The 57,671-nt window shown below is 46.5% G+C and carries 52 protein-coding genes (1 of these 52 running past the window's edge); 41 read left to right on the forward strand and 11 right to left on the reverse strand.

The features are described 5' to 3' along the window. From VN447_RS00515 to VN447_RS00525, 3 genes are all read right to left on the reverse strand, one after another. Positions 1–424 (reverse strand): hypothetical protein (locus VN447_RS00515; RefSeq protein ID WP_325521722.1); only part of this gene is annotated, 424 nt, incomplete at its 3' end. A 219-nt stretch (positions 425–643) separates the two neighbouring features. Beyond that, complete coding sequence (locus VN447_RS00520; RefSeq protein WP_325521724.1) at positions 644–1,741, reverse strand: exosporium glycoprotein BclB-related protein; 1,098 nt, start codon at positions 1,739–1,741, stop codon at positions 644–646. 296 nt (positions 1,742–2,037) lie between these two features. Next, positions 2,038–3,258: an exosporium glycoprotein BclB-related protein gene (locus tag VN447_RS00525; RefSeq protein ID WP_325521726.1), complete on the reverse strand. Its 1,221-nt coding sequence runs from the start codon at positions 3,256–3,258 to the stop codon at positions 2,038–2,040. Positions 3,259–3,580: 322 nt separating this feature from the next. On the opposite strand from VN447_RS00525, the gene gmd reads away from it, so the two are divergent. Then, the gene (gene gmd / locus VN447_RS00530; protein WP_325521728.1) at positions 3,581–4,669 is read left to right on the forward strand and encodes a GDP-mannose 4,6-dehydratase; all 1,089 of its coding nucleotides are present in this window, start codon (positions 3,581–3,583) and stop codon (positions 4,667–4,669) included. A 47-nt stretch (positions 4,670–4,716) separates the two neighbouring features. After that, positions 4,717–5,655: a GDP-L-fucose synthase gene (fcl, locus tag VN447_RS00535; RefSeq protein ID WP_325521730.1), complete on the forward strand. Its 939-nt coding sequence runs from the start codon at positions 4,717–4,719 to the stop codon at positions 5,653–5,655. A gap of 121 nt (positions 5,656–5,776) precedes the next feature. Here fcl and VN447_RS00540 read toward each other — a convergent pair whose 3' ends face one another. Then, on the reverse strand, positions 5,777–6,739 hold the full coding sequence (locus VN447_RS00540) for a TylF/MycF/NovP-related O-methyltransferase (protein ID WP_325521732.1): 963 nt from the start codon (positions 6,737–6,739) through the stop codon (positions 5,777–5,779). A gap of 350 nt (positions 6,740–7,089) precedes the next feature. On the opposite strand from VN447_RS00540, the gene VN447_RS00545 reads away from it, so the two are divergent. The 12 genes from VN447_RS00545 to rfbD all read left to right on the forward strand — a co-directional run bounded on the left by VN447_RS00545 (position 7,090) and on the right by rfbD (position 19,391). Beyond that, a complete protein-coding gene (locus tag VN447_RS00545; protein WP_325521734.1) occupies positions 7,090–7,914 on the forward strand; it encodes an alginate O-acetyltransferase AlgX-related protein in 825 nt (274 codons plus the stop codon). 12 nt (positions 7,915–7,926) lie between these two features. After that, complete coding sequence (locus VN447_RS00550) at positions 7,927–9,504, forward strand: hypothetical protein (RefSeq protein ID WP_325521736.1); 1,578 nt, start codon at positions 7,927–7,929, stop codon at positions 9,502–9,504. A gap of 122 nt (positions 9,505–9,626) precedes the next feature. After that, positions 9,627–10,643 (forward strand): STELLO glycosyltransferase family protein, encoded by a 1,017-nt coding sequence (locus tag VN447_RS00555; RefSeq protein WP_325521738.1) that lies wholly within the window; start codon positions 9,627–9,629, stop codon positions 10,641–10,643. Between the two features lie 43 nt (positions 10,644–10,686). Next, positions 10,687–12,981, forward strand: coding sequence for a glycosyltransferase (locus VN447_RS00560; RefSeq protein WP_325521740.1), 2,295 nt, complete (start codon positions 10,687–10,689; stop codon positions 12,979–12,981). 34 nt (positions 12,982–13,015) lie between these two features. After that, positions 13,016–13,609, forward strand: a complete 594-nt coding sequence (locus VN447_RS00565) for an acyltransferase (RefSeq protein WP_325521742.1) — start codon at positions 13,016–13,018, stop codon at positions 13,607–13,609. A 246-nt stretch (positions 13,610–13,855) separates the two neighbouring features. Continuing rightward, the gene (locus tag VN447_RS00570) at positions 13,856–14,290 is read left to right on the forward strand and encodes an FdtA/QdtA family cupin domain-containing protein (RefSeq protein WP_325521744.1); all 435 of its coding nucleotides are present in this window, start codon (positions 13,856–13,858) and stop codon (positions 14,288–14,290) included. Beyond that, positions 14,290–15,405, forward strand: coding sequence for a DegT/DnrJ/EryC1/StrS family aminotransferase (locus VN447_RS00575; RefSeq protein WP_325521746.1), 1,116 nt, complete (start codon positions 14,290–14,292; stop codon positions 15,403–15,405). The genes VN447_RS00570 and VN447_RS00575 overlap by 1 nt, the downstream gene beginning before the upstream one ends. A gap of 36 nt (positions 15,406–15,441) precedes the next feature. Continuing rightward, a complete protein-coding gene (gene rfbB / locus VN447_RS00580; protein ID WP_325521748.1) occupies positions 15,442–16,503 on the forward strand; it encodes a dTDP-glucose 4,6-dehydratase in 1,062 nt (353 codons plus the stop codon). 38 nt (positions 16,504–16,541) lie between these two features. After that, entirely contained in the window at positions 16,542–17,009 is a 468-nt protein-coding gene (locus tag VN447_RS00585) for a GNAT family N-acetyltransferase (RefSeq protein WP_325521750.1), read from the forward strand. A 90-nt stretch (positions 17,010–17,099) separates the two neighbouring features. After that, positions 17,100–17,984 (forward strand): glucose-1-phosphate thymidylyltransferase RfbA, encoded by an 885-nt coding sequence (gene rfbA / locus VN447_RS00590; protein WP_325521752.1) that lies wholly within the window; start codon positions 17,100–17,102, stop codon positions 17,982–17,984. Next, positions 17,981–18,541: a dTDP-4-dehydrorhamnose 3,5-epimerase gene (gene rfbC, locus VN447_RS00595; protein ID WP_325521754.1), complete on the forward strand. Its 561-nt coding sequence runs from the start codon at positions 17,981–17,983 to the stop codon at positions 18,539–18,541. Before rfbA ends, rfbC begins: the two co-directional genes overlap by 4 nt. A gap of 7 nt (positions 18,542–18,548) precedes the next feature. Continuing rightward, complete coding sequence (gene rfbD / locus VN447_RS00600; RefSeq protein ID WP_325521755.1) at positions 18,549–19,391, forward strand: dTDP-4-dehydrorhamnose reductase; 843 nt, start codon at positions 18,549–18,551, stop codon at positions 19,389–19,391. Positions 19,392–19,860: 469 nt separating this feature from the next. Here the strand turns inward: rfbD and VN447_RS00605 are convergent, their stop codons facing one another. The 4 genes from VN447_RS00605 to VN447_RS00620 all read right to left on the reverse strand — a co-directional run bounded on the left by VN447_RS00605 (position 19,861) and on the right by VN447_RS00620 (position 23,698). Next, on the reverse strand, positions 19,861–20,538 hold the full coding sequence (locus VN447_RS00605; protein WP_325521756.1) for a CAP domain-containing protein: 678 nt from the start codon (positions 20,536–20,538) through the stop codon (positions 19,861–19,863). A gap of 470 nt (positions 20,539–21,008) precedes the next feature. Further along, a complete protein-coding gene (locus tag VN447_RS00610) occupies positions 21,009–21,767 on the reverse strand; it encodes an ABC transporter ATP-binding protein (protein WP_325521757.1) in 759 nt (252 codons plus the stop codon). A 2-nt stretch (positions 21,768–21,769) separates the two neighbouring features. Continuing rightward, complete coding sequence (cbiQ, locus tag VN447_RS00615; RefSeq protein ID WP_325521759.1) at positions 21,770–22,576, reverse strand: cobalt ECF transporter T component CbiQ; 807 nt, start codon at positions 22,574–22,576, stop codon at positions 21,770–21,772. Between the two features lie 66 nt (positions 22,577–22,642). Further along, the gene (locus VN447_RS00620; RefSeq protein ID WP_325521761.1) at positions 22,643–23,698 is read right to left on the reverse strand and encodes an energy-coupling factor ABC transporter permease; all 1,056 of its coding nucleotides are present in this window, start codon (positions 23,696–23,698) and stop codon (positions 22,643–22,645) included. Between the two features lie 361 nt (positions 23,699–24,059). On the opposite strand from VN447_RS00620, the gene VN447_RS00625 reads away from it, so the two are divergent. The 24 genes from VN447_RS00625 (at position 24,060) to VN447_RS00740 (ending at position 49,283) form a co-directional block, all read left to right on the forward strand. Beyond that, positions 24,060–24,362, forward strand: a complete 303-nt coding sequence (locus VN447_RS00625) for an STAS domain-containing protein (protein WP_325521763.1) — start codon at positions 24,060–24,062, stop codon at positions 24,360–24,362. 193 nt (positions 24,363–24,555) lie between these two features. Further along, positions 24,556–25,569 (forward strand): FAD:protein FMN transferase, encoded by a 1,014-nt coding sequence (locus VN447_RS00630; RefSeq protein ID WP_325521765.1) that lies wholly within the window; start codon positions 24,556–24,558, stop codon positions 25,567–25,569. 8 nt (positions 25,570–25,577) lie between these two features. Then, positions 25,578–26,234: a CoA pyrophosphatase gene (locus VN447_RS00635; RefSeq protein WP_325521767.1), complete on the forward strand. Its 657-nt coding sequence runs from the start codon at positions 25,578–25,580 to the stop codon at positions 26,232–26,234. After that, entirely contained in the window at positions 26,231–27,517 is a 1,287-nt protein-coding gene (locus VN447_RS00640; RefSeq protein WP_325521769.1) for an ATP-binding protein, read from the forward strand. The genes VN447_RS00635 and VN447_RS00640 overlap by 4 nt, the downstream gene beginning before the upstream one ends. Before the next feature lie 19 nt (positions 27,518–27,536). Beyond that, positions 27,537–28,400, forward strand: a complete 864-nt coding sequence (locus VN447_RS00645) for a response regulator (protein ID WP_325521770.1) — start codon at positions 27,537–27,539, stop codon at positions 28,398–28,400. Between the two features lie 146 nt (positions 28,401–28,546). After that, entirely contained in the window at positions 28,547–29,812 is a 1,266-nt protein-coding gene (locus tag VN447_RS00650; RefSeq protein WP_325521772.1) for a dicarboxylate/amino acid:cation symporter, read from the forward strand. 134 nt (positions 29,813–29,946) lie between these two features. Further along, positions 29,947–31,263: a nickel-dependent lactate racemase gene (larA, locus tag VN447_RS00655; RefSeq protein ID WP_325521774.1), complete on the forward strand. Its 1,317-nt coding sequence runs from the start codon at positions 29,947–29,949 to the stop codon at positions 31,261–31,263. A gap of 113 nt (positions 31,264–31,376) precedes the next feature. Next, positions 31,377–32,393: an ABC transporter substrate-binding protein gene (locus tag VN447_RS00660; protein ID WP_325521776.1), complete on the forward strand. Its 1,017-nt coding sequence runs from the start codon at positions 31,377–31,379 to the stop codon at positions 32,391–32,393. Between the two features lie 74 nt (positions 32,394–32,467). Then, complete coding sequence (locus VN447_RS00665) at positions 32,468–33,268, forward strand: ABC transporter permease (protein ID WP_325521778.1); 801 nt, start codon at positions 32,468–32,470, stop codon at positions 33,266–33,268. 1 nt (position 33,269) lies between these two features. Further along, a complete protein-coding gene (locus VN447_RS00670) occupies positions 33,270–34,067 on the forward strand; it encodes an ABC transporter ATP-binding protein (protein ID WP_325521780.1) in 798 nt (265 codons plus the stop codon). Between the two features lie 21 nt (positions 34,068–34,088). After that, entirely contained in the window at positions 34,089–35,261 is a 1,173-nt protein-coding gene (locus VN447_RS00675; RefSeq protein ID WP_325521782.1) for a pyridoxal phosphate-dependent aminotransferase, read from the forward strand. A gap of 91 nt (positions 35,262–35,352) precedes the next feature. Further along, the gene (locus tag VN447_RS00680) at positions 35,353–36,450 is read left to right on the forward strand and encodes a glycosyl hydrolase family 18 protein (RefSeq protein WP_414714861.1); all 1,098 of its coding nucleotides are present in this window, start codon (positions 35,353–35,355) and stop codon (positions 36,448–36,450) included. 211 nt (positions 36,451–36,661) lie between these two features. Then, on the forward strand, positions 36,662–36,961 hold the full coding sequence (locus VN447_RS00685) for an MTH1187 family thiamine-binding protein (RefSeq protein WP_325521786.1): 300 nt from the start codon (positions 36,662–36,664) through the stop codon (positions 36,959–36,961). 134 nt (positions 36,962–37,095) lie between these two features. Then, on the forward strand, positions 37,096–38,490 hold the full coding sequence (locus VN447_RS00690) for an LCP family protein (protein ID WP_325521788.1): 1,395 nt from the start codon (positions 37,096–37,098) through the stop codon (positions 38,488–38,490). Between the two features lie 135 nt (positions 38,491–38,625). Continuing rightward, positions 38,626–40,440 carry a penicillin-binding protein 2 gene (mrdA, locus tag VN447_RS00695; RefSeq protein ID WP_325521790.1) on the forward strand — a complete coding sequence of 605 codons (1,815 nt, stop codon included), beginning with the start codon at positions 38,626–38,628 and terminating at the stop codon, positions 40,438–40,440. Between the two features lie 112 nt (positions 40,441–40,552). Then, positions 40,553–40,768: a hypothetical protein gene (locus tag VN447_RS00700; RefSeq protein ID WP_325521792.1), complete on the forward strand. Its 216-nt coding sequence runs from the start codon at positions 40,553–40,555 to the stop codon at positions 40,766–40,768. After that, positions 40,746–41,072 carry an ABC transporter ATP-binding protein gene (locus VN447_RS00705; RefSeq protein ID WP_325521794.1) on the forward strand — a complete coding sequence of 109 codons (327 nt, stop codon included), beginning with the start codon at positions 40,746–40,748 and terminating at the stop codon, positions 41,070–41,072. The genes VN447_RS00700 and VN447_RS00705 overlap by 23 nt, the downstream gene beginning before the upstream one ends. Positions 41,073–41,234: 162 nt before the next feature. Then, on the forward strand, positions 41,235–41,879 hold the full coding sequence (locus tag VN447_RS00710; RefSeq protein WP_325521796.1) for a bifunctional precorrin-2 dehydrogenase/sirohydrochlorin ferrochelatase: 645 nt from the start codon (positions 41,235–41,237) through the stop codon (positions 41,877–41,879). Then, positions 41,848–43,203 (forward strand): glutamyl-tRNA reductase, encoded by a 1,356-nt coding sequence (hemA, locus tag VN447_RS00715; protein WP_325521798.1) that lies wholly within the window; start codon positions 41,848–41,850, stop codon positions 43,201–43,203. The genes VN447_RS00710 and hemA overlap by 32 nt, the downstream gene beginning before the upstream one ends. Continuing rightward, positions 43,166–44,098, forward strand: coding sequence for a hydroxymethylbilane synthase (hemC, locus tag VN447_RS00720; protein WP_325521800.1), 933 nt, complete (start codon positions 43,166–43,168; stop codon positions 44,096–44,098). Before hemA ends, hemC begins: the two co-directional genes overlap by 38 nt. 143 nt (positions 44,099–44,241) lie before the next feature. After that, positions 44,242–45,759: a uroporphyrinogen-III C-methyltransferase gene (gene cobA, locus VN447_RS00725; protein ID WP_325521802.1), complete on the forward strand. Its 1,518-nt coding sequence runs from the start codon at positions 44,242–44,244 to the stop codon at positions 45,757–45,759. 2 nt (positions 45,760–45,761) lie between these two features. Continuing rightward, positions 45,762–46,727 carry a porphobilinogen synthase gene (hemB, locus tag VN447_RS00730; protein ID WP_325521804.1) on the forward strand — a complete coding sequence of 322 codons (966 nt, stop codon included), beginning with the start codon at positions 45,762–45,764 and terminating at the stop codon, positions 46,725–46,727. A gap of 17 nt (positions 46,728–46,744) precedes the next feature. After that, positions 46,745–48,064, forward strand: a complete 1,320-nt coding sequence (hemL, locus tag VN447_RS00735; protein ID WP_325521806.1) for a glutamate-1-semialdehyde 2,1-aminomutase — start codon at positions 46,745–46,747, stop codon at positions 48,062–48,064. A gap of 193 nt (positions 48,065–48,257) precedes the next feature. Continuing rightward, positions 48,258–49,283 (forward strand): diguanylate cyclase, encoded by a 1,026-nt coding sequence (locus tag VN447_RS00740; RefSeq protein ID WP_325521808.1) that lies wholly within the window; start codon positions 48,258–48,260, stop codon positions 49,281–49,283. 49 nt (positions 49,284–49,332) lie between these two features. Here the strand turns inward: VN447_RS00740 and hcp are convergent, their stop codons facing one another. Next, entirely contained in the window at positions 49,333–50,631 is a 1,299-nt protein-coding gene (gene hcp / locus VN447_RS00745) for a hydroxylamine reductase (protein ID WP_325521810.1), read from the reverse strand. A gap of 153 nt (positions 50,632–50,784) precedes the next feature. After that, positions 50,785–52,929: a cell division protein FtsA gene (locus tag VN447_RS00750; protein ID WP_325521812.1), complete on the reverse strand. Its 2,145-nt coding sequence runs from the start codon at positions 52,927–52,929 to the stop codon at positions 50,785–50,787. 389 nt (positions 52,930–53,318) lie between these two features. Between VN447_RS00750 and VN447_RS00755 the strand changes: the two genes are divergently transcribed. The 3 genes from VN447_RS00755 (at position 53,319) to VN447_RS00765 (ending at position 56,567) form a co-directional block, all read left to right on the forward strand. After that, complete coding sequence (locus VN447_RS00755; RefSeq protein ID WP_325521814.1) at positions 53,319–54,158, forward strand: DegV family protein; 840 nt, start codon at positions 53,319–53,321, stop codon at positions 54,156–54,158. 21 nt (positions 54,159–54,179) lie between these two features. After that, positions 54,180–55,817 (forward strand): DAK2 domain-containing protein, encoded by a 1,638-nt coding sequence (locus VN447_RS00760; RefSeq protein ID WP_325521816.1) that lies wholly within the window; start codon positions 54,180–54,182, stop codon positions 55,815–55,817. 105 nt (positions 55,818–55,922) lie between these two features. Then, on the forward strand, positions 55,923–56,567 hold the full coding sequence (locus VN447_RS00765; protein WP_325521818.1) for a cyclodeaminase/cyclohydrolase family protein: 645 nt from the start codon (positions 55,923–55,925) through the stop codon (positions 56,565–56,567). 71 nt (positions 56,568–56,638) lie between these two features. Here VN447_RS00765 and VN447_RS00770 read toward each other — a convergent pair whose 3' ends face one another. Then, positions 56,639–57,671: the 3' portion of a Tex family protein gene (locus tag VN447_RS00770; protein ID WP_325521820.1), read on the reverse strand. It continues 1,142 nt past the right edge of the window; the window shows 1,033 of its 2,175 coding nt (coding positions 1,143–2,175); its start codon lies beyond the right edge, outside the window; its stop codon occupies positions 56,639–56,641.

Consider the following 57,671-nt stretch of genomic DNA (forward strand, 5'->3'; position numbering starts at 1 on the left):
CACCTGTGGCACCAGTTTCGCCTGTGGCACCAGTAGCACCTGTGGCACCAGTTTCGCCTGTGGCACCAGTAGCACCTGTGGCACCAGTTTCGCCTGTGGCACCAGTAGCACCTGTGGCGCCAGTTTCGCCAGTAGCACCTGTGGCACCAGTTTCGCCTGTGGCACCAGTAGCGCCTGTGGCACCAGTTTCGCCTGTAGCACCAGTGGCACCAGTAGCACCAGTTTCGCCTGTAGCACCTGTGGCACCAGTTTCGCCTGTGGCACCTGTGGCACCAGTTTCGCCGGTTTCACCAGTTGCGCCTATTCTAAAAAGCAGTGGGTCAATGTCAATAAGACCGTGACCAACTGCGCCAATAACGCCAGTTTTTCCGTATCTTTTTGTTTCTTCAGGTACGGTCACATCAAAATTTTCTGATTGATCCATGATGTCCTCCTCCCATGTGACAATTTGAATGGGTTGCACAATAAAATATGAAAATTTAAGGTAAAGGGTAACTATTTTATCAGTTATTGTCGATTATTGATTTTACTTCGCAACAGTGCATAGGGTAAGCCGAAGGACTGACCTTGTGAGCCAGGGTCAGTCCTTTCTAAATGAATTGAGCCAACCATGTTTCCTGGGCTTTGTGCCTGACTATTTGCATTAGCTGATTGTAACACCCGCACTTGCATAACCTACAACAGTGGTAGCAGTAACAGTACCCGCTGTAATTGCTGCAGAAAATACCATTAATAGACGAGTTCGCTGAGTTACCGGTGCCGGTATTAGCAAATCTATAGCATTATCGCTAGGTGTACCAAGAGATACCACACCTGAGAGGACCGGGACTAAGGTTACAATAGCACCTGGAATTGGAGTAAAGATGTTGTCGGGTGGTGGAGGGGAACTATATAATTGTGCTGTGATCGTGACTTCTATGTCTGTAAGAGTCAAATCTAGTGCGGTGCTAAAATATGCAGCTATTGACGTAATTGCTCCATCACGAGGAACGGAAAATGCAAAGTTTAAAATTTCGCCTGCACCTGTACTTGTGATATCTATTGTTCCGCCAGTACCACTGATACCGAAAACAGAACTTCCAAATCCAATAAGAGCTGTAGTAAATCCATCCTCGTCAACACTTAGTTGTACAGGAGAGCCTGATGCAAATGGGATTATTGAGCCATTGCCATCTTCGCCAGTAGCCCCGGTAGCGCCAGTAGCCCCGGTAGCGCCAGTAGCCCCGGTAGCGCCAGTAGCCCCGGTAGCGCCAGTAGCGCCAGTAGCCCCTGTAGCCCCAGCCCCAGTAGCGCCAGTAGCCCCTGTAGTGCCAGTAGCCCCAGTAGTGCCAGTAGCCCCAGTTACACCAATAGTCCCGGTAGCGCCAGTAGCCCCGGTAGCGCCAGTAGCCCCAGTAGCCCCAGTAGCGCCAGTGGCCCCAGTAGCGCCAGTGGCCCCAGTAGCGCCGGTGGCCCCAGTAGCGCCAGTGGCCCCAGTAGCGCCAGGACATACTTTCGGTGCACACGGTCCACAAGCCCCGCATTCTTTAGGCTTATGGTCTTGAGGTATATGATGGTGATGATGGTCTTGAGTTGTATGATGATGGTGAAAATGGCGGGACGGATCATTTTCATCGTCATCTTCTGACTGAGCCAGAAGCTTATTATCTCGTTGATAGTAACTATCGCGGGACGGATGTTTCTTTTTATATCCTTGTGCTTCTTCAAGTGTGTTTTCCTTAGCATTTTTTGGCTGATCCATAAGATTCTCCTTCCTTATGTGAATTTAAAGACGTTGCATAATATCATATGAGAAGTTATGTTTAAGGGTTACTTTTTTGATATACTAATGTTAAAATTTTTGTGACGTATCTCTGTTGTTATTACCGCCTTGAGGATGTATGCAAAAAGGTCCTCGTCGATAAAGGACGAGAACCTTTTTATATTTTTACCTGCACGTTAAGAGCACGATATTAATCAAATGATTTGGGTATCAACTGCAGGTTACCAGGAAAGTCCTTATACATTTAGTCGGTTTTGTCACTGAACTATTTTACATTAAACGATTGTAACACCCGCACTTGCATATCCTTCAATAGTAGCAAGGAAAGTAAGCCCCGTCGTAGTTACAGTAAATACCATTAATAGACGAGTTTCTGGAGTTACCGGTATTGCCAGTCCCGTAGTAATGTCACTGACCGTATCACCAACGGAAATTAAACCGGAGAAGGCTGGTAAGTCTACAAACGCACCTGTTGGCGTGAAGATGTTATCAGGTAGTGGTGAGGGTGAACTCCATAATTCTGCTCTAATCGTTGCAGTACCTAAACCAAGAACCAATCCCGCTGTAGCACTAAAGTACGCAGCTATTGATGTAATTGTTCCGGCATGGGGAGCGGAAAATGCGAAGTTGAGAGGTTCGAGTGGCGAACCTGTGAGATTTATTATTGGTCCAACAAGAATAGGAACACCGGCAACAGAAGATCCAAACCCAACGAGAGTTGCAGTTGGGAGTACATCAATAAAAGCAGCAGTCAGTATAGCAGGAACACCTGAGGCAAATGGGATTATAGCGCCAGCCCCAGTAGCGCCGGTATCACCAGTAGCACCAGTAGCGCCAGCCCCAGTAACGCCGGTAGCACCGGTAGCGCCAGTAACGCCAGTAGCACCGGTAGCGCCAGTAGCGCCGGTAGCACCAGTTTCACCAGTAGCACCAGTAGCACCAGTAGCACCAGTAGCACCAGTAGCACCAGTAGCACCAGTAGCACCAGTAGCGCCGGTAGCACCAGTAGCGCCTGTAGCACCAGTAGCGCCGGTAGCACCAGTAGCGCCTGTAACACCAGTAGCGCCGGTAGCACCAGTAGCACCGGTAGCGCCGGTAGCGCCGGTAGCACCAGTAACACCTGTGGCACCAGTTGTACCCGTGGCGCCGGTAGAGCCGGTTACGCCAGTAGCACCTGTAACACCGGTAGCACCCGTAGCCCCAGTAGCGCCGGTTACGCCAGTAGCACCCGTAACACCACCGGTAGCACCCGTGGCGCCGGTAGCGCCGATTACGCCAGTAGCACCCGTAACGCCCGTGGCCCCAGTAGCGCCGGTAGAGCCAGTGGGTCCGGTAGGCCCACAAGGCTCACAATCTTTAGGCTTATGATGTTTTTTATGCTTGTAGAGGTCTTTAGGCTTATGAAGGTAACTATAGTTACGACGGCGACGATGTTTTTTTTTATGTTTTTTTGTTTTTTCAGGTGTATTTACATCAGAATGTTCTGACCGATCCATGATGTCCTCCTCCCATGTTTCAACTAAAGTATGTTGCAAAATATAATATGAAAGATTATGTATAACGGTACTTTTTTGACACTAATTTTACTCTAGGTGTGCCAAGAGCGAAGTTGGATCTGACTAAACAATAACAAAGCCGAAGGACTGACCTGGTGACTAGGGTCAGTCCTTCTTATGTGAATATGGCATATAAGTATTAAGGCAAATAAAAGGAGCCATGGAGTGTAAATGATGATGATCTTAGTTGCATCTTGAAGACTTTAAGCATATGAGTAGAAAGATAACGAGAGTGTCTAGGGGATAGAGGGAGTGAAAATATATGGAGAAAATAGCATTAATTACTGGGATTACAGGCCAAGATGGTGCATATCTAGCCGAGCTTCTACTAAAAAAGGGCTATATTGTTCATGGGGTAAAACGGCGAAGCTCTATGATAAATACTGAACGAATTAATCATTTATATAGAGATGTTCATGAGAGTGAAGTTAACTTTTTCTTGCATTACGGTGATCTCACAGACTCAACTAACTTAATCAGGATAATTCAACAAGTTCAACCAGATGAAATATATAATCTAGCGGCACAAAGTCATGTACAAGTTTCATTTGAAACACCGGAGTACACAGCTAATTCAGATGCTTTAGGCACGCTAAGAATACTTGAGGCAATTCGCATTCTCGGGCTTACAAAAAAAACACGATTTTATCAGGCATCGACTAGTGAATTATATGGAAAGGTGCAGGAGACACCACAGAAGGAAACAACTCCTTTTTACCCACGTAGTCCGTACGCAGCAGCTAAGATATATGGATACTGGATCACTGTGAATTATCGTGAGGCTTATGGCATATATGCTTGTAATGGAATTTTATTTAATCATGAATCCCCAATTCGCGGTGAGACTTTTGTTACCCGTAAAATCACCCGGGCTGCTGCGCGGATTAAGCTCGGGTTACAAAATAACTTATATTTAGGAAATTTAGCTGCAAAGCGTGACTGGGGATTTGCCGGAGATTATGTTCAAGCGATGTGGCTAATGCTGCAACAGGAGGAACCTGAGGACTTTGTTATAGCCACTGGTGAAACGCATTCGGTACGTGAATTCGTTACTTTGGCATTTAAAATCGTTGGTATTGATATTGTGTGGCAAGGAAGTGGCATCGAAGAGCGTGGGGTAGATAGTTCAACTGGCAAGGTATTAATACAAGTTGATCCAAGATATTTTAGACCCACCGAAGTTGACTTATTGTTGGGTGATCCGTCCAAAGCACGAGAAAAATTAGGTTGGAAACCGACGACCAGCCTGGCCCAATTAGTTGACATAATGGTTAAACAAGACCTAACAGTGGCAAAGTGTGAAATGTTATGTAAGGAAAACGGATACCGGATCAATTCGTGCCATGAATGAAACCAATATAAACCATTAATTGAGGATATGGTCGGAGGGGATCACGGATGGAAAAACAATCAAAAATCTATGTAGCTGGTAGTAGGGGATTGGTCGGATCAGCGATTGTGAGAAAGTTGCGTGCAGATAGCTATGAAAATATATTGGAACGGACCAGCGAGGAAATTGACTTGCGAAATTATTCGGAAGTTGAGGCATTTTTTGCAGTAGAGAACCCGGAATATGTTATTTTAGCTGCGGCTAAAGTGGGTGGGATTTATGCCAACGATACACGTCCGGCAGAATTTATATATGATAACTTATTAATAGAGGCCAATGTGATCCATGCGGCGTATAAATTTAATGTTCAGAAGTTATTGTTTTTGGGAAGCTCATGTATTTATCCTAAATTTGCACCTCAGCCGATGAAAGAACAGTACCTGTTAACCGGAGAACTCGAACCAACGAATGAAGCCTATGCAATTGCTAAGATTGCGGGTATCAAAATGTGCCACGCCTATCGAAAACAGTATGGCAGCAATTTTATAGCAGTAATGCCAACTAATTTATATGGTATAAATGATAATTTTGATCTAACCACATCACATGTGTTACCTGCCCTGATTCGCAAATTTCATGATGCAGTTCAAAACAATCAAGAATCAGTAACCGTATGGGGCAGTGGTAAACCAAGGCGAGAGTTTTTATATGTTGATGATTTAGCAGATGCCTGCATATTTTTAATGAATAAGTATAATGAAAGCAATATTGTCAATATCGGAACAGGAACAGATATTTCTATTACAGAGTTAGCTAAAATGATTGCTGATATAACAGGTTTTTCCGGTAAAATTGTCTATGATCAAACCAAGCCGGATGGTACACCTTTAAAACTATTGGATGTTAGTAAGCTGGCAAATATGGGATGGGTAGCTAAGACTTCTTTACAAGAGGGGATTACTAAAACGTATGAGTGGTTTAGAAAAGAATTTGTGCTAGTATTGTGATTCCAAGTAATTAATAGAAAAAAGTGAAGTAGCCGCAGGTAGCTGAAATGCCGGCGGCTACTTCACTTTTAAAATCCTTAAGCATTATAACGCGCTTCGTTTTAGCACTCCTATGTCTAAGTCAGATACTAATTAATAACGTCTGTCCTGACTCCATATATATGGGCATAAAATTGCAATTATTACGCAAGAACCGTACAAGGGCTACCCGAGCACCAATCAAACCAGGTGTATGCCCAGGGTCTTCAACAATTATAATTCCGGACTTTGCCATTAGAGGTGCTAATTTATTCAAAGAAGCCAATACTGCCTCATACATGTCCACGTCAATATTGGCAACAGCTATTTTCTCGACGTTTTTTGGCAACTCATCTGTAATTATATTTAACTTCTCAACTGTAACTGACAATCCCCGTTCCGGTGCATGAAATCTACTGAGTCGATATCTCACAGCGTCGATGCCATGGGTCTGATGAGTACCCGACCATATCCGATCTGCGCTTGTGTGCGCACTTTCATATACAAAGCCGTCAAAAACATCGAAAAAATAGCAGTTCCTATTAATATTTGCATCATAGAGATACTTCATGGCAACACATGAACTACTGCCATTAAAGCAACCAATCTCAACAAAAGTTCCCTTCACCGTCCGTGTAACCTCTAAAACTTGTGTTATATTGGCAAAATCACCATAACCAAAGTCCCATTTAGCAAACCTATTTGCAGTTTGATAGATAAATTCATTTTCTAATACCTCCCGGGCGACATGATTCGTATTCACATAATTAGATGGTTCAGCACAGAATACCGGCTCAAAGACTCCTCCATGATCGATAATGAACTCAATAAATGGAAGCCCGATATCGTCTTGTTCACATGCATAAATAAAAATCGTGTGTGAAAAGTCATATTGCTTTAATAGCTCTGTACTTTCTTTTGAGCAATCTATAAAAGGACAGATCATCTGCATTTCAGTATACTTATCACTTAGAACGACATGGTTTAACCCGGGGTATTTTTGAGTAATAGAGTTTATATTTCTAGCGATAATATCGGTGTTCATTTTCTTTTTTATTATAGTCATCGCTGCTTATGCTCCTTAATATTATAATAACGTTCATACTACACGTGGTTATACTATGTAAGATCGGTACAAATGGTTCTTAAAAAGCACGGCTTATGTCGACTTTAGCGATTGCGGAAGACGATGGTTGAACTAGTATAAAAAAAGATTGATTTCAAATAGAACTGTTTTCCAAGTGATAGGCGAGAGGGTGCATTGCACGGCCTTAGAGGATAGAACATAGACTAATACCGTAGCGATAGACGGCGAGAGCCATCTGAGTTTCATTATTAACTCTGACCTTGACTGACAAGGGTTTAAGTTTTGCCGCTAGGTCCTCACATGAGGATGTAAAAGAAGGAGTGTTTTAGATGGGTGATATAAAAGTCTTGATTGGAAAAGATGGTTGGCTTTTTCTGCAAAATGATACGAATCGTGTTGTGGAACAAAATAATGGCACTCTAAAGTTAACTGAAATTGAACTTAAAAAATGGCTGCGTACTTTAGAATCTAGATTTGCCATTCTAAAGAATAGGGGTATTAAATATTATTTTTTAATTGCTCCTAATAAAGAGAGTATATATCCGGAATATTTACCTGATGATTATATAATAAGTGACGATCGATTGGTCTATCAGTTATTAAATGCTTGTAAACCTTATAATTTACCGGTATATTATCCTGTTGATACCTTAAAATTATATAAATCAGAACATCAATTATATCCCTCTGGGAACACTCATTGGAATGGGATAGGCGGATTTATAGCATATCAGTATGTAATGAACATTATAAAAAAAGACTTTGATACAAATATTTTGGATTGGGAAGAAATAAATTTCGTAGATGAAGAAACCTCCCAAGATTTAGGAAACAAGCTGACTCCTCCAAGAACTTCAATATTCTCATGGGGAAAGGTTAAACTACCTCGAGCCCAAATAATTTATGATAATAAGGCAATCAACTCAGGTAAAATACAGATAACATTAAATAAAAACACTAGTTTACCTACAGCGGCTATTTTTCATGATTCATTTATTGAATTTCTATTGCCGTTTATTATGGAAAGTTTCAGCAAAATATATTTGTTCCATACTCCCTGTCTTGATTATGATTTGATTGAAAAAATTAATCCTGATGTTGTTATTTCAGAAATGGTAGAGCGCTTTTTGATACAACCCCCAGTTGATTTTTAAGGGAGGGAAGTGATGAGTTTGAATGAGTGTATTATGCTATTTGAGGCTTTCAAGAATTCCATGGATAGCCTGCCAGAGTGCAATTCTATTGACCTAGCAAAAGAACTTCTTTCAGAAGAGAGTATCGATGTACATCAAATCATCAACGAGTATTTTAAAAAATATCCCCTTACGATAAAAAGCTCTGATGAAATTCAAAATGATGAAAATTTAATGCAAAGTTTAGGCTTGAATATGGACTATCTAAAATCCAATTTTATTGATGAGTGGGCACACGAACAAGCAATGAGCAATAGTTCATTTTCAATAGAACGATATCAATATATGTTTCCACAAAAACAAGGGAGTCCACCTCTATATAACACATATATTTATGCTGCGCTTGAACAAGGTGTTGTTAGAGCCGTATGTCCTTATTCTGGTGAAGTACTTGAGACATCTACATCTTTTCCAATATTTCTTGAAGAAAAATGGGCACATATTGTTTTCTACCAGATTAAAGGGAGGGAACCTTTTTATATAGGCACTGCGGGTTATCCGAGTTTGAAAAGTTTTGTTTATTTACCTAAGCACAATTTAGTGATTGGCTCGCCAGCATTTTTTCATCTTGGTTATACAAAAGAACACTTATTCTTTGCGATTGCTGAATTATATAGAAAGTTTTTGATATTTACAGAAAAAACAGTAAACTACTTGCAAAACTCTATACGTAATTTGGCTCTAATATATGGTTTGCAGACTAATTTAGGGCATTTTTTAACAAACGAGTATAGCGGTTATTATCGTATCACTACGACTGGATTATATCGAAAAGTAAAAAATATAATAACATATAAAAACAAAAAAGTTCCGTTAGAGCAGCTTTTTACTGAATTTAAAAAAGACACTTTTTATAATTGCGACAATGAAGATCAGCTATTTGAAATATGCATGACAAATGGATTATTTGTACTTTACCCTTGTGCCGCTCATTTATCCGCAGAAGCCGCCTTTCATATACAGCAAATTGCCAATACTTATGGCAGTGATAGCCAAAAGCGCCTAATCGCTCACTGTGTGGCTGATCCTCTAATCTTTATTAATCTGCGTAAGCATAATAAAGCATGGCAAGAACAGGTCGATGGCATAATTAATCTTGCAAGAGCCTTAAAACAAACCTATCCCAATGTTGGAATTTTTTTAGATGGTTTAAGTGATTGTCAAGAAGATGCTGAACTGATTAGTCATTCGTTGGATGGTGACATCGTTGTTTATATTGGTGTGGATATTTCTTTGATGGATACGATTTGTTGGGCGAGCAGAACAGATGCTTATCTTTGCGTTATCGGATCGGGACTCGTATTGTTAACGTGTATTGCCAATAAACCAGGAATTGTACATTCTGAATATGTACATATGGGGCAAGTGCGTCCTGGTGGATATTGGAGTGGACTTAGAAATGACATATTTGCTCCTATTTTAGTATCATGGGACGAGATTATTGTATTACCAGAAAAAAGTCGACACTTACCTGCAATTTATGCAAACTACTCTATGGACTGGCATTCGTTATATAACCGGTTAATTAAGATATTGTATCCGCCATCATGAATAGATAATATTTTAGCAAGCTAAGGGTAAAATCCCCTTAGCTTGCTTGAAATGTGGTTGCGGGATCGCCCCAATGTTCATACCATAGATTAATCTGGTTATGAATTTCAAGGGGGAATACAATGCAGAATAAAGTGGCAATCGTGGTGACGTCGATCAGCAATCCCAATAAAGTATTAAAGTCCATTGCCAGTGGTGCTGTGGAACATGGTTACGAATTTATTGTAGTGGGGGACACCAAAAGTCCTTCGGATTTTTATATTGAGGGATGTAAGTATGTTGGTATTGAGGATCAAGTAAAATCCGGGCTTGAGTTTGCTGCCGTTTGTCCTACGCGGCACTATGCACGTAAGAATATTGGCTACCTATTGGCTATACGCGATGGTGCAAAAGTCATCATTGAAACAGATGATGATAATATGCCAAGAAATAGTTTTTTTTCAAAACGGGAAAGACTGAGATCTGTTCATACCTTAGCTAATGCTAACTGGGTTAACGTTTATCGGTATTTTAGCGATAAGCTCATTTGGCCTAGAGGATTACCCCTGGATGCCGTTCACAACTCACTTCCAGCACTAGATGCTTTGCCCTCAAATACAGTCGATTGTCCTATTCAACAAGGTTTAGCTGATGAAAATCCGGATGTGGATGCGATTTATCGTTTAATCCTGCCATTGCCTCAACTTTTTCTCCGAGAAAGAGAAATTGCGTTAGGCAAAAATAGTTGGTGCCCATTTAATAGTCAAAATACAACATGGTGGTCAGATGCTTTCCCCTTGTTGTATTTGCCAGCCTATTGTTCATTCCGCATGACTGATATTTGGCGTAGCTTTGTGGCGCAACGTATCGCATGGGAGAATGGCTGGCATATTCTTTTTCATGATGCCACTGTTTGGCAAGAACGAAATGAGCATGATTTGATGAACGATTTTGTAGATGAAATACCAGGCTATACGCATAATCGCCGTATCGCCGAAACACTAGGTTCATTGTCACTACAAGCGGGTCATAAACATATTTTGGATAATATGAGAAAATGCTATGAAGCGCTTGTTGGAATAGGTGTTGTAGGTCACGACGAGTTAAGATTATTAAATGCGTGGCTGTCGGATCTCGTACAAATTGGCTGGCTGGAGTGAAAGAAGGGTGTATGTTGATCCGATAATTAGAGGGGGCATTAGTGTGAGCTGCTTAGGAGACAGTAAACAAATTGAAGATAGTAAAGGAACAGCTGAATATAAAACTATTAAGCAAGCATTAACCAGTATTATTATCTTAACGTACAATAAGCTGGACTATAATAAGCTGTGTATTGAAAGTATCAGAAAATATACAGAAGTCGATTCGTATGAAATAATTGTTGTAGATAATAACTCGAGCGATGGGACAGCTGAATGGTTACAATCCCAACCAGATATAAGATTAATTAAGAATGATGAAAATGTTGGATTTCCTGCAGGCTGTAATCAAGGTATTAAGGTGGCTCATGGTGATAGTATTCTTTTATTAAATAATGACACTATTGTGACGCCCCACTGGCTAGCTAACCTCAAAAGGTGTTTGTTTAGTTCAAATGATATTGGTGCAGTCGGTGCAGTTACCAATTCGTGCTCGAATTTCCAATGTATTCCTTGCGAGTATTCCAGTATTGATGAAATGATAGGTGTTGCCAGACAAGTGAACAATTCTAATCCAGAACTTTGGGAGAATAGAGCACGACTTGTTGGTTACTGCATGCTAATTAAGGCTGAAATAATCAATGAAATCGGTTTATTAGAAGAAAATTTTTCACCAGGAAATTATGAAGATGACGATTATTGTTTGCGTATCAGAAACGCCGGTTATCGTTTGGTCTTGTGCTGGGACACCTTCATTCATCATTTCGGTAGTATATCTTTTGGGGAGCAGGCTACTCAATATAATAGCCTTTTGGAAACAAATAAACGAAAATTTATCGAAAAATGGGGTTTACCCCCGCACGCTGTTGCCCCATATGAGCCGCCGCAAGACTTGATTGCAAGAAAGTGGTTTACTTATCAGCATGAATTCAGCTTTTATAAGCAATGGATAGAAAATGCGAGAAGAAAATTTCTTTCATTAATTGATCAAGCTGAATTTGCGTTACTAACTGGGAATCTTGAAAAAGCTGTGGTTTTGGTGAAGCAGGCGGCGGATTCTGGTCACCACTCGCATCCAGGTTTTTTTATTTCACCTCGGTTAGAGTTGGTTCTTCGCAAAGTCGCGCAAAAACTAAGTGACCGGGTAATGGCGCCGGTGATGATTGCACAACCCAAAAGTACGGATAAGAGAAATGTATTACATGTTATAAGCCAAGGGTATTATTCCGGTGGTCATACTAGATTAGTTGAGCGTTGGATATCTATGGATTCAGCATCAACTCATTCCGTAATAGTTACGCTAAACAGCACTACTAACCCGCCATGGTTAATGGAAGCAGCGATTCAATCTGGTGGTTGGTATAATACTCTTGACACTACTAATCTTAGTTTGTGCCAAAGAGCCAAAATGCTGCGTGATGTAGCTACGACGTGGGCTGATTTGGTGGTTTTGCACATACATCCTCATGACCCCATTGCACCAATAGCTTTTGGTGTTGCTGGCGGTCCACCGGTAGTATTTTTAAATCACGCCGATCATGCTTTTACGATAGGAATGAGTGCTGTTGACCTAGTTGCCGAGCTTAGAACTGCAGGACAGTTACTAAGTATGGCCCGAAGAAATACGACTAAATCCAGCATACTGCCGATACCGCTCAAGCTGCCGAAACAGTTGCAAAATAAGCAACTATCTAAGCAAGCTCTTGGTATAGGTGAGGATAAGATCGTTTTTTTAACAATTGCTACGCCTTATAAATTGGTCCCTTGCGGTGAATATAATTTTATCAATTTGCTTCGAGAAATAGTTAAGAGGTACGATAATGTTGAGGTTTTAGTCGTAGGTCCTGCAGACTCTGGTGAGTGGGCTCAACTTAAGAGTGAAAGTAATGGACGTATAAGGGCTTTTGGTATCCAGTATGATTTGAGTCTATTCCACAGTGCGGCTGATGTATATCTGGTTTCAATGCCGATGGGGTCGTTGACGGCAGCGCTTGAAGCAGGTGCGTCAGGTATTCCGGTTGTTGGATTGACAGTTAACGTTGAAACACTCAGCGTGGATATCGCGCCAGGTACTGTCGAAACTCTGTTTAATAGTCTTGATGAGCTTTTCGTGGCGATAGACAGATTAGTAAGTGATGAAGCTTTCCGCAGTAATCAAGGGGATTATTTAAAAGCGGCGATCCTTCAAAACCATTATTTAGGCTGGACAGAGCAGTTGAGCACGTTATACTCGCTCCTTCCTGCCAGCCATTATCCTGCAGAAATATTAGACAGTAAAGAACAGGATGCTGCTAGTAGTGATGTCAGTTGGGCGTACTTTCAACATCGGTGTGGATTAAGCTATTCAAGTTTTGGTTAGGATGGGATACGAGAAAGTTTAAGGAGGTTGATTCATGCCTTTCTTTAAACACGAACAAGCGATAGTAGATTCTAACAATATTGGTGATGGAACAAAAATATGGGAGTTTGTCCATGTATTACCTCATGCGACCATAGGGGAAAATTGCAATATTTGTGCTCATGTATTTATCGAAAACGATGTGATTATTGGTGATAATGTCACTGTAAAATGCGGCGTATATGTTTGGGACGGAGTGAGGGTAAAAGATAATGCCTTTTTAGGGCCTAATGTGACATTTACCAACGATGTAAGACCGCGTTCAAAACAATATCCGCTGGAAGTTGAAAAAACAATCATTGAAGAAGGCGCTTCTATCGGTGCCAATTCTACTATTATTGCAGGTAATACCGTAGGGAAATATGCTATGGTCGGTGCTGGTTCAGTTGTTACTAAAAACATACCCAATAACACGTTATGGTATGGAAACCCGGCAACATTTAAGGCTTATATATGTAAATGTGGGGAAAAACTAGATTCAGTATTGAGTTGTAATAGATGTAATAAATCATATATTTTAAATAACGACAATTTCATTCAAGAAAAGAGTGACCTTACAATATCACAAAAATGCAGTCGACCTCTTTAGAGGCTGGCTGCATTTTTGTCAAGTGTCAGGACTGTATCTGTTTTTTGTAAAGGTAAGGACTAAGTGATGAGATGTGAAGAGCAAATGTCAATTTTCGATTGAAACCTGCATATTATGATAGGGGGTAATTTATAAAGGCGAGGGTAGAAGATCAATCTGGAAAGAGGCAGCATCATGAAGAGGAATTTGGGCCAAGGGTTGTAGTTTATGAAACTTATGAGTAGATAGCTTGGGGGGATTAAGTTTATGGGTGTCGACAAAGTCAAGCTGATTGAGTTACCTAAAATTCACGATCCTCGAGGTAATCTTAGCGTAATTGAAACTGGGAATCATATTCCCTTTGATTTTAAAAGAATTTTTTATCTGTATGATGTTCCAGGGGGAACAACGAGAGCAGGACATGCCAACGTTAAGTTAGAGCAACTGCTTATTGCTATGTCTGGCAGCTTTGATGTCATTGTCGATGATGGCTTCAAAAAGGCAAAAATACATTTAAACCGCAGTTACCAAGGGTTATATATTCCGGGGATGATATGGCGTGAATTGGAAAATTTCTCATCGGCGTCTGTATGTTTGGTGCTGGCTTCTGACTTTTACGATGAGACCGATTATTATCGGGACTACGATGAGTTTATCCAGGCAGCTCATGGCAAAGTTCCCGACATAAAAGGAGAGGCATAATGCACGTTTCGTTTCTAGACTTGAAGTCTACCTACCGTGAAATTCAGTCAGAGTGCGATGCTGCTTATCAGCGTGTTATGGAGTCTGGCTGGTATATACTGGGAGAAGAACTCAGTGCATTCGAAGAAGAATTTGCGTGGTATTGTGGTGTGAAGAATTGCGTTGGTGTAGGTAACGGCTTGGAAGCGTTACATCTGGTATTAAGGGCCTGGGATATTGGAGTAGGCGATGAAATAATTGTTCCAGCCAATACCTACATAGCTACGTGGTTGGCCGTTACTTACTCCGGGGCTCGGCCTGTTCCTGTAGAGCCGGACGCAAAGACGTATAATCTTGATCCCGGAAAAGTTGCAGCGGCAGTCACTAAGAATACTAAGGCAATTATCGCTGTTCATCTTTATGGGCAGCCAGCCGATATGGATGCAATTAATAAAGTAGCTAAGCAATATAACTTAAGGGTTCTGGAAGATGCTGCTCAAGCCCAGGGCGCAGTCTATAAAGGTAGATTTACCGGCAGTCTGGGAGACGCGGCAGGTTTTAGTTTCTATCCTGGCAAAAATCTTGGCGCCTATGGCGATGCCGGTGCCGTAACAACTGATGATGATGTGCTGGCAGAAAAAGTACGGTCTCTGAGAAATTATGGTTCAAAAATTAAATATATCAACGATTATCAGGGGTTTAACTCTCGCTTAGATGAGCTGCAGGCCGCCTTTTTACGGGTAAAGTTAAAGCATTTGGATGAATGGAATAGGCGGAGAAGGAGTCTGGTTGAGGTATATTTACAAAAAATAATCAACCAAGATATAGATTTGCCTTATGTCCCAGAGTGGGTAGAGCCTGCTTGGCATCTGTTTGTTGTTAGAAGCAGGAGCAGAAATGATTTACAGAAGTACCTAAAAAAGAGTGAAATTGAAACTTTAATTCATTATCCAATACCACCGCATTTGTCAGGCGCGTATCGCGCACTGGGGTTTAAAGAGGGAGATTTCCCTCTGACTGAGAGACTAGCAAACGAGGTAATAAGTCTACCCATAGGGCCACATCAAAAGATTAATATGGCTGGCTTTGTGATCCAGGCAGTTAATGACTATGTTAAAGCGAATTCTTCTGATTAGCATCAATTAAGCTTAATTAGCTGGAGGTGATATTTGTTGCGGACATTATTTATTACAGGTGGAGCTGGCTTCATCGGCAGTAACTTGCTTCATTATATTATGGCAAATACCAGTTGCCAGATTATCAGTCTGGATAAGCTGACCTATGCAGGTAATCTAAATAATTTAAAAGCTATACTCCATCATCCCCGCCACATTTTTGTCAAAGGATCAATTCAGGACCGGACACTGATAAAACAATTGCTTGATCAATATCAGCCAGATGGAGTTATACACCTGGCAGCCGAATCCCATGTGGACCGGTCAATTGACGGGCCGGGAGAATTTATCCAAACCAACATTGTGGGAACTTTTGAACTGCTGGATTGCGTTCGTGATTATTGGTCTAGGCAAGATTCCACACAGAAAGCCGCTTTTCGCTTTCTTCATATATCGACTGACGAGGTTTATGGCTCTTTAGGGGCTGAAGGCTATTTTACTGAAGAAACAAAGTATGCGCCTAATTCGCCGTATTCTGCATCCAAGGCCGCATCAGATCACCTGGTGCGGGCTTATTTTCACACTTACGGCTTACCGGTGCTAATTACGAACTGCTCTAATAATTACGGACCTTATCAATTTCCGGAAAAGCTGATTCCTTTGATGATACTTACTGCGCTCAAAGGTGAGCCGTTGCCTATATATGGCGACGGCAGCAATATTCGGGATTGGCTCTTTGTGCTGGATCACTGCACCGCCATTTTAAGAGTGCTGGCACAAGGGAAGCCCGGAGAAGTCTATAATGTCGGTGGCAATAACGAGAAGACTAATTTGCAGGTAGTCCAAGGTATATGTGATTTACTGGATAAAATGCAGCCTTGTCAGAATGGTGGCAGTTATCGTGAGCTCATTACTTTTGTAAAAGATCGCCCAGGCCATGACCGTCGCTACGCTATTGATTCTTCAAAATTAAAAACTGAGCTCGGCTGGATTCCGCAAGAATCTTTTGAATCTGGGCTGAGCAAGACTGTTAAGTGGTATTTGGATAATCTGGATTGGTGTGAAGGTGTCACATCCGGCAGTTATCGTGGCGAGCGGCTGGGGCTTATTAACGTCTAGGAGTGTGAAGTAGCCAATGATATACAGAAGGGATATTTATGAGTGATTATGCTATTGGCGAGGTTACTTTTGATGAACTCAGCAAAGTAACGAGCATGGTTAAAGCGGTGTTTGATAAGTTTATCGCGCCTAGCTTTTTAGAAGAAGGAATACGAAGCGTCTATGACCTTATAGCTTCTGAAACAATAAAAAATCGTCTTTTGAAAAACTCCTTTATGTTAGTTGCTAGAAAGGAAGACCAGATAATCGGCGTAATCGAATTTTATTATATAAATCATATGCTATTATTGTTCACTGCAGAAACTTGGCATGGCTGCGGTATTGCCCGAAGTCTCTTAGAAGCAGGAATAAGTAGATGTTGTCGAGAGCACGAAGGGTTAAATCAGATTACAGTAGGCGCTTTCGAGTTAGCTATCCCTTTCTATGAAAAGATGGGATTTGTTATTTATGATCAAGAGCAAACGATTAATGGAATACGCTTTACTCCGATGTTAAAGGCCTTTTAATTATTAATTCGATGAGTAACTATTAGAGGCAAGCTGAATTGTAAACCGAGGCTAACAACTGGGGCTTATTAACGGCTAGGAGTGTGAAGTATGATTAAAAAAGGCATTATCTTGGCTGGCGGAACAGGTACACGGCTGTATCCGCTGACAAAAGTAGTAAGCAAGCAGCTTATGCCTATATACGATAAGCCAATGGTATACTATCCGCTTTCTACCCTTATGCTGGCAGGAATATCAAATATATTGGTTATTTCAACACCGCAAGACCTGCCTTTATATCAGGAGCTACTCAGCGATGGCTCGCAATGGGGCTTAAACATCTGCTATGCAGCTCAACCACACCCGGGAGGTATTGCCCAGGCATTTATTGTTGGAAAGAATTATATTGGTAGAGAAGGCTGCGCTTTAGTGCTAGGAGACAACATTTATTACGGTGATGGCCTAGCCGTCAAACTACAACGTGCTGCCGGTAAAAATGAGGGGGCCACTGTCTTTGGTTATTGGGTCAGCAGCCCGGAACAGTACGGTGTAGTCGAGTTTAACGAAGCCGGAGACGTTATTAGTATTGAAGAGAAACCTACACAGCCTAAGTCAAATTATGCGGTAACCGGTTTGTACTTTTATGATGATCAGGTAGTTGATATGGCCCTAACACTTAAGCCAAGCGCCAGGGGAGAACTTGAGATTACTGACCTTAACAAGCTTTATCTTATAAAAGGTCAACTGAGTGTTGAACGCCTGGGGCGAGGTTATGCATGGCTAGATACAGGAACGCACAGTTCGCTGCTCCAAGCGGCTAACTTCATTGAAACGATTGAGCAAAGACAAGGGTTAAAAATCGCCTGTCCGGAAGAGGTTGCCTTCCGTATGGGATATATTTCGGTTGAGCAAATACACAAAATTGCTGAGTCGTATAAAAATAATGGTTACGGAAGGTATTTACTAAATGTAGCAAGGGGGGAAACACTCCCGTGAAATGCTATGATACCGCATTGCCTGGCGTAAAGGTCATTGAACCCAAACTTTTTGAAGACAGCCGGGGGTTTTTCATGGAGACATGGAACGCCTCCCGCTATGCAGAATTAGGTATCACAGCAAATTTTGTTCAAGATAATTTATCGTTGTCAACAAAAGGAATTTTGCGAGGGCTCCATTTTCAACAGCCAAATCCCCAAGGCAAATTAGTGTATGTTCTGCAGGGAGAAGTGTTTGATGTGGTAGTAGATATAAGATATGGATCACCTACTTTCGGGCACTGGGTGGGCATAATTTTATCTGCGCAAAATAAACGACAGCTATATATACCAGAAGGATTTGCTCACGGCTTTTGTGTAGTGAGTGACACAGCACTATTTGCGTATAAATGCACTGATTTTTATTTGCCGCAGAACGAAGGTGGAATCTGCTGGGATGACTCGGATTTAGGTATAACATGGCCGGTAGTTGAACCTACGCTATCGGAAAAAGATAAACAGTATCCAAAGCTTAAAGAGATACCTTTGGAACGTTTAGTCAAATTTGGGTTGGATTAGGTGAGCTATGAAGATTATAGTTACCGGGGGAACCGGCCAACTTGGGCGAGCTTTTGCTGATCTAAGTGAACCATCTAACGCTCAAATTCTTTGCTTAAGTTCGCGTGAAATGGATGTTACTAATCCGCACCAGGTTAACAGTGTCTTTAATCAAGTTCAGCCAGATGTTGTTATTCATGCGGGAGCTTATACCGCAGTAGATGCGGCAGAGAAGGAAGCTGATGCAGCCTTCCGGGTTAACGTGGTGGGCACGCGCAACATAGCTGCAGCTTGTTTACACTATCACAGTAAACTGGTATATATTAGCACCGATTATGTTTTCGACGGAAAATATAATCGGCCATATACTGAATTTGATCAGACTAACCCGCTAAATGTTTACGGCAGGAGCAAGTTAGAAGGTGAAAAAATAGCCGCCAGAATTTGCCCTCAGCTATTTATCATTAGGACTTCCTGGCTCTATGGCGAGGGACATAATTTTGTCCGCACTATTTTGAGGTTAGCTAAGGAACGGGAGTATCTTACAATTGTTAATGATCAAACTGGTTCACCGACGTATACCGCTGACCTGGCACAGGGAATTTTGTCGTTAGTGGATACTCATGAATTTGGTACTTATCATATGTCAAACAATGGTCAGTGTACCTGGTACGAATTTGCCAAAGAGATTCTACGGCTTGCTGGTCGGAGCATTGAAGTAAAGCCAATAACTACGGCGGAGTTTGCTATGTCTGCATCACGACCGCAGTATTCAGTGTTGCGTAATTATATGCTAGAGCTGACTAGCGGCGATTATTTTCGTTCTTGGCAAGAGGGGCTAAATGATTATATAAATAAAATTGTTAAATGAAGTTTATGGATAGCCGAAGGGTTATCCATTTTTTGTTTTACAGCTGAAGTAGATGGGGTCCCTAACGTGAAGGTTTAATATGAATTAAGTAGGACAGCAGAACAACAAACAGCAACAATACGGCAGTAACTAAATAGTGGGTTCCAGCATAATATACATTGAATTAAACCTATATTGCTAGTTAAATGAAGGAGGTAATGACATGGGCTTTGGTTTTGGTGGTTGCGGTGGGCATGGCCGCGGTAGCAGTATTATTGTGATCATTATCATAATACTGCTGTTAAGCTGCTTTTGTGATGAAGACAGTTGTAGCTGTTAACCCTATACTTGATCCACTACTTACAGATGAGCCGGTGCCTATAGGCCCGGCTCATTGACTTAATAAAAAAAACACGGCTTGCGCCGAGCCATTGGCGACAGCGGAAGCCGGACAAAAAAAAGCTGCTGACATCGTCAGCAGCTCTAAGTTTTAGAAGCCAATAAACTCTTGGGAAATCATGAGACCGTACGGTCCACCTTTGATGATACCGATACCAACCTTTGAGAATCCGGAGCTAAGGATATTAGCACGATGGCCTGGAGAGTTCATCAGTAGAGTATGAGCACGGTCTACCGTTCCGGCACCGGCAATATTTTCACCAGCGGAGCGATAGGTGACACCTTGTGATTTTAACAGATCAAAAGGTGAGCCATACGTGGGTGATTGATGACTAAAATAATTATTTTTAATCATATCGAGGCTTTTCATACGGGCTATTTTTACTAGACGCGTATCCATTTGCAGCGGGGAGAGTTTGTTCGCTGCCCGCTCGTTATTTACCAGGGTAAGCATCTGTTGTTCTTCAGCGGTAACTGGTGCGGAGAGTAAGGCGCTATCAGATGTCGGTGCCGGAGTCGGTGCCGGAGTCGGAGCCGGAGTCGGAGTCGGAGCTGGTGTAGGAGCTGGTGTAGGAGCCGGCGTAGGTTTTGGAGCAGGAGCCGGAGCCGGAGCAGGTGTCGGTGCCGTCTTAAAACCCCAAGCTGCGAGTTGCTGGCTTAAAGTAGTCCAGTTGGAATAGTTATAGGTTGCAGCATGAGCGGGAAGCATGGACGTCCCGAGAACCACTGTGGTCAAAGCAACTACTAGAGCACTACGAATTTTTCTCATCCAGTTCCTCCTATCGTTATGATAATCGTTATTATAAAACAATAGGAATGATTCGGCACCCTCGATTTTTAGCCATAAGATACTGTAGAACGGAGTGATCACGACCATACTTGGTATAACTACTTTTCTCTGTGTATATCCAGGCTATGGTTTAATATGGCACAGACAGTTTATGGCTACTTAAAAATTCAGTTTGATTTTTGTATACACAGGTGCTATAATAAATACAAGAATAAAGTATACATAGCCGATCGGCGACAGAATGAATTTAATTATTCGGGGTCTGTCGCTGGTCGTGTCAGAGTATACACTATTATAAAAACCCCATCATGGAGTTCCGAATACCGGAATTGCATGATGGGGTTTTTTCATCCTGTTAGAAAGTATAGCTTTCTAACAGGATAAGGGCAACATCGGCTTCCGCTGTCGCCAAAGGCTCGGCGCAAGCCGTGTTTTCTTTATATGTGTTTTTAGCCATGCTGTTGATTGCAGACAGGGCAGCCTTGCATCCGGAACGGTTTTTCTAAGTGGGCTTTATCCAGGAGTTCTTGATTGTTGAAAATGTCTAGAGTAGGGCCGTCGGCGATTACTGTGCCGGCGCTTATGACCACTGTGCGAGCGCATAGGTCTAAAACTAAATCAAGGTCATGGGTAGCAATAATCTTGGTGTGTTCAAAGGTTTTGAGCAAGTTAATTAATTGTCGGCGGGCCAATGGATCAAGGCCTGCCGTAGGCTCGTCCATGACTAATATGCATGGATCCATAGCGATGACAGCGGCAATGGCTACAGCTCGCTTTTGGCCGCCTGAGAGCCTATAGGGCGTACGATCCTTAAGATGCAGTGCTCCTACTGTATTCAGGGCGGCAGTGACACGGGCATCTACTTCGGCAGGCGGAAATCCCAGGTTTAACGGCCCGAAGGCCACATCATCATACACAGTAGGCATAAATAGCTGATCATCCGAATTTTGAAAGACCATACCTACCGCGCGGCGAACATGTGGCAAAGTCTGTTTAGTGACCGGATAGCCGCCGATATTTATTGTTCCTTCTGTAGGAAAGAGCACACCAATCAAATGCGACAAGAGTGTAGTTTTTCCCGAACCGTTAGCGCCAACGATGGCTACTGATTCCCCGTGAGTAATACGGACAGAAAGGCCGCATAACGCCTCTGTCTGGTCTGGATAGGTATATTTTACATCTTTTAGTTCGACAATATGATGGCTCATTGCTAGACCCCCATGAGTAAATTGCCTAAGAGCTGTGGAATATTGAACCAGCGGACAAATACGAAGAAAATGATCCAAAATGTAAGGTAAAGTATGTCTAATGAGGTGAGGGTGCTGGTACGCAGCAGCCGAACTTCACCGTCAAAGCCCCGGCACAGCATCGCCTGATAAATACGGTTGGCACGGTCAATCGAACGAATGAGCAACTGTCCTAAAAGCGAACCCCAAGCCCGAAAATGAACACCCTCACCGTGAAATGAGCGTAAGCTGTAGGCGGTAACGCAGCGAACAAATTCTTCCACGAGAACATGCAAATAGCGGTACATGAATAACAACTGAATAACAATAATTTTGGGTACGCCAATTTTAAGCAGTGCAGAACCAAGGGCGTCAATTCCGGTTGTTGCTACTAAGATCAAGGCAGTAGTCACGGTCAGACATAATCTAATGGTGATAGAGAGAAAGGAAACCCAGCCGCCGGTAATAACCACAGAGCCAACTTTGGCGATGGGTGTATGGTCAAAAAGTGGATTAAATATACCGATAAATATAATAAAAGGCGCAACTATCAGCAACCGCTTAAGTATTAGTGAAAATGGTAGGTTGCCTAGTGAAAGTAAGACTGCTGGATACAGAAAAAAAGGGTAAAGTCCGGTAATCTCATATTTAGAGAAAGAAGTAACAGTAATGATAAAAATAAGTGTGGCAATAAGCTTGACGCAAGGGTTGAGACGGTGAATAAAGGTATTTTGGGTTGAGAGAGCGTCAAGATAGCGCAAATCTATCCAGTTAGCTTCAATTTTTAGCATAAATCAACCTCTTTCACAAGGTAGAACGGGATACGGTTAAGTCCGTATCCCGTATTCTAAATAAAATTACTGTCTAGCGAAGCGCTGCAACCCTTTGCCGATTGAGTAGGCAAGCACTAGTGTCATGATAGAGCCAATGATACCTGCCATGGAAGTGCCTTTATCAACTGCCGGCCAGGCTTCTTTTTCTTCAGATGCTTTAACGTTAGTATTAGTAGTGACCTCTTTAGTTTCGGCTTCTGGTTTCTTAAAGTTATAATCAGGTAAGAATGCGGTTTTTTCTTGTATTTCTGCAAAGAAGCTGTGAATTCCTTCCGGCGCTTTTAGCTCGCTCTCACCAGTTACGTTAGCGATTGACCATTCCAGGCCATCAGGATTGGAAGAAGCAAACCAGCTTAATGCGCCTCCGGTGAGTATGGCGGCAATGAGCAGGGTAATAAAAACACCTTTAATAGGAATGCTGCCCAAAGGTTGCCCCATAGCTGTTTTCCGTAGAATTTCAGGTGATTCTTTCATAATGAACATAACGATGGCTGCTGTTACTAGACCTTCAACTAGACCTATAGCCAAATGAATAGGCTGCATTAAGAGCACAAAGGTATTAAAAGGCAGCTCTGAAATTCCGGAAAAAAGTGTTTCCAGCACAACGCCAAATGCACCTAACTGCAATCCAATTACTGCTGCTAACACTGAGGCTATAAATAAACGCCCCTGGGAAGGGGTATCACCGGTTAACGGTTTGTAGATCAATGGATAGGCAATAAAGCAGGATAAGAAGCCCATGTTAAAGATGTTACTGCCGAGCGCCAAAATTCCGCCATCGGCAAAAAATAGACACTGAATTGTTAAGATAGAGGCGATAGTCAAGAAGGCGGCCTGGGGGCCAAGTAAAATAGCAAGCAGGAGTCCGCCGCCCAAGTGGCCGCTGGAACCTGTTCCCGGGATAGTAAAGTTAATCATCTGGGCGGCGAATACGAAGGCTCCCAGCACTCCCATCAGGGGAACTTTGCGCTCGTCGATGTCGTGCTGCACTTTCTTGGCGGCGTAGGCGGCCAAACTGGCTGTTGTCGCCCACATTGCTCCGCCTACTACCGGGGAAATTAACGCGTCTGCCATATGCATGTCAAATCACTCCTAGAAATTATTAATACTGAATTAATAATTACCAACAAAAAAAGACTACCAAGAAACCCCATGCACTGCTGCTGGGACGAGACTTTCGTAGCCTTGTTTCACCGGTATACAATTGGATGAAATATAAGCCAGCTCTTCAGAACCTAAGGTATCTTCATGATACACTATATTGTGAATATTTTCATCAATGTGAATTATTCGCCGTGGAATTATTTATTCCTGCTAAATATTTGATTTTTTTACTACTTTTATTCAAAGTTGTAAGCTGAATTCTAAACGATTTGGCAATTAAGTGCTATAATGATAATAGCGAATAAACGAGTTCGATTTTCGAGAGAGGGGGAAGAGCATGCTTCAAGAGTTTACAGTGGTAAATAACGAAGTGCATGTTACGCTTTCTGGCAGCATTTATGTGGAAGAAGCCACTGCTATCAGGGAAAAATTAATTGAGTATATTGATAAGGGGTTCAGGCAGTTTGTTATAACCATGCAGAATGTCGATTATATCGATAGTTCCGGTTTGGGTGTGCTGGTCGCTGTGCAGAAACGGGCCGTACAAAACGGTGGCGGCGTAGCGATCAAAGGAATCAGAGGAATTGTTAAGGAATTGTTTGAGCTAACCCGTTTGACCAAAGTGTTTGAGATTCTATAACCAGCAAACGTTAAACAGCCACAGCTGAGGTGTAGTGGCTGTTTTTGTGTATTTTTTACATATGAAATAACAGTGCCTGCTCTCTAAGTTTCCGCAATTTTGTGGTAGCTTTATTTTTTTGCAGGTTTTTGGCTATTTGGACAGAATATTATGGAGGTACTTTAGAATAATATGTATCCGGAGGCTGTTGTTGATGAAGGGTTTACGACGCATACTACTAAGTATATCTCTGATTATTCTTGTTGTGCTTGGCGCAGGCTGTGGGCCAGGCGCATTATTTGCCCCTAAGCCCTACAAAGAAACGCAATTTCTTATGGATACCATTATCGATATAACGGCTTACGGGCAGGGGAATGAGGCGGCCGTTAAAACAGCATTTGACGAATTTAAACGAATTAACGAACTGACCAACCGGTTTGATGAAAATAGTCAGGTATCTAAGATTAACCAGGCGGCAGGAAAAGACAAAGTGCAAGTTGACCCTGACGTGATTGCCATGCTTAAGCTGGCCCGCAGTCGCTCGGAACAACTTGACGGCGCGCTGGATATAACTGTGGGAGCGCTGACCGAGCTCTGGGGGGTAGGGCACAAAGGTGAGTTTGTACCAAGCCAGGCAGAGATTAAAGCCGCACTGCCACTGGTAGATTACCGCTTGCTGGAGATTGACGACAAAGCCAATACCGTGTTTTTACCCAAAACTGGTATGAGTATTGATTTGGGCGCGGTAGCCAAAAGCTATGCCAATCGTAAGGCCATTGATGCGCTAAAGGCCAAGGGTATAAAGTCAGCGCTGGTAAACGCCGGGGGTGAGGTTCGGGTTATCGGAACCCGGCCTGATGGGCAGCCTTGGCGAGTTGGTGTGCAAGATCCTCGTAATACGGAGGGCTTAGCGGCAAAGATTTCGCTCTCGGATTGGGATTCGTTAGAGACTTCAGGCGACTATCAGAGATTTTTTATTAAAGACAATGTGAGATACGCCCATATTATCGATCCGCGTACCGGTGTCCAGCCGCGGGAAGTGGTTAGCGTTACCATTGTTTCCAAGTCAGACAATTATGCCGATGTTTTAAGTACAGCCATGTTTGTACTCGGAGTTGAGAGAGGCCAGGAATTATTAAAGCAATACCCCGGTACAGAAGCCGTCTTTATTACCAATGATGGCAAAAAAGTTGTTACACCCGGATTAGCGGGAAAAATAGAATTTTAGGTGATGCTATGGATACCAATAAAGTAAAAACACAAGTGGCTGCAGCTTTGGAAGGCTATTCAGCGAAGATAGCTAATGCTGAAGATTATCTGCAGGCAGCTGTCACAGTGCCGCTAGTTGACATAGACGGCCAGCCGTCTGTTTTATTTGAAGTGCGTTCAGGCAAGCTGCAGTGGCAGCCTGGGGAGATTTGCTTTCCCGGCGGGCGTATTGAGGCTGCTGACAACAGCCCGTTGCATGCTGCAGTGCGGGAGACGATTGAGGAACTGGGTGTACAACCTGATGACATCGAGGTGTTGGGGCCGCTTGACATTATGGTCAGCCCCATCGGGGTCATGATCTACCCCTTCGCCGTATATATATCATCAGCTCTGCCGCTTGCACATAACACAGCTGAAGTGGCGGAGGTGTTTACGGTGCCGCTCGATTTTTTGCTCAATACTAAGCCACATGTGGCGTCGATGGAGATGGCAACCAAGCCGTTGACAGGGTTTCCGTTTGACCTTCTTCCGTCTGATTACCCTCAGGGTTACCGGCGGCGGGCCAAATACCCGGTGCTGTTTTACCAATATAAGCACTATGTAATCTGGGGGCTGACAGCCAGGGTTTTGGAAGATTTCCTTACGATTTGCCGCAAGGGAACGGGCGGAGCCCCAACCGTATGATACCGCATATCATACTATTGGTTAGCATAACAGGGCTGGTATTTACCTATCCTTTTGACGGTTATTTTCGTTTTACGATCAGTGTGGCAGTGCTCGCCACACTACTCTTATATTTTGAACGTTTGCCTATTGTGAGGGTGGCGGCGGCTTCTGGCGGCCTGATTCTTCTGTTCCGTACTGCCATTAAGTATCCTTTTATCAACGAAACACTGCTAAATTCCGCGCTGCATAACTTACCATCCTTTAGTTATTACCTGACTTACGGCCTCTTATTTAAAGCACTAAGGGTACGGGACTACACCGGTAATGTGCCGGCTCTTGTTTTGTTATTAAGTATTTGCGATATTGGCAGCAACTGTGTTGAATTGATCATTCGATGGGAATTGGTTGGCCGTAGTTTGGAGACGGTATTGACAAGTGTAGTTTCAGTGGGGGTCGGTCGTGCGGTACTGGCCGTAGCCGGCTATTATTCGCTGAAACGCTATCGCGATTTTGTGTTGGCTGAAGATCATGCAGCTCGCTATGCTGAGCTGATTTTAATTATCGCCAGACTAAAGGCAGAGTTATTTTACCTAAAAAAATCATCAGGGGATATTGAGTTGGTCATGGAAAAAGGGTATACACTTTATCAGACCCTTAACGCTGCTAACCCGGGAGAGTTAGCGCAGGCAGACTCGCCAGCAGCCCGGGCTTTGGCCATTGCCCGTGATATCCATGAGGTAAAAAAAGATTATTATCGTGTGACCCGCGGGATTGAAGAGATTCTTGACGTAGCCGTCAGAGAAGAAGGCCTGCCATTAGACGAATTTTTTCAGATTGTCGAGGAAAATACCAGGCGGTATATTAGCAGCCTGGACAAGCCGGTCACAATTACCTTTGACTACGAAGGCAAGTTGGTTACTGACCAATACTATGCCATTGTTTCTATCTTGGATAATCTGATTACCAATGCGGCCGAAGCCGCTCAGTCAGCAGGCGTTATTGCTGTAACCGGACTTTGCAGCGGCGGCAAGTTGGTGCTCACAGTTGCCGATAATGGTCCAGGCATTCGGCCCGAGGACCGGGAACTCATCTTTGCTCCCGGGTATTCAACCAAGTTCTCTGAAGTTACCGGGCAAATGTCAACAGGGTTAGGCTTAAGCCATGTCAAGAACCTGGCAGAGCTCTTGGGCGGTGAGATCACGGTTATATCGATACCGGGAAAAACAGTATTCACTGTCGCATTGCCGCTGGCTAAACTGGCAGTAGCCAGGACAGAGCAGGCAGGCGGACAGCAAGTTTGATAGGAGTGTAAGGGAATATATGCGGTTTGTAATTATTGAAGACGATGTCAGTGTCAGGAAAATTATCAGTAACATTATCGATAAGTACCAGCTGGGGACGGTGGTGGCCGAATGCGGCGACGGTCTCAAAGCTGAGGCCTTCATTACCGAGTATGCGCCCGATGTGGCCTTGGTTGATATGCTTTTGCCAGGTCAGGATGGGGTAGAACTGATTAGAAAGCTGAGGGAAAACGGTCTGGAAACCTCCTTTATTATGGTTTCTGAAAGCACCAGCCAGCCCATGATCACTAAAGCTTATCAAACCGGTATTGACTTTTATATTCATAAGCCGATTAATGTTTTGGAGATTGTGTCAGTCATCCGTAAGGTTGAGGAAAGCAGGCGGCTTAGGGCAGTGATGTCGCTGATCTCCCAAACGACTGCCAGGTACGGCAGCCCGGCATCCCGGTCAACGGCTGATTCAGATGATAATGCCAAAAAGAACCGGATTAACCGGATGTTTTCCGAGCTCGGAATTATTGGTGAAGCTGGTGCAAAAAACATTCACCAGCTGATTCAACTGGTGGACTCCCGGATAACCGGCGGGGACGATCAGGCCTACCAATTGCACGAATTGTATAACGAATTGTCGCAGGCGATTGGTCAAGACGTCAAGACGATTGAGCAGCGGGTGCGCCGGGCGATTGCCAAAGCCATGCAGAATGTTGCCAATATGGGGATAGAGGACTATCACAACGACAAATTCGAGGTTTACAGCGGAGCGCTGTTTGATTTTAAGGAGATTAGGCAGGAGATGGCCTTTATTCAAGGCAAAGGCACTTACCGTGGCAAAATTAATATCAAGAAATTTCTTGAAGGACTGCTGTTTCTGGCTGCTGAATGACCCCGCTTGGCGGGGTCATTTGTATTATGTATACTTATTGGTATGGCATGAAACTTTGTGTCTGTTTCTGTAGTTTTTTATAGAGATCCATTTACATTAAATTCTGACAGATTGTTGAAGCTATATAAAAAAAGGAGGTAATATGTATGTCTCACGATCAAACAGCAAAAACGAAAAAAGGCATGGGCCTAACAACTCAGATTTTTATCGGCCTTATCCTTGGTGTCATTTTTGGCTATGCCTTCCCTAAGTATGCTGTAGAGCTTAAGCCAATTGGCGACATGTTCATCCGCATGATTAAGATGATTGTTGTACCGTTGGTAGTCAGCTCACTGGTAATGGGTATTGCCGGTACTGGTGACTTCAAAAAGCTGGGCCGCTTAGGTGTTAAATCCATCCTCTGGTTCGAACTTGCCACAACCATAGCGTTGTTTGTCGGTCTCTTTGTTGTCAACGTATTCCAGCCTGGTGTAGGTGTTAACGTTACAGCTGGCGATGCCGGTTCTGCCGCCGCTGCAGCTAAGAAGACCATTGACATGACCCAAATGCTGGTCAACCTTGTTCCGACCAATTTTGTTGATGCAATGGTTCGCGGCGATATGCTCCAAATCATCGTGTTCTCAACTTTCTTCGGCGTAGCTGCCGCTGCTATGGGTGCCAAAGGCAAACCGGTAGTGGATATGTGCATCAGCGTTGCTGAAATCATGTTCAAGTTTACCTTCTATGTAATGAAGCTGGCTCCTATCGGCGTATTTGCGCTTATTGCCTTTACTGTTGGCAAATTCGGCCTGGGTATGCTGCTGCCGCTGGCTAAATTAATTGGTTCGCTGTACTTTGCTTTGATTTTATTCCTCGCCCTGATAGTGGCCGGCGCGACGCTGATTTTGCGTGTAAACTTCTTCCACCTGATCCGCGCAATAAAAGAGCCAATGCTTATTGGCTTCTCAACAGCCTCCAGTGAAGCCGCTTTGCCGCTTGCTATGGAAAAGCTTGAGAAATTTGGTGTGCCCAAGCATATTGTTACTTTTGTACTGCCGACCGGTTATACCTTTAACCTGGACGGTTCGACACTGTATAGTGCTCTGGCTGTCGTGTTTATTGCTCAAGTTTATGGTATACCATTTGATTACTCCCAGCAATTACTGATGCTAATTACCCTGATGTTATCCACCAAAGGAATTGCTGCTGTACCTGGTGCTTCGCTCATCGTTATCGCCGGTACTCTTGCCGCCTTCGGTCTGCCTGTTGAAGGTATCGGTATTATCCTGGGTGTTGACCGTATTTTGGACATGGCCCGTACTGCCTGTAACCTCACTGGTAACTGTATAGCCGCCGTTGTTGTTGCCCGTTGGGAAAAAGAACTTCCTGACGAAGTATTGCAAGTGGCCTATGCCCAAAGCTACGAAGATTAATCATATAGCGTATTACGGACTGCCTCACGGCAGTCCGTAATTTTTTTTGTTTGTCGCTTTAGTGAAAAAAAGGATAAAAGAAAATCTGCTAGAATAAGTATAGGTGTAAATATCCAGATTGAATGGAGAACGGTATGGAGAAACAGTTTTCCCTGGCTTTCGGGCTGCAGGAGCTTACGGTTAGTCTTCCTCAAGAACGCGTGGTCGAGGTGATTGAAGGTCGCAAAACACCGGCCATCAAAAGTGTTTCTGAAGCTGTGCGCGAGGCACTTAACTACCCCAGCGCCTCACCGGCCTTACGGGAGGTGGTGCGACTGGGCGATAAAACAGTGATCATTGCCTCAGACATTACCAGGCAGTGGGTGCGGCATGACCTGTTTCTACCGGCATTGCTCGATGAACTCAATAGCGCGGGCGTTTCTGACTGCAATATAACACTGGTGACAGCGCTGGGCGCGCACCGGCGCCATACGCTGGAAGACCATAAGCTGACCTATGGCCATGAAGTAGTCAGCCGGGTACCTATTATACAAAGCTACGCGCTGGATAATGCTGATTTTGTTCATATCGGTTGCACCAGCCGGGGTACAGAAGTGCATATTAACCGCCATGTTGTCAATGGCGACAAAGTCATCCTGACCGGTGGCATTACCTATCACTCGATGGCTGGTTTTGGTGGCGGACGTAAAGCTATCCTGCCGGGGGTGGCAGGGTATGAAACCATCCAGGCCAACCACCGGCTTTGTCTAAGCCCAGAACTGGGGCACGGCCCTCACCCGGAATGCCGCCAGGGGAATCTTACTACAAATAGCATGCATCTTGATATGCTCGAAATAGCTGCTATGGTTAACCCTGATTTTCTCCTTAATGCCATATTTACCGCTGCGGGAGACTTTGCCGGATTCGTTGCGGGTCACTGGCATGAAGCGTGGCTGTTAGGCTGCCGCAAAGCTGAAGAGATTGCTGGTGTACCGGTAGCCGGGCCGGCCGATGTTGTTATTGCGTCAGCAGGTGGTTATCCCAAAGACATCAATTTTTATCAGGCATCTAAGGCCATTGAGAATGCTTGCCTGGCTGTCAGGGCAGGCGGTATTCTTATCGTTGTTATGGAATGCCGGGAAATCAGCGAGCCGCCCGACTTCAGCCAATGGTTTGATTATCCTACACTCTACGCACGGGAGGTTGCTCTGCGAAAGGCCTTTACTGTACCCGGTTTTGTTGCTTTAAAGCTTGGCTTTATTGCTAAAACCACGCCGGTCATTGTCGTTTCGCTGCCTGAAAACAAAGACTTTCTAGAAAAGGCGGGCATGTTGTTCACAACTTCACTGGAGGACGCACTAAATCTGGCGGCAGAAAAACTTGGGCAGCAAGACTTTCTTGTCAGTATTATGCCCCACGGTGGGAGCGTTGTCCCCTTCCAAAAGTCCGACAGCCAAGGACGATGTGAATAATAATACTAAAAACAAATACAAAATCGATAATTCGACATGCAGGAAAAATGTGCTATTGTGGCGAAATATCCCAAAAATAAATTTTCATAAATATTACTTAGGAGGGAATTTTTATGCAGAAGAAACTAGTAACGCTGTTGCTTCTGGCAGCTATGCTGGCTATGGTAGTCGCCGGTTGCGGCTCGAGTAAACCCGCACAGCAAGCCGCGCCTCAGGCAGCAGAGAAGAAGCCCATCATTATTGCCTATACCCCTTGGACGGGATATGGCGCTCTGTTTGTCGCTAAAGAGAAAGGCATATTCAAAAACAAGGGCGTTGACGTTGAACTACAGTCTATTGAAGGTGTTGGTGATCGTAAACAGGCACTGGTAGCTGGTAAGATTCAGGCGATGGCTGCATCGCTTGACGTATCGGTTTCCGCTGCCGGCGAAGGTGTGCCCATGAAATTCGTCTGGGCGTTTGATGCATCCAATGGTGCTGATGGTCTTATTGTAAAAAAAGACAAAGGTATCGAAAAGGTTGCTGATCTCAAAGGCAAAGAGGTTGCTTTCCACCGTGGGTCGGCAGCGCACTTCTTTTTAAACACCTTACTTGAGAAGAATGGTCTCAAAGACGGCGATATTAAAGCTGTAGATATGAAGGCCAGCGAGGCTGCTTCGGCATTCATGGCCGGCAAGGTGGACGCCGCTGTTACCTGGGAACCGCATCTTGGCAAAGCCAAGGCTGCTGGCGAAACTGTTCTGGCTACCACTAAAGATACCCCAGGACTCATTGCCGACGTATTAGTCTTCCGGGAAGACATTGCTAAAAATAATCCTGAAACCGTGCAAGCCGTAGTGGCTGCATTGGCTGAGGCTACTGAGTTCATGAGTAAGAATCCCGATGAAACCAATAAGATTCTGGCAGCGGCCTTTAAAATGAAACCCGAAGAGGTGGCCGCCGATATTCAAACTGTTAAGTTTTATGGTTTGAAAGACAACCTTGAATTCTATGGCACCAAGGAAAAGCCTGGCGCTATATATGAGGTTGGCAACCGGGCCGGTGAATTCTATGTCAAACTCAAACTTTTGTCTCAGGCTCCTGATCTGAGCAAATATATTGACAACACTTTTATTACCAAGGTTAAGTAGCTAGCGAGGGCTACGAGGCCGCGCTAGAGGCGTTAGCGCTTCTACCGCGGCCTTTTATCCATTAAGGAGGAATTATGGTCAAGTGCAAACTTTTAACACCCAAAGCTGAAATTGCCGCGCCGCTGTATTTGACATTGAGCGCATTGACCTTTGTTCTGTTGGGAGTCGTATGGTCGATGCTTACTTACAGCGACCTCATTCCACCGATGTTTTTACCGCCGCCGGACAAGGTTGTTAAAGACAGCATACTATTATTTTCTGAGTTCAACTTGCTTGATGATATCTGGGCCAGTGTTTTCAGGGTGACTGTTGGTTTTTTTCTGGCAGCCGTTATTGCTGTGCCGCTGGGTATTCTGATGGGCAGTCTCAAGGTATGTGAGGCGCTGGTTGAGCCACTCCTAAGTTTTATCCGGTATATGCCAGCGTCAGCGTTTATTCCGCTCTTTATCTTGTGGCTGGGTATTGGCGAGAGCGAAAAAATTGCCGTTATCTTTTTCGGCACCTTTTTCCCGCTTGCACTCATGATTATGGATGTCACCAAGAATGTGCCCCATGACCTCATTGATACCTCGTACACGCTGGGCGTATCGCGGGCCGGTGTGTTTCGCCGGGTTATATTGCCGGCCAGTTTGCCGGGTATTGTGGATACACTGAGAATTGCATTTGGCTGGGCTTGGACGTACTTGGTTGTAGCCGAAATTGTCGCTGCCGGCTCAGGCTTGGGTTATATGATTATGCAGTCACAGCGGTTTTTAAAGACAGGCAATATTATTGTGGGCATTATTGTGATCGGTGTCATTGGTATTATTATTGATGTAGTATTCAAATGGCTGTATGCCAAGATGTTCCCCTGGATGGGTAAAGGAGGCCGGTAGTATGACAGAGAAGGCGCAGGATAAATTAATCATCGAGGGCGTCAGTAAAACATTTACCGGTAAAGAGCGTCAGGTTACGGCCCTGGCAGAGGCAAGTTTTACCGTTAAACCTAGCGAATTTGTCACCATCCTCGGGCCATCAGGCTGCGGCAAATCAACTATATTAAAGATTGTCGCTGGTCTGGAATCACCTACTTCAGGCCGGGTACTCTTAGATGGCCGCGAGATAACAGAACCTGGGCGCGACAGGGGAATGGTGTTTCAGACCTACACGTTGTTTCCCTGGCTTTCGGTGAGGGAAAATATTGAGTTTGGCCTGGATGTCGCGGGTAAAACCAAACAGGAACGCAAAGAGGTCTCAGAACACTATATTGAAAAAATTGGCCTCAAAGGGTTCGAAAGCTTCTTCCCCCGCGATCTGTCAGGCGGCATGAAGCAGCGGGTGGCCATTGCCCGTGCCTTGGCGAACGACCCGGAGGTGCTGCTAATGGACGAGCCGTTTGGTGCGCTGGATGCGCAAACCCGGACAGTCATGCAAGAACTGCTGCTTGATGTATGGGATGAATCCCATAAAACAATCCTCTTCGTCACCCATGATGTTGACGAGGCCGTTTTTATTGGTGATACGATCTATGTAATGACTGCCCGACCGGGGCAGATTAAGGCCAGAATCGAGGTTACCCTGCCAAATCAGAGAACCTTTGATTTGAAACTGAGCGAAGAGTTCATGCAAATTAAACGCCAAGTCATGGGGCTTATCCGGGAAGAAGCCTGGAAAGCCGCCAATACCAATACGTAACGCGCGGAGGGACAGCTTGCTATGAAAAACTTGTCCAATATTACGGAAACTTTTTCTGAATCAGTGATCCGTGAAATGACCAGAATCTGCGATGAGGCAGGCGGCTATAACCTATCGCAGGGTTTTCCGGATTTTGAAAGTCCTAAGGCCATTCAGGAAGCCGCTATTCGTGCTATCTCGGCGGGGTATAACCAGTACCCGGTTACCTTTGGCGAGCCTGAGCTCAGAGAAGCCATCAGCCGCAAAGTACGTCGGTATAATCACATTGAATGTGATCCCGCAACAGATATCACTGTTACCTGTGGCGCTACCGAGGCCATGATTGCCACCTTAAAGGCATTGATTAATCCAGGGGATGAAATCATTATTTTTGAGCCCTTTTACGAAAACTACGGCCCTGACTCGATCTTGTCAGGCGCTACCCCGCGCTATGTCACACTGTACGGCCCTGACTGGCGCTATTCGTCTGATGAATTGGCAGCCGCCTTTAATGAAAAAACCAAGGCGATTATTATTAATACGCCCAACAATCCGACAGGCAAGGTATTTACCAGGGCTGAACTTGAGGAAATCGCCGGACTAGCCATCAAATGGGACACTTACGCTGTAGCCGATGAAATATATGAACACATTCTCTACGACGGTGTTGAACATACTTCCATCGCTTCACTGCCAGGTATGGCTGAACGGACAATTACCATTAACTCTATTTCCAAGACCTATTCTGTCACTGGCTGGCGGGTTGGTTGGGCCATTGCCGCGTCTCCAATTACCAAGCGGATTAGGAAAGTGCATGATTTCTTTACGGTTGGCGCGCCAACCCCTTTCCAGCATGCTGCCGCCGAGGCGATGACTTATGGCCCGGAATACTATGAAGGGCTCAAAAACCATTACGCCGAAGCCCGTGATTTTATCCTGGGTGCGCTCCGCGCCGCTGGCTTTCAGTGCGAATTACCTAAAGGCGCTTATTATGTGCTTGCCGACGCCAGCAGTATTATGGGGCAATTAGGCCTTACCGACGATACCGCCTTTAGCCGCAAGCTGATTGAGCTGACTGGTGTTGCTACTGTACCAGGGTCATCATTTTACGCTGAAAAAACGAAAGGCAGCCGCCAAGTCCGGTTCTGCTTCTGCAAAAAGTGGGAGACGCTGGAAAGTGTTGCCCAGGCGCTGGCGACCAAGCTGCCAAAGTAATTAAATTTCAAAAATTGTAGGCATAAGAACTGTCACTCAGCCAATACTAAGGTTGATCGAATTCAACTAAGTAACGGAAAGGGTGACAGTTTTGCGCGTTAACAGTCGCTTAAAAGGTATCGCAAGTGTTCTCCTCATTCTGTTTGTCATAGCCGCTGTTTTGACCGGTGGCTGTGGCACAGCGAAGAAACCGGCTCCCAAGCCCCTCGACCAAGGCCAGCAAACACCTGGAGCGCCTGGCAATGTTACTATGCCGCCCCGCATGGTAATTGGCTACTACGAGAACCCATGGCCGGGCACGCCTGACCAAACCGGCTCTTTCCCCAGTATGAAAGCGCATGCCAAGAGCTTGTCGGCAGTAGGTCCCTTCTGGTACAAGGCAACCCAAGACGGCAGCCTTGAAGCCAAAGACAGCCAGCTGGTCTATGATACTGCCCGTCAGCTTGGTCTTAAAATGTATCCGTTAGTGACAAACAAAACCGGATCTACCGATTCTGTGCTTGGCGATCCGGCAGTGCGCACCAAAGTAACTGACAGTATAGTCAAAATGGTACAGGAAAAAGGGTATGACGGCGTTAATATTGACTTTGAACTGCTGCCGCCCAAGCATAAAGACAACCTGACCGCCTTTATGGCTGAACTGTATCCTAAGATGAAAGCCATTAATAAAACGGTGGTCATCTCGGTATTCCCCCAGGTCGATGTAGCCGAAGATGTATCCGGGGCGTATGACTACCCGAAGCTAGCCCCCAATACTGACTTTATGCAGATTATGACCTATGATAACCATTGGGCTACCTCGGGACCTGGTCCGGTTGCCCCTGTGGATTGGTTTGAAAAAAATGTTAAGTATGCCATTGAAAAGTGCGGCGGCCCGCATAAAGTCATTATCGGCATTAGCGCCTATGGCTATGATTGGGTGGGCAAAGAGGGCGAGACAATTAAATATGTTGATGCTATTGTTTTAGCAGAAAAAAATGGCGCCAAAATCAACTATGATGAAAAAGCGCAGGCTCCGTGGTTCAAATACAAGGATCATGAAGTGTGGTTTGAAAACGACAAAAGTACTGCCGCCAAACTGGACATTGTGGCTAAATACAAACCGGCCGGTATCGCTGTTTGGCGTCTTGGCCAAGAACAGCCAGAGATTTGGGGCATTATTGATAAGAAGTTTCCCAAAGAACAGTAAGCTTAAACCTGTCGCATGTGCGGCAGGTTTTTTCTACCATAGCGAGAATAGTATCTGTAAGTAAAAGGTTCATTAGAAATGTCCAGCTGCTAGGCGCAATGAGGACGTGGCACAGCAACAACACCGTCGCCTATGAGACTTGATTGGCAGTAGATTCATTGTAACAGCATAGCACAGCTGGCATTTATAATGAGCCGTGAGGAGTGAAAACATGGCTGTTGTTGAAGTCACCATCGCCCCGATGGGCACAGGTTCACCCAGTGTCAGCCACTATGTGGCCGGCTGCCACAAAGTACTCGAACAGGCCACAGACCTCAAATATCAGCTGACACCAATGTCGACTGTGATCGAAGGCGACCTTGACCGCATTCTGGAGATAATTCGCCAAATGCACGAAACGCCGTTTGCCCGCGATGCACAGCGAGTCATGACCATGATCAGAATTGACGACAGGCGGGACAAAGAACTGACGATGGCAGGCAAAATTAAGGCTGTCACAGATAAACTATAATTTACCCTTCATCAAAAATGCTTGACCTTTTAAACAATTATTTGCTATACTTCAAGACAAGCCCCCGGCGACAGGGGGCTTGTCTTGTTATGTAATAAAAAGCGATAAAAAGACGATGAAAGGGTGATTGTGTCATGACATCACGCCTCGAAAAACGGCTTGTTGATCAGCGCAAAAACCGGCGCGGTCGGTTTTTGCTTATACTAACTTGTTTACTTCTGTTCATTAGTGTGGCTGGCGCCACGTATTACTGGTCAACAGGCGGCACATTTGAAAAGGCGCGGCGGACAGGCGCGAATGTGACAGGGATGCCGCATAAAGTCAATATCCTGGTAATGGGGGTAGACGAGCGCAGCGATGACGTCGGTCGTTCGGATACCATGTTTGTCGTTACTGTTGACACTTCAACCAAGGAAGTGTCCCTGCTCTCGATACCGCGTGACACCCGGGTCAAGATCCCTGGTTATGGCTGGGACAAAATTAACCACGCCTACGCAGAAGGCGGTCATAAGCTGTCACAGCGTGCGGTGGAAGACTTATTAGGCATTCAGATGGATTACTATGCCATTATTAATTTTGCTGCTTTCAACAAAATAGTTGATGCCGTAGGCGGCGTAACCATTGATGTCGAGAAACGCATGTACTATGAAGATCCATATGACAACCTGTTGATTGACCTTAAGCCAGGTGTGCAAAAATTGGATGGCCGGACAGCTATTAAGTATGTTCGCTACCGTGACGAAGAGGGCGACATTGGCCGGATTGAGCGCCAGCAGAAGTTTGTAAAAGCCATGCTCAAAGAAATCAGCAGCCCGTTTATCCTCCCACGGGTACCTGGCATCATCCGGGAAGTAAACTCAGCCATTAACACCGATATGACAACAGCTGAAATGCTGAACTTGGCAAAACTGTTAAACGATGCGTCCAAGGCCGGATTAAAGACTGAGATGGTCCCGGGAAAACCGGCCTACATTGCTGATATTAGTTATTGGTTGCCTGATATCATCGAACTAAGAAACTATGTGGTTCTTTCGCAAGGTATGACAGCAGACGACAAGTTTGTGTCAGCTGCGCGTACAATGGCCAGCCAATATGAACGGTCTGTCCCGCAAGAAATGAAGATAATTGACGTGCCCAAGAAGCCGGCAGCCGATGCCAAAGACCCCAAACAGACGGCTGTAACTGATCCTAAGGCTCCTGATAAGCCTAAGGCAACAGACAAACCTAAGGCTCCGGAAGCCAAGCCGCCAGCAGCCAGCGGTAAACTGCGGTTTGAGGTAGTTAATGCCAGCGGCGTTCCTGAGGCCGGTGAAAAAATGGCGGCTGCGCTCCGCGGCCAAGGCTACGAGGTTGTAAGTGTGGCCGGCATTAGCGCTGCTAATAAAAATACTGTGGTAATTGCCAATAGCAGTGAAGCCAGCGGCAAATTAACAGGATTGCCCTTCCGCTATGCGCTGCAGGTTAACCAGGATGACAGCAAAGCCAATACGGTAAAAGTAATAGTAGGTAAAGATTATGTGGCTCAGTAATTGAAAAGAAGTCCCCGCCCCCGTTAGCCGGGGGCGTGTAGCAACCTAGTGCTTTTGCACTGGGTTGCTATTTTTTTTGCCCATTATGGGATACTAAGTATGTGTATTTGCCATTAAAGGAAAAGGGGACAGCGTATGTGGGACGAGGAGAGACGCCGCATCGGGATATTAGCCGTCATTGTCTTCGGCATCATTGGCATATTGGTACTTAGACTGGTATGGATGCAGTTGTTCCAGGGCGCACAATATAAGAAAATTGCCGAACAGAATCGTACCAGGCAAATTACGGCCCAAGCGCCGCGCGGTAGCATATATGATAGAAATGGCGCAGTTGTTGTGGCGAACCGGCCGAGTTTTGCCGTATCGATCATTCCCAGCGAGTATACTAATCCGCAGCAGGCTACCCCGCTGCTGTCGACGATTACCGGCATACCTGCTGAGGAGATTGACCGGTTGGTAAAAGGCAGTGAGGATTTCCTTTATACTCCAGTACGGATCAAACGGGACGTTGATGCCGCCACGATAGCCAAGATCGAGGAACGGCAGTATTATCTGCCGGGGGTTATCATTGAGGCCATTCCGGTCAGGCAATATGTTTACAAGGAACTGGCAGCACATGTGCTGGGCTTTGTCGGCAGTATTAGTGAAGAAGAATATGCCAGACGCAAAAGCCAAGGGGTTCGTGCTACCGATTTAGTGGGCAAAGACGGTTTGGAGCGTGAGTGGGAAGAGGCGCTGCGCGGTACAGACGGCGGCATGAAAGTAGAGGTGAACGCCGAAGGTGAAGAGTTGCGTTCGTTGGGCGATCGCGCCTCTACTCCTGGCAAGGGGCTTGTACTGACCCTTGACGCCAACCTGCAGAAAGCAGCCGAAGAAGCGCTGCAGGTTCAGGTGGAAGCCAGCCGGAAACTGGGCGCACCAGCCAAAGGCGGGGCGGTGGTAGCGCTTAATGTTAAAACAGGTGGGATACTGGTTATGGCCAGCAATCCGGCTTTTGACCCCAATGTGTTTGCAGGCGGCATTACCAGCCTGGAGTGGAACAAGCTTATTACCAACCCGAATACTCCGCTGAATAACCGCGCCATACAGAATGCCTATCCGCCTGCTTCGGTGTTTAAGATTGTCACAGCCGCCGCTGCTCTTGAAATGAACATAACTACACCTCAGGAGATCTTTGACGATCGCGGCGTATATGTGTTAAATGGCTGGAGCTTTTATGGCTGGGATACCAAAGGACTTGGCAAATTGACGATCATCGACGCCCTAGCTTGGTCGAGCGACCCGGTATTTTACGAATTGGGCCAGCGCCTAGGTGCCGACAACTTGGCCTCATATGCACTGACGTTTGGTTTTGGGCAAGTGACAGGGATTAAACTTGCCGGCGAAGAAAAAGGGATAGTGCCGACTACTGACTGGAAGCAGGCAAATTACGGCGAAGCCTGGTATCCAGGCGAAACACTGATTGCTGCTATTGGCCAGGGCTACTACTTGGTAACGCCCCTGCAGCAAGCCCTGCTGGCCATGGCGGTTGCCAACGGCGGCATTATCTACAAGCCAATGCTTGTTGATAAGGTGCTGACACCAGAGGGCAACCTTGTCGAAAAGCTGCAGCCGGAGGTATTACGGACAATTTATCTTAGGCCTGAGGTGTGGGACATAGTCCGTCAGGGCATGATTGCCGTTACGGCACGCGGCACAGGCGCATCCACCTTTAAAGGGTTTCCCAAAACCATAGCTGGAAAATCCGGCTCTGGCGAGACCGGGCGGGGCACCACTCATTCCTGGTTTGCCTGTTATGCTCCGGCCGAAAACCCCGAAATTGCGGTGGCTGTCCTTGTTGAAGACGGCGGTGAAGGTTCCATGGCAGCTGCGCCTGTCACCCGGCGTGTGTTAGAGGCTTATTTTAGCATACCAGGCAAGCCGCTGCCGCCAGCGTCTAAAACAGATTAATGTAAAAAAAATATGGGAAAAACTACAAAATCAATAAGCGTAAAATAGGATTATTTTACAGTCGTGTCGAATATTTTTTCCTCTATAACAGATATGTGAGAGGAGTGACGACATGGGCGAAAAAATCCAATTTGTGCGCAATTATAGCGACCTTAGCACCGATCAGGGATTTCAGTTCGAATTTCAGTGTGACAGGTGCGGCGTTGGCTACCGGACAGAATTCAAAAGATCAGTGACAGGCACTGTTTCCGGACTGTTGGAAACAGCCAGCCAGATCTTTGGAGGCCTGTTCGGTCAGGCGGCAGATGTCAGCGATATTGATACTTGATGAACCTACTTCACATCTTGATTTTGGCAATCAAATCCGATTGTTGAAAACTGTCTCCCGGCTTTCCGAGCAGGGCATGGCAGTAATTATGTCATCCCACTTTCCGGACCATGCTTTTCTTACTGCAAGTACAGTAGCTATTCTGAAAGAGGGACAGATTGTTAAATTCGGCGCTCCTGAGGAAGTAATAACAGAAAGTAACATTTATAACACATATGGGATTGAGGTCATTATCGGTCCGGTTAACGGAGATCAAGACATAGTTACCTGCGTTCCCAGAATGAGGAGCAAAGCATACGTATAAAATGCTCTGGCGTGGTGGCGTCCAAGGGTCAAATATAATCGTCGGGTCAGGCTTGCTGCCTGGCCTATTATTTTATTTGCAATAAAAAGGAAAATTACCATTTGGCCGCGAAATATGGTAAGATGTTTGTGGCACAATAACTCATCCCAGGACGTGAATTGAATGGAGTTATACCCAATAAATTTTAAATTAGCCGGACGGCGCTGCGCTGTTGTCGGCGGTGGTGCGGTAGCTGAGCGGAAAGTGATGGCACTCATTGCAGCCGGCGCAGAAGTAAGCGTGTTTAGCCCCGCATTGACACCAGGACTTAGCAGCCTGGCTGAAGCCAGACGCTTGACTTGGGTGCCGAGCGCCTATGCCCCGGGTGATTTACATAGTTTTTTCCTGGTATTCTGCGCTACCGATCAGGCGGATACCAACCGACAGGCTGCTGCGGAGGCGCGGGCATCAGGTGCTTTAGTCAATATTGCTGATGCGCCTGAGCTGTCTGATTTTTATGTGCCGGCGCATATTGCGCACGGTGACTTGTTAATTACAGTATCTACAGGCGGTGGCAGCCCGGCCTTAGCCAGGCGCCTGAAAGAAGATATCGCCGCAAGGTACGGCCCTGAATATGGCTATTACCTAGCGCTTATCGCAAAATTACGGCCTGAGATGAAAGACCGCTTGGCAACAGCGAAAGAGCGGGAAAAATTTTGGCGGGAAACCATCGACCAGGAGGCGCTTCATTTGCTTAAAAGCGGCAAGTTTAGCGAAGCAGAGGAGAGAATACGACATGCAGCTTGTTGTACTGGGCCTAAATCATAGAACTGCCCCGGTAGAAGTCCGGGAATGCTTCTCCTTTTCTGAAGAAAAAATCAAAGCAGCCTATAAGCGTCTTCACGAATATGACGATATTCGGGAATGCGTTATTTTGTCTACCTGTAACCGGACCGAGATGTATGCTGTAGTTGAGGAGGCTGATGATGCCCTGCCTGTCATGCAGGAATTTCTTGACCATATGGCACCTGGCGTGTTAGCTGAGACGAGTTATGATTATCTGTTTTATTTCCAGGAAGACGAATGTATTCGGCATTTGTTCAGAGTAAGCGCCAGTCTTGATTCACTGGTACTCGGCGAAGGTCAGATCTTAAGCCAGGTAAAAACGGCTTATGCCATGGCCCGGACCGCAGGCACCACCAGCACAGTGCTTAATACCTTGTTTAACAGGGCAATTGCCGTTGGTAAAAAAATCCGGACAACGACCCGTATTGCCTATAGTGCTGTATCTGTCAGCTACGCGGCCGTTGAACTGGCAAAAAAAGTATTGGGCGATTTGTCATCCTCCAATGTCTTGGTGCTGGGGGCCGGGGAGATGAGTGAACTGACGGCCAAGCATCTGGTAGCCAGCGGTGTTAAGACCGTATTTGTGTCAAACCGGAACTTTGACAGGGCGGCTGCGTTGGCAGATAAGTTTCGCGGGGTGGCTGTGCCCTTTGAAGATTTCATGAAATCAGCTGTTGACGCAGATATTATCATTACATCAACAGGTGCGCCACACTATATCATCCGCGCGTGGGACGTGGCCCACCTCATGCCTAAACGGCAGGGGCGTCCTATCTTTTTTATTGATATTGCCGTACCACGTGATATTGAGCCTGAGGTTGGGGCCATTGCCGGTGCCACCTTGTATAATATCGATGATTTGGAAGCTGTTGTTGAATCCAATATGCGCGGGCGGGAGCAGGAGGCCAAAGAGGCTGAAAAGCTAATTGACGAGGAAATGGCCGGAATTGTTGAGCGTTTCCGCTACCTGTCCTACCAACCGACGCTGGTACGCCTGACTGATAAAGCTGAACGAATCCGTCAACGTGAAATAAAGCGGGCGATGGCTAAGCTGCCGGATATTACTGCCGACGAACGACGGATATTTGAAAATATGTCAAAAATGATTGTGAGAAAACTGCTCCGCGACCCGATTGTCAGGCTTAATGAAGCAGCCGGCACCGACAAAGAGTATCACTACCAGGATGCTCTCCGCAAGATGTTTAAGCTAGATATTGCGCTGGAAATGACGCGGGAACAGGAAGACCATTTAGGAGAGGAACAAGAAAGTGAAACAAAAACTTGTCATCGGTACGCGCGGCAGTAAGCTGGCTTTATGGCAGGCCAATTATGTGGCAGCCTGCTTGCGTGAGCGCTATCCGGAAGTAGAGATAGTACTAAAGAATATGGTAACAACAGGCGATCGAATTCTCGATGTGCCGTTAGCAAAAATTGGCGGCAAGGGTCTGTTCACCAAAGAATTGGAAGTGGCCATGCTGAGCGGCGAAATCGACTTGGCTGTGCACAGTCTGAAAGATATGCCCACCGAGCTGCCGGACGGCCTCGTATTGGCGGCAGTCACTGATCGGGTTGATCCAGGTGACGCTCTCATTAGCCCTGACTATAAAACACTGGATAACCTTCCGGTTAACGCCAGGGTAGGAACCTCAAGCCTCCGGCGTAAGGCCCAGCTGCTGAACGCACGGCCTGACCTTGCGATTGTTGACTTGCGCGGCAATTTAGACACCCGGCTGAAAAAGCTGACAACTGAAAAGCTTGACGCCATCCTGCTGGCAGTGGCCGGCCTCAAACGCCTGGGTTGGGACGACCATATTACCCAAGTGCTGCCGCAGGATATCTGTCTGCCTGCTGTCGGTCAGGGAGCATTGGCTCTCGAGGCGCGGGAAAACGACGCTGAGACACTGGCGATGCTGCAATTTTTGAACCATGAACCGACCCGTCAGGCTACACTGGCTGAGCGGAGTTTTCTGTCTGAGGTCGAGGGCGGCTGTCAGATCCCTATCGGTGTTTACGGACAGCTTGACCAGAGTGGTCAGCTTAGCCTAACCGCTGTTATTATGTCGCCTGACGGCAAAGAAGTTGTTCGTGATTCAACTCTCGGCAGTCCGGCAGAGGCAGAGACGCTGGGCCAGACGCTGGCAGTGCGCATGCTGGAAAACGGCGGGCGCGAGATATTGGCAAAATTGTTTGAAACAAAATAATAGTATCCAATAAAGATTTCAGGCATGATGTTAGTATAAGCGTAAGTCAAGCGCTAGCGGTGGAGCGTTACTAACATCATGCTAAGAGAAAATCTTTATTGGATTTCATTTAGAAGATTGAGATTGGGTTAAGGGGGATTCCAATGAAACAGGGAATTGTCTACTTAGTCGGTGCCGGTCCTGGTGACTACGGGCTAATTAGCATAAAAGCGATTGAATGTATCAAAGAGGCAGACACTATTATATATGACCGGCTGGCCGATGACCGCCTGCTGGATAATGCCCGGTCAAATGTTGAACTTATTTATGTGGGTAAAGCCTCAAGCGATCATACCATGCGGCAGGAGGACATTAACCAGCTGCTGGTGGACAAAGCCAAAGAAAACAAGATTGTTGTACGGCTTAAAGGCGGCGACCCGTTTGTCTTCGGACGCGGCGGTGAAGAAGCACTAAAACTGTTAGAGAATAATGTTCCCTTTGAGGTTGTGCCAGGTATCACCTCGGCGATTTCAGTACCCGCATATGCCGGTATTCCGGTAACTCACCGGGGCATTGCCACCTCGTTTGCCGTCATCACCGGTCACGAAGATCCAACGAAAGCCGAATCGACGATTAAGTGGGATAAACTGGCCACAGCTGTTGATACACTGGTGTTCCTGATGGGCGTGGAAAACCTGCCCTATATCACCGGCAAACTCATAGAGCACGGCCGTCCGGCTGATACTCCAGCAGCCGTCATTCGCTGGGGGACCAAGCCGGAACAGGAAGTACTGGTAACCACTGTCGGTCAGGCTGCGCATGATGTTGCTGTCAGAGGCTTAAAGCCGCCTGCTATCTTCATCGTGGGTCATGTTGTTACATTGCGTGATAAACTGGCCTGGTTTGACAATAAGCTGCTATTTGGCAAGAAAGTACTAGTGACTCGGGCCCGTGAACAAGCCAGCGCCCTTACTGACGGACTGGCGAAACTAGGTGCTGACTGCATTGAGGCTCCGGCCATTAAGATTGTACCGCCCGAAAGCTACGGGCCGCTTGATGAAGCTATTGCCAATATAAAAGAATATGACTGGCTGATTTTCACCAGTGTTAACGGCGTAGAGCATTTCTTTAGTCGTTTGGCCGCCGCCGGACTGGATACCAGGGCAATTGCTGCCAAGGTGGCCGCTATCGGCTCTCAGACGGCGAATTGCCTGAAGAATTACGGTATTACCGCTGATATTGTCCCGGCTGAATTTAGGGCTGAAGGCATTATTGAGGCAATGGAATCTTACATAAAACCTGGCATGAAAGTGCTTATCCCCCGCGCTCTGGTTGCGCGGGATATTCTGCCGGTAAAACTCACAGAGCTGGGTGCAATTGTCAATGTGCCCCCGTCTTATCGCACTCTTGTTGGTGATACCGATGGGCGGGAATTGGCAGCCAAGCTGGATAAAGGCGAGATTGAACTTGTTACTTTTACGAGCTCGTCGACGGTAACTAATCTATTAAGCCTATTAGGCGATGAGGGTGCGCGGCTTGTCACTAAAGCTAAGGTGGCTTGCATTGGGCCTATTACTGCCGAGACTTGCCTGACACACGGTATTAATCCTGATGTTATTGCCGAAGAATATACCATTAAAGGATTAATTGAAGCCATTACGGCTATGTACAGGGAGGAGTAAACATGCCTATCATTCACCGTCCCCGGCGGCTGAGAGCCTCCGGCGGCATCCGCAGTATGGTGCGGGAGACGGCATTAACGGCCGCCAACCTGGTCTATCCGTTGTTTGTTGTGCCTGGCACCAAGGTTAAGAAAGAGATTAAGTCCTTGCCGGGTAATTTCCATTTGTCGCCTGATATGGCCGTCGAGGTGGCGAGGGAGGCATATGCCTTGGGCATTCCGGCAGTGCTGGTTTTCGGTTTGCCTGAATACAAAGATGAGCGTGGCAGCAGCGCCTGGGATATGAAGAGCCCGGTACAGCAGGCCGTTATGGCCATCAAACAGGCCCTGCCTGACCTTGTTGTTATCACTGATGTCTGTCTGTGTCAGTATACCGACCATGGTCATTGCGGTCTCTTGAACGGCAATAAAGTGGATAATGATCCGACACTGCCGCTCTTAGCCGCGGTGGCGCTTAGTCATGCTAAAGCAGGTGCCGACATGGTAGCCCCGTCTGATATGATGGACGGCAGGGTGGCTGCCATTCGTGAGCTGCTGGATCGCTCTGACTGTAGTGACGTCAGTATTATGTCGTATTCGGCTAAATATGCCTCAGGGTACTACGGGCCTTTCCGGGACGCCGCCGATTCGACGCCGCAATTTGGCGATCGCCGGGCGTATCAGATGGATCCGGCCAACTCACGGGAAGCGCTTAGAGAAGTCGCGCTTGATGTTGAAGAAGGGGCAGACATTATTATCGTCAAGCCAGCACTGGCTTACCTTGATATTGTCCGTCAAGTTAAAGATAAGTTCCTGCTGCCTGTGGCCGCCTACAATGTCAGTGGCGAATATGCTATGGTTAAGGCAGCAGCAGCCCAGGGGCTGATCGATGAACCGCGCTTGGTTATTGAAACACTCACAAGTATGAAACGCGCAGGTGCTGATATGATTATTACGTATCATGCCCTTGATGCTGTACGCTGGTTGTAGAGGAAAGGGGATATAACATGGCATTTAAATTAGATAAATCAGCAAAAGCCTTTGCTGAGGCGAAACAATACATTCCCGGCGGTGTTAACAGTCCTGTTCGTTCTTTTCGGGGCGTTGGCGGCACGCCGCCTTTTATTGCCAAAGCGGCCGGCAGCCGGATTTATGATATTGATGGTAATGCCTACATCGACTACGTAGGCTCCTGGGGCCCTATGATTTTAGGCCACGCCCATCCTGAGGTTATCAGTGAATTAAAAGATGCGCTAGAGCGTGGTACTAGTTACGGTGCACCGACACTCTTAGAAACTGAGCTGGCGCGCCTGATTACCGAAGCCGTTCCTTCCATGGAGCTTGTCCGTTTTGTCAACTCAGGTACCGAAGCCACCATGAGCGCGCTCAGACTGGCGCGGGCGTATACCAAACGCAACAAGATTGTAAAATTTGCCGGCTGTTATCATGGTCATCACGACAGCCTGCTGGTCAAAGCCGGTTCAGGGGCTACAACGCTGGGTGTACCTGACAGTCCGGGTGTGCCGGAAAGTATTGCCGGAAATACCCTAACAGTAGATTATAATGATGCCAAGGGTTTAACAGAGCTCTTTGAGAAACACGGTGAGGATATTGCTGCTGTAATCATTGAGCCGGTGCCGGGTAATATGGGCATGGTTCTGCCTCGTCCCGGCTACTTGGAGAAGGTGCGGGCACTGACCGAAGGCTACGGAGCACTCCTAATTTTTGATGAGGTTATGTCCGGCTTCCGCGTTGCCTACGGCGGTGCGCAAGAGGTTTATAATATTACGCCAGATATTACCTGTCTCGGCAAAGTAATCGGAGGCGGTTTACCTGTTGGCGCGTACGGCGGGCGGCGGGATATTATGGAGCAAATCGCCCCGGCGGGTCCGGTATACCAGGCCGGTACGCTGAGCGGTAATCCGCTTGCTATGACCGCCGGACTTGCTACCTTGCGATTATTGTCAGAAACCCCTGATTTCTATGAAAAGGTGACAACAATGACCGCTGCACTGTGTGCCGGGGTTCAGGCGCAAGCGCAGGCCTTTGGTTTCAACTTCCAGTTTCATCAGGCCGGTTCTATGTTTGGCCTATTTTTTAATGATAAACCGGTATATGATTATGACAGCGCCAAGCGCTCAGATGTTGCCGCCTTTAATGTTTTTTTCCATTCGATGCTCGAACAGGGCGTCTACCTGGCACCGTCCCAGTTTGAAGCTGCCTTCATGTCAGGCGCCCACACCCATGCTGATATCGGCGCAACTATTGCAGCCAGTGGTAACGCTTTTGCCAAAGTAGCCGAATACTATCGGCAGCACAAACATTAAAATGTAGTAATTCCTATGCACAAAGGTGCATAGGAATTATTTTTTATGCGAATTTTGTAGAAATATCCGAGAAGTTGCGTGGGGATTTTCCTGACATACAGCATGGTATGCCTTTACTTTTCGCCTGATAAGTATGATAATATATTACTAGAAGACACGAATCTACTCCTGGTTTGTAAAGGAGTTTAGGGTAATGAGTGCAGTAAACCGCGTGCATGCAGCCAGAGGCTGGGGGGATTCCGCCTCTCAGCTGCAGATTATTACCAGGCGAATAAGTGGTATTTCAGCAGTGTTTACCATGGTGGCTGCAGTGCTCGATCCGGGTCCGCACTGGGCTTCTATTGTCGCGCTATCCTCTGTATATACCATTTATAATATTGTATTATCCTGGAGGCGGAATAAGCCTAAGCTAGGCGAACTGGCTGTCAACCTGACGCTGTGCGCCGGACTTACTCTTACTGGGGCAGTGTATAGCAATGTTTTATACCATCTGCTTTTAATGCGGATGGTGCTAAAGGTAGGGCGTGACCGCGCTACGCGAATGGCCGCAGCCGTTTCGCTCGTATTTTTGGCAGCCAATATCATTAAGGCTGATACTATGGCTGCTGCGTTTTTGCTGGAGACAATCTACAATGTGATTGGATTTGCTGTTTTATCGATAACTGCTGTCCATATGCACAATGTGATGGAGATGCAATTGCAACATGAAGGCCAAATCGCGGAGCTTAAGCGGCAAAACGCCCACCATTATGCGATGGCGCATACCGATGGGCTGACAGGGTTGCTCAATCACCGGGCTTATTTGGAAAAAACAGCTGATTTATCGCAATATGTATTGTTGATCGTCGATATTGATCACTTCAAAAAATTAAATGATACCTACGGTCACCTGTTTGGCGATCAAGTGCTGACAACAGTTGGCAATATTATAAAAATGGGTATTCGCACCAAAGATATGGCATTTCGATATGGCGGAGAAGAATTTGCGCTAGTCCTGCCAGGAACTTCGCTTGAGTTAGGGCTTAAGATAGCCGAACGACTCAGATTTCAGGTAGCCAATTGCGATTTTTTTCATAATGGAGACCGAGTAAGAATTACCATCAGTATTGGTGTATCGAGTAAAAATCCGAGTGCAGATTGCCAGGACGCCTTCCGCGAAGCCGACAGTGCTTTGTATCGCGCTAAACGGCAAGGCCGCAACCAATGTGCCGTATTTTAAAACAATTAAGGGACGAATCACTATTGTGACTCGTCCCTTAATTGTTATATTAGCCTAAGATGGCTTTTAGGTCTTCATCTGGGGTAGTAATTGCCTGGAGACCGAACTTCTCATTCAGAACACTGAATACTCCCGGCGATACGAAAGCAGGTGCCGATGGGCCAAGGCGAATGTTTTTAACGCCCAGGTGCAAGAGTGTGAGTAAGATCGCGACTGCTTTTTGTTCATACCAGGACAGTACGAAGGAGAGTGGCAGATCGTTTACGCCGCAGTTGAATACTTTGGCCAGGGCGACAGCAACTTGGATGCCGGAGTAGGCGTTGTTGCACTGACCCAGGTCGATAAGGCGGGGAATACCGTCAATGGTACCGAAGTCAAGGTGATTAAAGCGGTATTTGCCACAGGCTACTGTGAGAATTACGCAATCTTGCGGCACTTTTTCAGCCAGTTCGGTGTAGTAGTTGCGGCCAGGCTTAGCGCCGTCGCAGCCGCCGATGAGGAAGAAGCGCTTGATTTTACCGGCTTTAACAGCCTCAACGATTTTGTCGGCCAGGCCAAGGATGGCGTTGTGATGGAAACCAGTGGTCAGGGTGTATTCGCCAGCTTTTTCAGCCAGTACAGGCAGGGCTTTGGCTTTGGCGATAACCTCTGCGAAGTTACGGTCAGCAATATGGTTGCCGCCCTGGAGGCCGGTTACGCTGCGGGTGAAGATACGATCGCCGTATGTTTCGCTGGCAGTGAGCGGCATGACACAGTTGGTGGTGACTAAGATAGCGCCAGGGAATGCAGCGAATTCTTTGCGCTGGTTTTGCCAGGCAGTACCGAAGTTGCCGACAAGGTGTTTGTATTTTTTGAGTTCGGGATAAGCGTGAGCTGGCAGCATTTCGCCGTGGGTGTAGATGTTAATGCCAGTACCCTCGGTTTGCTTAAGAAGCTCTTCTAAGTCTAACAGGTCGTGGCCGGTAATCAAGATGCCGTGACCGGCTTTAAAACCTGTGAATACTTCGGTAGGTACGGGTGAGCCGAAGTGGTCAACATGGGCTTTGTCTAACAGTTCCATAACTTTGAGGTTAATTTCACCACATTTTAAGACCATGTTGATGTGGTTTTCAAGGTTGAAGTTTACGTTAGTCAGGGTGAAGAACAGTGCGTCATGCATAAATGCATCCACTTGCTCATCACGGGCGCCCAGTTCGCGGGCATGATGGGCATAGGCAGCGATGCCTTTGAGGCCGAAGATCAGGGTATCCTGAAGACTGGCGATATCTTCGTTTTTACCACAGACACCAACTTTAGTACAGCCGGCTCCGCCTGCGGTTTGTTCACATTGGTAACAAAACATACTCATTCTGAAATCCCCCTTGTTTTTTTGTAGCTTATGACTTTATTATAGGGGATAAAGTAATGAGGGACTGTGACCTACGTCACAGTCCCATGTGATTTTCTTACAAAAATGTTACCAAAGTCCATCTGGTTATTACTCCTAGCATCTGAGGCTTTATCAACCTTCTTTGATGTGGATATCCACACTGTCGCCATTCTTAACGTAGGCAGTAAATTCGGTCGGCAGCCCGTTGAGCAGCACAGTCACTCTGCTGGCAGCAGGCAGGCTGCGTGGATCGAAATCAGCAGCTAAGAGCACATCACTAATTAATGGCTGGGGGTCTGTTGCTGTTATTAGTTCAATAGTGCTGTCAGGGCTGGCCGGTTGGCTGGGTTCAGCCGGGCGGCCGTTAACCATTACGGTGTGGCGACGGATGGGGACAGGGCAATTCATACCGTTAAATAACACACTGATGACAGAAGAATGGTCACTTGTGTTAATCCCTAGAATTTCTGCCAGCGTGGGCGACGGCAGCTTGAGAGTCTCAATGACATCGCCTGAGGTCAATTGGCTATCAAGTGAGGCCAGTGTATGGTTAATGGAATATTTGGGCCATACCTTATAGGAACGTCTGGCGCCGTTGACTTGATAGCTGTGTTCGGTAGGCTCTGGTTTAAGGCTGAGAAGCTGGAGCGCTTGGGCAAGCGTCAGGGCACTCTGGGAATCAATCTGATCGCGGTCGCGTAAAACCGTGTCAGCAGCAGCTGGCTGGCCATTTATCGTTACCTCTGGTTCGATCGCATAATTTTTGCCATCAATCTGGATATGTAGAGGCTCAGGCATGGCGGTTACCTCTTTAAGCAGCGGCGTTGGCGCTGTTCCGTCAGCGCCAAGTGTTACCTCAAGGACATCCTGGTCATGTAAGGCACTACTCAGCTGGGTTGGCTGGCTATTTAGCAATATTTTGCCGGGCGTGCCGTGGCTGCCGGCAATAAACCGGGTTTCACCGTTAACGGTAATGGTCAGGCCCATACCGGGGCGGCCGCGCAGTGCCCGAATATCAATGCCGGCGGCGAGGAGGGCGTCAGCCACTGTCAAACGGCTTAGATTGAAGAGGCGGATTGGCCTTTTATTGACTAAGATATTAACAAAGTTCAAGGCACGGCCTCCGGCCAGTTTTAAAATCCCGAGCGGGGTTACGGCATCAGGGGTGCACAATTTGTCCGGTATGTCGGTGATACCTTCAATTGAGTCCGGGCGGCGGATGGCTACTCGGGCTGGTGGTATGTCAAGTGCCTGGGCAAGTGCTTCAGGCAGAAGCGGCGTCAGAGCGCCGCCGCCGACTAAGAGTACGGCCTGCGGAGCGGCGGTATTAAGCGCCAGTATTTCAGTGGCAATCGCTTGTGCCAATTCGACTACTTTCGGGGTCATTGCTTCAATAATAGTGTTAGCCGGCAGTTTGTGTACCATGCCCAGTACATCATTAAAGGCCAGTTTTTTATTTTTGCCGCCAAGTTGGCGCTTAACAGTTTCGGCAACGTTGAAATCTAAGAGAAAGTGCTGCGATATTGTTTCGGTAATTTCGTCGCCGGCAAAAGGGACCATACCATAGGCGATTACCGAACCATCGCGGGTAATGGCCACATCTGACGTACCGGCGCCGACGTCGACCAGCACCAGATTGAGGTGACGCATGGTTGAGGGAATCAGCACATTGATCGCGGCAATGGGCTCAAGGGTAAGGGTGGACATCTCCAGGCCAACCGCTTGGATGGCTGATTGCAACGAATCAATAACTTGCCGGGGCAGAAAGGTGGCGATCACTTCGATGCCTGCACGTTTGCCACGCTGACCGACCAGACTCTTGATGCGAGTACTATCCAGGCTAAAGTTAACAACACTATAGCCGACACAATAGTAATCTGCAGGGTCCAGGACAGCACCGGATGTGGCAAGTTCAGCCTGGGCTGTCTGTATGGCAGCCAGTTCAAGCGAGCGTTCGTCGTCCGGGGTGAGGGTGCCGCGGGAGGCGGTTTCAAGCTCAGAGGCTGCCCTAAGTGTACACAGGGCACGGCCTGCAGCAGCTACCGCAACTTTGGTTAGCGGACCGGTGGTGGTTTCTAAACGTGCTTTGACTGCTGCTAATACTCCAGCCACTTCTTGCACATCATGAATTTGTCCGTCCAGCATAGCCCGGGTATGGTGCTCTTCCCGGTCTGACGCTAAGAGCTTGATAGCCCCGTTCTCAGTCTTGCCGACTAAGCCAACGACGCTTCTTGTACCGATATCTAATGCAAAGAGAAGCTGGTTATCATCGTCCATAGGTGCTCCTTACGGCTGCTTGTGAACGCCCATTTGAGCGATGTTGTTACGGCACTGTTGTTCCGCCAGTCGCCTAGTATTTGGGCATTAGTAGCTGCCTAAACTTATATAGGTGTAATTTCGCTGCCCAATATCCTATTTCCTGTCAGAGAAGATAATATTATAGTATTTGTTTATGATTTTTGCAAAGGCAATCTATATGAAATCCAATAAAGATTTTCTCTTCGGCATGATGTTAGTAACGCTCCACCGCTGGCGCTTGACTTCCGCTTATACTAAAATCATGCCTGTAAATCTTTATTGGATACTATCTGGCAACATTTTTGTGTATTTGCGCTAGATTATTTGGTAAAATATAGTTTAGGTATTAGGAGAGGAGTTTACGCAAGTTGTCAAATATACATATAGTGCTAGATAGCACTGCCAATGCGCCACAAGAAATGCTATCCGCTCATCCCAATCTTCACATTGTACCGTTAAAAGTTTTATTGGGCGATAGCGTGTGGAACGAGCCGGAACTCAGTACTGCCGAGCTATTTCGCCTTGTCAAAGAAAAGGGTATTCATCCGCGCACTTCTCAACCTGCCCCAGGTGATTTTGCCACTGCCTTTGCCCTGGCGGCTGACGGGAATCCTGTTATTATGATTGGGGTTTCCGGTGGTTTGAGCGGCACAGTCAACGGGGCACGGGCCGCAGCGAGAGACTTTAAAGGACGCGAGATTTATGTGATTGATTCCTGTACATCTGCCATTGGCATGGTAAAAATGGCTGAAGCTGCACTTAATATGGCGGCGGCGGGTCAGCCAGCCGGTGTCATAGCAGAGCGGCTGCAGAAAATGGCTGACACTACCCACACGCTCATTCTTCCAGACTCGCTGGAGTATCTCCACAAGGGCGGGCGGATTGGTGGGGCGGCGGCGTTATTTGGTTCAATTTTGCAGATTAAGCCAATACTTACACTGCGTGAGGGGAAAGTGCAGGTCTTAGATAAAGTCCGTACCAGACCACGGGCTGTGGCACGTATGATTGAAGAACTGGATAAGCACGGGGAACTCAATTATATCGGTGTCGCCCACGGTGAAGCACCGGTTGTGGCCGGAGAAATATATGATACTGTTAGTCAGCGTTATCCCAATATACCTGTGTCGCTGACTGGCATTGGTTCATGCTTAGGAGCCCACTTAGGGCCAGGTGTTATTGGGCTGATATTTCAAAGTAAATGCGAATAACTTCGTAGAGGGGGTAGATGTATGCAGCCAAGTATCGATGTAATTAGTGGCAAAGATTTTCGCCGCATGATTGCCGGAGCGTATGGTGCCTTTATGCGCGAACATGAATATATCAACAGTTTAAATGTCTTCCCTGTTCCAGACGGTGACACTGGCACCAATATGCTGCTGACCCTAGGGGCGGTGGCTAAAGCGGTTGCTGAGGCGCCGGATGAGGGGATTGGCTCACTTTCCCGTCGCGCGGCTGATAGCGCCATCATGGGTGCGAGGGGCAATTCAGGCGTTATTCTGTCCCAACTCCTACGAGGTATTGCCCGGGGGCTGTCTGGCAAAGACCAAGCAACCTCCGCGGAGGTTGGAAAAGCGTTCCAGTATGGTGTGCTCTATGCTTACCGCGCAGTTGCCCGGCCGGTAGAAGGTACAATTCTGACAGTAGCCAAAGGGATAGCGAAAGGTACGCACAGGGCAGTCAGGGAGCGTGCGGCGTTTGCCGATATTTTGAGCGAAGCGATCGGCGCCGGGCGGGAAGAACTTAAGCGCACACCGGATCTTTTACCGGCGCTCAAAGCCGCCGGTGTGGTAGACGCCGGCGGCCAGGGGCTTATCGTGTTCCTCGCCGGTTGTCTTGAAGGGTTAGAAGGCCGCTTCAGCGGGCCTGAGGCCGATTTTGGCCGTACTCTTACCGTGCCTGCTATGGCGGCTGAAACGAACATAGCGCATCCCTATTGTACTGAGTTCATTGTTAAGCGCTTTACGGCTGGTCTAGGTGAAGTTAAGCGTCAACTGGAGCAAATGGGAGATTCCTTGGTGCTTGCCCAAGGCGAGAGTGTGTTAAAGGTGCATATTCATACTGCTCATCCTGGCGCTGTGCTGGAGTCAGCCATTGCCTGGGGAACACTCCATGATATTAAGATTGACAATATGGCCGATCAACACCGCGAAATAGTACAAAGCGAGTCGCTAGGCACCTTTAAAACTGAGGCAGCGCCGCTTCAGGAAAAGTCTGGTCTGGCGGTTATCAGTGTTGTATCAGGGGACGGTCTTATTAATATTATGAGCCAGATGGGCGCAGGCGTCATTATTTCCGGCGGGCAAACCATGAACCCGCCTGTGGAGGAATTTATGGCTGCCGTTCATAATGGTCCGGCTGAAAGATATATTATTCTACCGAATAACAAAAACATTGTGCTGGCTGCTGCCCAGGCCAAGAAGTTGTTAGGCGACAGGGTGGCCATTGTACCAACTGTTAATGTGCCGCAGGGCTTGGCTGCCGTGCTGGCTTTTGATCCTAATCGCGATATTGAGACCAACGTTGCCCTGATGACTGAGGCGCAAGCAGCCGTTAAATCAGGCAGTGTGACGATTGCCGTACGCGACTCGCAGGTACAGGGACAGACCGTGCCTGAAGGCGCGTATATTGGTGTAATCGAAGGCAGTGTGGCTGTTTGGGCTGACAGTCTGACAGGCGCACTTACAGCTCTGATTGAGCACTTGGCCGGTCCTGAGACCGGAATTGTTAGCCTGTACTATGGAGCCGAGCTTGCCGAGTCTGAGGCTCAGGCGCTGGCTGGTAGGCTGAGAGAACAGCTGCGCGGTGTTGAGGTTGAGGTATATTTTGGTGGACAGCCGCACTATCAGTTTATTGTCAGCGTGGAGTGAGACTGGCTTAATGTTGTGAGGTTATTAATTTACATCAAGTGAACTGGTAAATAGACTTCAGGGCCGCAGTTGTGGTACTGCGACCTTATTAGGAGAGGATAAACTATGCTTAGCTCACTTAGCATTAACGAGTTTGCCGCTAAACTTTCTTCCGGTGATGTACCGCCAGGCGGGGGTAGCGCAGCCGCCATGTACGGTTTGATGGCAACTGGGCTCTTAGAGATGTCGATAAACCATTCGTTAAAGAGTCTTCAACTAGCAGAGCACCATGAGTTATTGATTGCTAAACAGGCTGATCTGGCCAGGCTGCATATTGAACTAACCATTCTTATCGATCGGGATGCTCTGGCACTCAGGGGTCTTCTGGCTGCCGCCGGGCTGCCTGAGTTGACGCCTGAAGCCAAGCAGTCGCGCGATGTAGCCCTGCAAAAGGCATTGAAGCAGGCCGCTGAAGTGCCGCTCGAAACAGCCAGAGCGTGCCTTGAGGTCATCGAGATTGGCAAGGCGGTTGTTGGCAGGGTAGATAAGTTAGTTGTCAGTGATTTAATGACCGGCGCAGCAGCCGCCCACGCCGGGATTATTGGCGGACTGCTCAGCGCAGCGATAAACTTAAGTGAAATTCACGATGATGCTCTGGTCAGCGCGCTCAAGGGCCAGATTTATCTGTTAAGAACAACGGCTGATGAGCTTAGAGGTGTTCTTGAAGAAAGAGTATATAGTTGTGAGCCGTTTAGTGTTTTACGGGTGTAAACTCTGGAGTTAATTATTATAGGAAGAGAAGACCCTGCATCCAGGTTTAGGCTTGGATACAGGGTCTTTTACTACTCTTTCGGTACTTGTTTCAAGCTTAGGCCAATACGCTGGCGTTCTTCATCAACACTGATTACCATTACATCAATGATATCACCTACTGAGATTACATCAATGGGATGACGGAAGGGTTTGTGGCTTAGCTCAGAGCGATGGATCAGTCCATTGATTTTGATGCCGATATCAACAAAGGCGCCAAAGTCGGTAACATTGTGAACTGTGCCTTTAACAATTGTGCCAGGGGTGATGTCAGAGAGCTTAACGATATTCTTGCGGGTTTGGGGGGGCGGAACATCTTCACGCGGGTCGCGGCCAGGTTTGGCAAGCGCAGCCAGAATATCGCGTACTGTCGGTTCGCCGGCATTAAGCTCTGTCGCCAGTTTCGCAGCATCGGCCGTAGGTGCTGTCTGTTGCAGGTTGGCCAGCTTATTTTTATCTGACAAATCTCTTAACGTAAAGCCAAGATTACCTAAGATGGCTTCTGCTAGTGGATATGATTCAGGGTGAACAGGTGTATTATCTAATGGATTGGCCGCATGAGCAATGCGCAGAAATCCGGCGCATTGGGTGAAGGCAGCCGGCCCCAAACGGGCTACCTTTAAGAGTTCCTTGCGGTTGGTAAAGGTACCCTTTTCGGTGCGGTAAGCGACAATGTTTTTGGCGACACTGGCAGTAATGCCGGCAACATGGGTTAAAAGCGCCGGGGAAGCTGTGTTGAGCTCAACGCCAACATGGTTAACGCAGGATTCTACGACATTGGACAAAGTGCCGCCCAGTTCTTTTTGATTTACATCATGCTGGTATTGGCCAACTCCGATTGACTTGGGGTCAATCTTGACCAGCTCGGCCAGCGGGTCTTGAATCCGGCGGGCAATTGACACAGCGCCCCGGATCGTAACATCAAGGTCAGGCAACTCGTCTTTGGCCAGCTTAGAAGCCGAGTAGACCGATGCACCGGCTTCGTTGGCGATGATATAATGAACATTTAAATTGTGGATATTGATGAGCTTGGCGGCAAATTCCTCGGTTTCGTAAGAGGCGGTA

The organism is Sporomusa sp. (genome assembly GCF_035561155.1).
In the GTDB taxonomy this organism is placed as follows: domain Bacteria; phylum Bacillota; class Negativicutes; order Sporomusales; family Sporomusaceae; genus Sporomusa.

Bases quoted from the DNA above. Each gene is read 5' to 3' on its own strand.
- VN447_RS00520 (WP_325521724.1), bottom strand. From the start codon at position 1,741: ATGGATCAGCCAAAAAATGCTAAGGAAAACACACTTGAAGAAGCACAA.
- VN447_RS00525 (WP_325521726.1), bottom strand. From the start codon at position 3,258: ATGGATCGGTCAGAACATTCTGATGTAAATACACCTGAAAAAACAAAA.
- gmd (WP_325521728.1), top strand. From the start codon at position 3,581: ATGGAGAAAATAGCATTAATTACTGGGATTACAGGCCAAGATGGTGCA.
- fcl (WP_325521730.1), top strand. From the start codon at position 4,717: ATGGAAAAACAATCAAAAATCTATGTAGCTGGTAGTAGGGGATTGGTC.
- VN447_RS00540 (WP_325521732.1), bottom strand. From the start codon at position 6,739: ATGACTATAATAAAAAAGAAAATGAACACCGATATTATCGCTAGAAAT.
- VN447_RS00545 (WP_325521734.1), top strand. From the start codon at position 7,090: ATGGGTGATATAAAAGTCTTGATTGGAAAAGATGGTTGGCTTTTTCTG.
- VN447_RS00550 (WP_325521736.1), top strand. From the start codon at position 7,927: ATGAGTTTGAATGAGTGTATTATGCTATTTGAGGCTTTCAAGAATTCC.
- VN447_RS00555 (WP_325521738.1), top strand. From the start codon at position 9,627: ATGCAGAATAAAGTGGCAATCGTGGTGACGTCGATCAGCAATCCCAAT.
- VN447_RS00565 (WP_325521742.1), top strand. From the start codon at position 13,016: ATGCCTTTCTTTAAACACGAACAAGCGATAGTAGATTCTAACAATATT.
- VN447_RS00570 (WP_325521744.1), top strand. From the start codon at position 13,856: ATGGGTGTCGACAAAGTCAAGCTGATTGAGTTACCTAAAATTCACGAT.
- VN447_RS00575 (WP_325521746.1), top strand. From the start codon at position 14,290: ATGCACGTTTCGTTTCTAGACTTGAAGTCTACCTACCGTGAAATTCAG.
- VN447_RS00585 (WP_325521750.1), top strand. From the start codon at position 16,542: ATGAGTGATTATGCTATTGGCGAGGTTACTTTTGATGAACTCAGCAAA.
- rfbA (WP_325521752.1), top strand. From the start codon at position 17,100: ATGATTAAAAAAGGCATTATCTTGGCTGGCGGAACAGGTACACGGCTG.
- rfbD (WP_325521755.1), top strand. From the start codon at position 18,549: ATGAAGATTATAGTTACCGGGGGAACCGGCCAACTTGGGCGAGCTTTT.
- VN447_RS00605 (WP_325521756.1), bottom strand. From the start codon at position 20,538: ATGAGAAAAATTCGTAGTGCTCTAGTAGTTGCTTTGACCACAGTGGTT.
- VN447_RS00610 (WP_325521757.1), bottom strand. From the start codon at position 21,767: ATGAGCCATCATATTGTCGAACTAAAAGATGTAAAATATACCTATCCA.
- cbiQ (WP_325521759.1), bottom strand. From the start codon at position 22,576: ATGCTAAAAATTGAAGCTAACTGGATAGATTTGCGCTATCTTGACGCT.
- VN447_RS00620 (WP_325521761.1), bottom strand. From the start codon at position 23,698: ATGCATATGGCAGACGCGTTAATTTCCCCGGTAGTAGGCGGAGCAATG.
- VN447_RS00625 (WP_325521763.1), top strand. From the start codon at position 24,060: ATGCTTCAAGAGTTTACAGTGGTAAATAACGAAGTGCATGTTACGCTT.
- VN447_RS00630 (WP_325521765.1), top strand. From the start codon at position 24,556: ATGAAGGGTTTACGACGCATACTACTAAGTATATCTCTGATTATTCTT.
- VN447_RS00635 (WP_325521767.1), top strand. From the start codon at position 25,578: ATGGATACCAATAAAGTAAAAACACAAGTGGCTGCAGCTTTGGAAGGC.
- VN447_RS00640 (WP_325521769.1), top strand. From the start codon at position 26,231: ATGATACCGCATATCATACTATTGGTTAGCATAACAGGGCTGGTATTT.
- VN447_RS00645 (WP_325521770.1), top strand. From the start codon at position 27,537: ATGCGGTTTGTAATTATTGAAGACGATGTCAGTGTCAGGAAAATTATC.
- VN447_RS00650 (WP_325521772.1), top strand. From the start codon at position 28,547: ATGTCTCACGATCAAACAGCAAAAACGAAAAAAGGCATGGGCCTAACA.
- larA (WP_325521774.1), top strand. From the start codon at position 29,947: ATGGAGAAACAGTTTTCCCTGGCTTTCGGGCTGCAGGAGCTTACGGTT.
- VN447_RS00660 (WP_325521776.1), top strand. From the start codon at position 31,377: ATGCAGAAGAAACTAGTAACGCTGTTGCTTCTGGCAGCTATGCTGGCT.
- VN447_RS00665 (WP_325521778.1), top strand. From the start codon at position 32,468: ATGGTCAAGTGCAAACTTTTAACACCCAAAGCTGAAATTGCCGCGCCG.
- VN447_RS00670 (WP_325521780.1), top strand. From the start codon at position 33,270: ATGACAGAGAAGGCGCAGGATAAATTAATCATCGAGGGCGTCAGTAAA.
- VN447_RS00675 (WP_325521782.1), top strand. From the start codon at position 34,089: ATGAAAAACTTGTCCAATATTACGGAAACTTTTTCTGAATCAGTGATC.
- VN447_RS00685 (WP_325521786.1), top strand. From the start codon at position 36,662: ATGGCTGTTGTTGAAGTCACCATCGCCCCGATGGGCACAGGTTCACCC.
- VN447_RS00690 (WP_325521788.1), top strand. From the start codon at position 37,096: ATGACATCACGCCTCGAAAAACGGCTTGTTGATCAGCGCAAAAACCGG.
- mrdA (WP_325521790.1), top strand. From the start codon at position 38,626: ATGTGGGACGAGGAGAGACGCCGCATCGGGATATTAGCCGTCATTGTC.
- VN447_RS00700 (WP_325521792.1), top strand. From the start codon at position 40,553: ATGGGCGAAAAAATCCAATTTGTGCGCAATTATAGCGACCTTAGCACC.
- VN447_RS00705 (WP_325521794.1), top strand. From the start codon at position 40,746: ATGTCAGCGATATTGATACTTGATGAACCTACTTCACATCTTGATTTT.
- VN447_RS00710 (WP_325521796.1), top strand. From the start codon at position 41,235: ATGGAGTTATACCCAATAAATTTTAAATTAGCCGGACGGCGCTGCGCT.
- hemA (WP_325521798.1), top strand. From the start codon at position 41,848: ATGCAGCTTGTTGTACTGGGCCTAAATCATAGAACTGCCCCGGTAGAA.
- cobA (WP_325521802.1), top strand. From the start codon at position 44,242: ATGAAACAGGGAATTGTCTACTTAGTCGGTGCCGGTCCTGGTGACTAC.
- hemB (WP_325521804.1), top strand. From the start codon at position 45,762: ATGCCTATCATTCACCGTCCCCGGCGGCTGAGAGCCTCCGGCGGCATC.
- hemL (WP_325521806.1), top strand. From the start codon at position 46,745: ATGGCATTTAAATTAGATAAATCAGCAAAAGCCTTTGCTGAGGCGAAA.
- VN447_RS00740 (WP_325521808.1), top strand. From the start codon at position 48,258: ATGAGTGCAGTAAACCGCGTGCATGCAGCCAGAGGCTGGGGGGATTCC.
- hcp (WP_325521810.1), bottom strand. From the start codon at position 50,631: ATGAGTATGTTTTGTTACCAATGTGAACAAACCGCAGGCGGAGCCGGC.
- VN447_RS00750 (WP_325521812.1), bottom strand. From the start codon at position 52,929: ATGGACGATGATAACCAGCTTCTCTTTGCATTAGATATCGGTACAAGA.
- VN447_RS00760 (WP_325521816.1), top strand. From the start codon at position 54,180: ATGCAGCCAAGTATCGATGTAATTAGTGGCAAAGATTTTCGCCGCATG.
- VN447_RS00765 (WP_325521818.1), top strand. From the start codon at position 55,923: ATGCTTAGCTCACTTAGCATTAACGAGTTTGCCGCTAAACTTTCTTCC.